38 protein-coding genes (2 of these 38 cut by a window edge) are annotated in these 57,671 nt (G+C 68.7%); 17 read left to right on the top strand and 21 right to left on the bottom strand.

All coding sequences use genetic code 11. The annotated features are described in order from the left end of the window. On the bottom strand, window positions 1-15,785 hold the 5' portion of the coding sequence (locus ACFU5V_RS22525) for a non-ribosomal peptide synthase/polyketide synthase (protein ID WP_378702000.1). The gene continues 9,874 nt to the left of window position 1, outside the view; only the first 15,785 of its 25,659 coding nucleotides appear in the window; it begins with the start codon at window positions 15,783-15,785; its stop codon lies off the left edge, out of view. A 241-nt stretch (window positions 15,786-16,026) separates the two neighbouring features. On the opposite strand from ACFU5V_RS22525, the gene ACFU5V_RS22520 reads away from it, so the two are divergent. Beyond that, entirely contained in the window at window positions 16,027-16,773 is a 747-nt protein-coding gene (locus ACFU5V_RS22520; RefSeq protein WP_012690516.1) for a glycoside hydrolase family 25 protein, read from the top strand. A 643-nt stretch (window positions 16,774-17,416) separates the two neighbouring features. Next, complete coding sequence (locus ACFU5V_RS22515; protein WP_378701998.1) at window positions 17,417-18,736, top strand: MFS transporter; 1,320 nt, start codon at window positions 17,417-17,419, stop codon at window positions 18,734-18,736. 75 nt (window positions 18,737-18,811) lie between these two features. Here the strand turns inward: ACFU5V_RS22515 and ACFU5V_RS22510 are convergent, their stop codons facing one another. Beyond that, window positions 18,812-20,074, bottom strand: coding sequence for a hypothetical protein (locus tag ACFU5V_RS22510; RefSeq protein WP_378701996.1), 1,263 nt, complete (start codon window positions 20,072-20,074; stop codon window positions 18,812-18,814). Window positions 20,075-20,181: 107 nt separating this feature from the next. After that, window positions 20,182-20,502, bottom strand: a complete 321-nt coding sequence (locus ACFU5V_RS22505; protein ID WP_378432729.1) for a pyrophosphatase — start codon at window positions 20,500-20,502, stop codon at window positions 20,182-20,184. A gap of 321 nt (window positions 20,503-20,823) precedes the next feature. Here ACFU5V_RS22505 and helR point away from each other — a divergent pair, with 321 nt between their 5' ends. Continuing rightward, entirely contained in the window at window positions 20,824-22,962 is a 2,139-nt protein-coding gene (helR, locus tag ACFU5V_RS22500) for an RNA polymerase recycling motor ATPase HelR (RefSeq protein WP_378702315.1), read from the top strand. 94 nt (window positions 22,963-23,056) lie between these two features. After that, window positions 23,057-23,836 carry a DUF899 domain-containing protein gene (locus ACFU5V_RS22495; protein WP_378432732.1) on the top strand — a complete coding sequence of 260 codons (780 nt, stop codon included), beginning with the start codon at window positions 23,057-23,059 and terminating at the stop codon, window positions 23,834-23,836. Window position 23,837: 1 nt separating this feature from the next. Here the strand turns inward: ACFU5V_RS22495 and ACFU5V_RS22490 are convergent, their stop codons facing one another. Continuing rightward, window positions 23,838-24,260 carry a hypothetical protein gene (locus ACFU5V_RS22490; protein WP_378432733.1) on the bottom strand — a complete coding sequence of 141 codons (423 nt, stop codon included), beginning with the start codon at window positions 24,258-24,260 and terminating at the stop codon, window positions 23,838-23,840. Between the two features lie 51 nt (window positions 24,261-24,311). Beyond that, the gene (locus ACFU5V_RS22485; protein WP_378701994.1) at window positions 24,312-24,902 is read right to left on the bottom strand and encodes a DUF2867 domain-containing protein; all 591 of its coding nucleotides are present in this window, start codon (window positions 24,900-24,902) and stop codon (window positions 24,312-24,314) included. Between ACFU5V_RS22485 and ACFU5V_RS22480 the strand changes: the two genes are divergently transcribed. Next, window positions 24,880-25,536 (top strand): TetR/AcrR family transcriptional regulator, encoded by a 657-nt coding sequence (locus ACFU5V_RS22480; protein ID WP_378701992.1) that lies wholly within the window; start codon window positions 24,880-24,882, stop codon window positions 25,534-25,536. The genes ACFU5V_RS22485 and ACFU5V_RS22480 overlap by 23 nt on opposite strands. A gap of 18 nt (window positions 25,537-25,554) precedes the next feature. Here ACFU5V_RS22480 and ACFU5V_RS22475 read toward each other — a convergent pair whose 3' ends face one another. Next, window positions 25,555-26,376, bottom strand: coding sequence for a FadR/GntR family transcriptional regulator (locus ACFU5V_RS22475; RefSeq protein ID WP_378701990.1), 822 nt, complete (start codon window positions 26,374-26,376; stop codon window positions 25,555-25,557). A gap of 153 nt (window positions 26,377-26,529) precedes the next feature. Between ACFU5V_RS22475 and ACFU5V_RS22470 the strand changes: the two genes are divergently transcribed. Genes ACFU5V_RS22470 through ACFU5V_RS22435 form a run of 8 tightly spaced genes read left to right on the top strand, consistent with a single transcriptional unit; the run spans window position 26,530 to window position 35,014 of the window. After that, window positions 26,530-27,744, top strand: coding sequence for an acyl-CoA dehydrogenase family protein (locus ACFU5V_RS22470; protein WP_378701988.1), 1,215 nt, complete (start codon window positions 26,530-26,532; stop codon window positions 27,742-27,744). Between the two features lie 35 nt (window positions 27,745-27,779). Continuing rightward, the gene (locus ACFU5V_RS22465; RefSeq protein ID WP_378701986.1) at window positions 27,780-28,730 is read left to right on the top strand and encodes a VOC family protein; all 951 of its coding nucleotides are present in this window, start codon (window positions 27,780-27,782) and stop codon (window positions 28,728-28,730) included. Window positions 28,731-28,765: 35 nt separating this feature from the next. After that, window positions 28,766-29,257, top strand: a complete 492-nt coding sequence (locus ACFU5V_RS22460; RefSeq protein ID WP_378701984.1) for a flavin reductase family protein — start codon at window positions 28,766-28,768, stop codon at window positions 29,255-29,257. Continuing rightward, window positions 29,254-30,360: an amidohydrolase family protein gene (locus tag ACFU5V_RS22455; protein ID WP_378701982.1), complete on the top strand. Its 1,107-nt coding sequence runs from the start codon at window positions 29,254-29,256 to the stop codon at window positions 30,358-30,360. Before ACFU5V_RS22460 ends, ACFU5V_RS22455 begins: the two co-directional genes overlap by 4 nt. Continuing rightward, window positions 30,353-30,952, top strand: a complete 600-nt coding sequence (locus tag ACFU5V_RS22450) for a nuclear transport factor 2 family protein (protein ID WP_378432745.1) — start codon at window positions 30,353-30,355, stop codon at window positions 30,950-30,952. The genes ACFU5V_RS22455 and ACFU5V_RS22450 overlap by 8 nt, the downstream gene beginning before the upstream one ends. Window positions 30,953-30,958: 6 nt before the next feature. After that, window positions 30,959-32,101 carry an MFS transporter gene (locus ACFU5V_RS22445; protein ID WP_378701980.1) on the top strand — a complete coding sequence of 381 codons (1,143 nt, stop codon included), beginning with the start codon at window positions 30,959-30,961 and terminating at the stop codon, window positions 32,099-32,101. Window positions 32,102-32,141: 40 nt separating this feature from the next. Continuing rightward, window positions 32,142-32,993, top strand: coding sequence for a fumarylacetoacetate hydrolase family protein (locus ACFU5V_RS22440; RefSeq protein ID WP_378701978.1), 852 nt, complete (start codon window positions 32,142-32,144; stop codon window positions 32,991-32,993). A gap of 29 nt (window positions 32,994-33,022) precedes the next feature. Continuing rightward, window positions 33,023-35,014 (top strand): acetoacetate--CoA ligase, encoded by a 1,992-nt coding sequence (locus ACFU5V_RS22435; RefSeq protein ID WP_378701976.1) that lies wholly within the window; start codon window positions 33,023-33,025, stop codon window positions 35,012-35,014. Between the two features lie 23 nt (window positions 35,015-35,037). Here ACFU5V_RS22435 and ACFU5V_RS22430 read toward each other — a convergent pair whose 3' ends face one another. Both ACFU5V_RS22430 and ACFU5V_RS22425 read right to left on the bottom strand, forming a co-directional pair. Further along, window positions 35,038-36,156: a metallophosphoesterase gene (locus ACFU5V_RS22430; RefSeq protein ID WP_378701974.1), complete on the bottom strand. Its 1,119-nt coding sequence runs from the start codon at window positions 36,154-36,156 to the stop codon at window positions 35,038-35,040. Window positions 36,157-36,249: 93 nt separating this feature from the next. Then, complete coding sequence (locus tag ACFU5V_RS22425) at window positions 36,250-36,534, bottom strand: nuclear transport factor 2 family protein (RefSeq protein WP_378701972.1); 285 nt, start codon at window positions 36,532-36,534, stop codon at window positions 36,250-36,252. 266 nt (window positions 36,535-36,800) lie between these two features. Here ACFU5V_RS22425 and proS point away from each other — a divergent pair, with 266 nt between their 5' ends. Continuing rightward, window positions 36,801-38,240: a proline--tRNA ligase gene (gene proS / locus ACFU5V_RS22420; protein ID WP_378701970.1), complete on the top strand. Its 1,440-nt coding sequence runs from the start codon at window positions 36,801-36,803 to the stop codon at window positions 38,238-38,240. Between the two features lie 116 nt (window positions 38,241-38,356). After that, the gene (locus ACFU5V_RS22415) at window positions 38,357-39,157 is read left to right on the top strand and encodes a hypothetical protein (RefSeq protein WP_378701968.1); all 801 of its coding nucleotides are present in this window, start codon (window positions 38,357-38,359) and stop codon (window positions 39,155-39,157) included. 42 nt (window positions 39,158-39,199) lie between these two features. Here ACFU5V_RS22415 and ACFU5V_RS22410 read toward each other — a convergent pair whose 3' ends face one another. Next, a complete protein-coding gene (locus ACFU5V_RS22410) occupies window positions 39,200-40,372 on the bottom strand; it encodes an MFS transporter (protein ID WP_378701966.1) in 1,173 nt (390 codons plus the stop codon). Between the two features lie 142 nt (window positions 40,373-40,514). Here ACFU5V_RS22410 and ACFU5V_RS22405 point away from each other — a divergent pair, with 142 nt between their 5' ends. Continuing rightward, window positions 40,515-41,876: an amidase gene (locus ACFU5V_RS22405; RefSeq protein WP_378701964.1), complete on the top strand. Its 1,362-nt coding sequence runs from the start codon at window positions 40,515-40,517 to the stop codon at window positions 41,874-41,876. A gap of 18 nt (window positions 41,877-41,894) precedes the next feature. Here ACFU5V_RS22405 and ACFU5V_RS22400 read toward each other — a convergent pair whose 3' ends face one another. Then, window positions 41,895-43,082: a CaiB/BaiF CoA transferase family protein gene (locus ACFU5V_RS22400; RefSeq protein WP_378701962.1), complete on the bottom strand. Its 1,188-nt coding sequence runs from the start codon at window positions 43,080-43,082 to the stop codon at window positions 41,895-41,897. A 183-nt stretch (window positions 43,083-43,265) separates the two neighbouring features. Between ACFU5V_RS22400 and ACFU5V_RS22395 the strand changes: the two genes are divergently transcribed. Then, entirely contained in the window at window positions 43,266-44,369 is a 1,104-nt protein-coding gene (locus ACFU5V_RS22395; protein WP_378701960.1) for an XdhC family protein, read from the top strand. Between the two features lie 80 nt (window positions 44,370-44,449). On the opposite strand, the gene ACFU5V_RS22390 is transcribed toward ACFU5V_RS22395, so the two are convergent. The 11 genes from ACFU5V_RS22390 to ACFU5V_RS22340 form a co-directional block, all read right to left on the bottom strand. After that, window positions 44,450-45,475 carry an NADPH:quinone oxidoreductase family protein gene (locus tag ACFU5V_RS22390; RefSeq protein WP_378701958.1) on the bottom strand — a complete coding sequence of 342 codons (1,026 nt, stop codon included), beginning with the start codon at window positions 45,473-45,475 and terminating at the stop codon, window positions 44,450-44,452. Then, entirely contained in the window at window positions 45,472-46,356 is an 885-nt protein-coding gene (locus tag ACFU5V_RS22385; protein WP_378701956.1) for an acyl-CoA thioesterase domain-containing protein, read from the bottom strand. The genes ACFU5V_RS22390 and ACFU5V_RS22385 overlap by 4 nt, the downstream gene beginning before the upstream one ends. Window positions 46,357-46,367: 11 nt before the next feature. Then, a complete protein-coding gene (locus ACFU5V_RS22380; protein WP_378701954.1) occupies window positions 46,368-47,921 on the bottom strand; it encodes a class I adenylate-forming enzyme family protein in 1,554 nt (517 codons plus the stop codon). Between the two features lie 44 nt (window positions 47,922-47,965). Further along, complete coding sequence (locus tag ACFU5V_RS22375; RefSeq protein ID WP_378701952.1) at window positions 47,966-48,778, bottom strand: MBL fold metallo-hydrolase; 813 nt, start codon at window positions 48,776-48,778, stop codon at window positions 47,966-47,968. Window positions 48,779-48,840: 62 nt separating this feature from the next. Further along, window positions 48,841-50,412 (bottom strand): class I adenylate-forming enzyme family protein, encoded by a 1,572-nt coding sequence (locus ACFU5V_RS22370; protein ID WP_378701950.1) that lies wholly within the window; start codon window positions 50,410-50,412, stop codon window positions 48,841-48,843. Window positions 50,413-50,420: 8 nt separating this feature from the next. Next, window positions 50,421-52,571 (bottom strand): acetate--CoA ligase family protein, encoded by a 2,151-nt coding sequence (locus ACFU5V_RS22365; RefSeq protein ID WP_378701948.1) that lies wholly within the window; start codon window positions 52,569-52,571, stop codon window positions 50,421-50,423. Beyond that, window positions 52,568-53,722, bottom strand: a complete 1,155-nt coding sequence (locus ACFU5V_RS22360; RefSeq protein WP_378701946.1) for an acyl-CoA dehydrogenase family protein — start codon at window positions 53,720-53,722, stop codon at window positions 52,568-52,570. The genes ACFU5V_RS22365 and ACFU5V_RS22360 overlap by 4 nt, the downstream gene beginning before the upstream one ends. Before the next feature lie 28 nt (window positions 53,723-53,750). Continuing rightward, window positions 53,751-54,566 carry an N-acyl homoserine lactonase family protein gene (locus ACFU5V_RS22355; RefSeq protein WP_378701944.1) on the bottom strand — a complete coding sequence of 272 codons (816 nt, stop codon included), beginning with the start codon at window positions 54,564-54,566 and terminating at the stop codon, window positions 53,751-53,753. Beyond that, on the bottom strand, window positions 54,563-55,447 hold the full coding sequence (locus ACFU5V_RS22350; RefSeq protein ID WP_378701942.1) for an NAD(P)-dependent oxidoreductase: 885 nt from the start codon (window positions 55,445-55,447) through the stop codon (window positions 54,563-54,565). Before ACFU5V_RS22350 ends, ACFU5V_RS22355 begins: the two co-directional genes overlap by 4 nt. A gap of 42 nt (window positions 55,448-55,489) precedes the next feature. Beyond that, window positions 55,490-56,950 carry an aldehyde dehydrogenase family protein gene (locus tag ACFU5V_RS22345; protein ID WP_378701940.1) on the bottom strand — a complete coding sequence of 487 codons (1,461 nt, stop codon included), beginning with the start codon at window positions 56,948-56,950 and terminating at the stop codon, window positions 55,490-55,492. Next, a protein-coding gene (locus ACFU5V_RS22340; protein ID WP_206008255.1) for an enoyl-CoA hydratase/isomerase family protein crosses the window boundary here: on the bottom strand, window positions 56,937-57,671 show its 3' portion. It continues 81 nt past the right edge of the window; 735 of the gene's 816 nt are visible here — the last part of the coding sequence; its start codon lies off the right edge, out of view; the stop codon is at window positions 56,937-56,939. Before ACFU5V_RS22340 ends, ACFU5V_RS22345 begins: the two co-directional genes overlap by 14 nt.

Genomic DNA, 57,671 nt, shown 5'->3' with positions numbered 1-57,671 from the left:
GTGTCGAGAAGGAGGACGGGCCTGTCGCTCGTGAAGGCGTCCCGGGACGTGGACAGGACGCAGATCGGGTCGGCGGCGTCGAGGATGTAGCCGATGCGGTCGGCGGGATGGTCCGGGTCCACGGGTACGTAGCCGCCGCCGGCGGTGAGGACGGCGTACATGCCGACGACCAGGTCGAGGGAGCGGCGCATGGCCAGGGCCACCAGCGATTCCGGCCCCACACCCTCGGCGATCAGCACCCGCGCCACCTGGTTGACCCGGGCCGCGAACTCCCCGTAGGTCAGCGATTCGCCCTCGAAGACGATCGCGGGCGCGTCCGGGGTCCGGCGAACCTGATCGGCGAAGGCGTCGAGCAGCCGGGCGTCGGGCAGCGGATGGGCCGTCCGATTGCGTGTATCGACCAGCTCGTCGTATTCCGCCGAATCGAGCAGCGACACGTCACCGACCGCTGTGGACGGGTCGGCGGCCACGGCCCGCAGGATGCGCGTGAACTGTTCGGCGAACGTGGCGACCGTCGAGGCGTCGAACAGGTCGGTGGAATAGGTGAACGACGCGTGGATACCGCCCTCCGCCTGCTCGGTCAGCGTCAGATGCAGATCGAACTCGGCGGTCTGCAGCTCGGCCGGGACGGTCGAGACCACGAGCCCCGGCAGGTCGAACGTGGCGGGGGCGAGATTGTGGAAGGACAGGGCCACCTGGAACAGCGGGTGCCGACCCTGGGAGCGAACCGGATCGAGTACTTCCACCAGCCGCTCGAACGGAACGTCGGCATGCGAGAACGCACCGAGGTCGGCGTCGCGGGTGCGCTCCACCAACTCCTCGAACGTGGTCGCCGGGGTGACGTGGGTCCGCAGGACCAGGGTGTTGACGAACATGCCCACGAGGTCGTCGAGGGCCTGCTCGCCGCGACCCGCGACCGGAGTCCCGACCGCGATGTCCGCAGTGTTCGACAACCGGCTCAGGAACACCGCGTAGGCGGCGTGGACGGTCATGAACAGGCTGGCGTCGCGGCCGGCGGCGAGTTCGCGCAGCAACCCGTGCGTGTGGGCGTCGACGGCGAACGTCAGTTCCCTGCCGCGGTGCGACTGCCGCCGCGGGCGCGGCCGGTCGGTGGGCAGGGTGAGCTCGTCCAGCAGATCGGCGAGAGTGCGTGCCCAGTAGTCGGTCTGGCGTGCAACGAGCGACGCGGGGTCGTTCTCGTCGCCGAGCAGTTCGCGGTGCCAGAGGCTGTAATCGGCGTACTGGACCGGCAGCGGCGACCACGCAGGGGCGAGGTGCTGCGCGCGGGCGGTGTAGGCGAGCATCACATCGCGGGCCAGCGGCGCGAGCGAGAAGCCGTCGGCGGCGATGTGATGGACCACGACGACGAGCAGGTGCTCGTTTTCGGACATCGCGAACAGACCCGCGCGCAGCGGTGCTTCCACGGTGAGGTCGAATCCGGTGGTCGCGAACTCCAGGGCCCGCTGCAGTGCCTCGTCCTCGTTCACGGCGAGCACGGTCAGGTCCGGGAGCGCCGATTCGGTGGACAGCAGGACCTGGTGCGGTCCGGTGGGTGAATCGGGGTAGATCGTGCGCAGCGCCTCGTGCCGTTCGAGGACGTCGCCGAGCGCCGCCCGCAGCGCGGCGACGTCGAGCGTCCCGGTCAAACGGAGGGCGAGCGGCAGGTTGTCGACGGCGGAGGCCGGGTCGAAGCGGTTGAGGAACCACACCCGCGCCTGAGCCGGGGACAGCGGAATCCGGTCCGGTCTCGGACGTGCCGCGAGGATCGGGCGGTCGGACGTGCCCGCGGTGTCGACGGCGGCGGCCAGGGTCGCGACGGTGGGCGCGTCGAACAGGGACCGCACGGACAGGGACGTGCCGGTGGCCGCGCGGAGGCGGGCGATCACCTGCGTGGCGGACAGGGAGTTGCCGCCGATCTCGAAGAAGCTGTCGTCGGCGCCCACCCGGTCGACACCCAGGATGTCCGTGAACACTTGCGCGACAATCAGTTCGGACGCACTCGACGGAACCCGGAACTCCGTCCGAGCCGCGAACGTCGGCACGGGCAGTGCCGGGCGGTCGATCTTGCCGGCCGGGGTGAGTGGAATGGCGTCGAGCACGGTGACGGTCGCCGGCACGAGCGCGCGCGGCAGGACTTCGGCCGCCGCCGCCAGGATGCCGGAGATGTCGGGGCCGGTGCCCGGCGCGGGCACGACATAGCCGACGAGTTGATCGCCGAGCCGCGGATGGTGGTGGACGGACGCTGCCGCGGCGACCACGTCGGGATGCCGGGACAGCGCGGCCTCGACCTCGCCGAGTTCGAGGCGCAGACCCCGCAGTTTCACCTGGGCGTCGGCGCGGCCCACATACGTGAGCTGCCCATCGGCGCGCCGCCGCACCAGGTCGCCGGTCCGGTACATCCGGGACCCCTGGGGACCACAAGGATTGGCGACGAACCGGTCCGACGTCAGGCCGAACCGGGCGTGGTAGCCGCGGGCGAGGCCGGGACCGGACAGATACAGCTCACCCGTGACACCCTGCGGCACCGGCCGCAGCCGGGAGTCGAGGACGAGTGCCTGCGCGCCGTCGAGCGGGCTGCCGATGGTGATGTCGGCGCCCGGGGTGAGCGGTTCACCCACGGTGACGACGATGGTGGTCTCGGTGGGGCCGTAGCTGTTGAAGAACCGCCGCCCCGGGGCGAACCGCTCGACCAGTTGCGGCGGACACACCTCACCCCCGACGACGACGGTGCGCAGGTCGTCGAGCCCACTCGCGTCGACGGTGCTCAGCGCGGCCGGGGCGGTGAGCACGTGGGTGACACGCTGCTCGCGGAGCAGGGCGGTGAGGTCCTCGCCACCGACCACGGACGGCGGTGCGATCACGAGGGTGGCGCCGGCGCTGAACGCCTGGACCATCTCGAACACGGAGGCGTCGAAACTCGCCGACGACAACCGGAGCACGCGGGACTGCGCCGTGGTGCCCAGTTCCGGGCGCGCCTCCGCCGTGAACGCACTGAGCCCCGTGTGGGTGACCGTGACGCCCTTGGGAATTCCGGTGGAGCCGGACGTGTAGATCAGGTACGCCGGATGCGACAGGCGCAGCGGCGTCGTGCGGTCGCGGTCGGTGACCGGCGCGGCCGACGCGACGAGCGCGGCGTCGTCCAGCAACAACCACTCGGCGCCGGTGGGCAGCACCGCCGCGGTGGCGATGTCGGTCAGCCCCAGCGTCGCACCCGAGTCGGCGAGCATGTGCGCGATGCGTTCGCGTGGGTAGCCCGGATCGACGGGGACGAACGCGGCGCCCGTCTTGGCCACAGCCCACACGGCAACCGCGGCTCGCGCCGTCCGTGGAAGCGCCAGCGCCACCACCGTTTCCGGCCCGGCGCCGTGCGAGATGAGCACTCGCGCCCACTGGTTCGACTGCGCGTCGAGGTCCGCGTAGGAGAGTTCACCCTCCTCCGAGACGAGGGCGATCCCGCCGTGTCCGGCTCCGCGGGCGAAAATGTCCGGCAGCGTCCGTGCGGCCACGGCGGAGGGTGCGGGCAGCACGGTCAGTGCGGCGCGTTCGTCGGCGTCCAGTAGGTCCAGGTCGCCGACCGCGCGCACCGGTTCGGTGATCGCGGCCCGCAGGATCCGTTCGAAGCGGACGGAGAACGAGTCGATCGTGTCGCGGTCGAAGAGGTCGGTGGCGAACGTCCACGACGCCGCCATTCCGGCGCCGTCCGCACGGAGGGTCAACTGCAGATCGAACTTCGCGGGCACCACACCGAGGTCCATGGCGGACACGGACAACCCGGGTAGGGTGAGCTGGTCCACGGTCTGGTCCTCGAGCGACAGTGCCACCTGGAAGATCGGCGAATACGCCTGCGAGCGTGCCGGTTGCAGCAGGTCGATCAGCCGCTCGAACGGCAGGTCGGCGTTGCCGTACGCCGCGAGATCGGTCTCCCGGACGTGTCCCAGCACCTCGGCGAACGAGTGCGCCGGATCGATGTGGGTCCGCAGCGCGAGGGTTCCGACGAACATGCCCACCAGATCGTCGAGCGCCTGCTCGCCGCGCCCCGCGACGGGGGTGCCCACCACCACGTCCGTGGTGGCGGCGAGGCGCGCGAGGAGGGTGGCGAGGGCCGCGTGCGCCACCATGAACAGGGTGGCGCCGTGGCTGCGTCCGAATGCGGTGGCCTGCTCGACGAGTGCGCCGTCGAGGTGGAACGTCGCGACCTCCCCGCGCAGGGACGCCACGGCCGGACGTCGCCGGTCGGTGGGCAGTTCGAGCAACTCCGGGGCGCCGCGCAACTGCCGACGCCAGTACGCGGCCTGACGCGCTGCCAGACTTCGATCGTCCGTCTCGGCGCCGAGAAGCCGCCGCTGCCAGACGCTGTAGTCGGCGTACTGGACGGCGAGCGGTGACCATTCCGGTTCCCGGTGGCCGGCCCGTGCGGTGTACGCCAGCATCAGGTCGCGGGCGAGCGGTCCCATCGACGCGCCGTCCGCGCTGATGTGGTGCACCACCACGACGAGCACATGCTCGCCCGGCGACAGTCGGAAGATGCTGCTGCGCAACGGTACCGCCGTCGTCACGTCGAATCCGGCGGACAGCTGCGCGGTCAGCAGCGCGAACAGCTGGTCTTCGCCGTCCACCCGGCGAGGCTCGAGATCCACCGCGAGGTCGCCCAGGGAAACGATCCGCTGGTACGGGCCGTCGGCCGACTCGGGATACACGGTCCGCAGCGCCTCGTGGCGCTCCAGGACGTCGCGCAGTGCCGCGCCGAGGGCGGCGGTGTCGAGGTCGCCGGACAGGCGCAGCACGAGCGGGATGTTGTAGGCCACGGACTCGGGGTCGTAGCGGTTGAGGATCCACATCCGGGACTGGGCCGCGGACAGCGGAATACGATCCGGCCGTGCGATACCGGCCAGCACGGGCCGGTCGCCGCGTTCGGCCGTATCGACCACCGCGGCGAGGGCCGCGACGCCGGGCGTCTCGAAGACCACCCGCACCGCCAGCGACGTGCCCGCCGATTCGTTGACCCGGCCGATCACCCGGGTGGCGCTCAGCGAGTTGCCGCCGAGGTCGAAGAAATCGTCCTCGGCTCCCACCATCGCGGCGCCGAGAACGTCGGCGTAGGCGGCGGCGACCAGCCGTTCGGTGTCGCTGCGCGGGGCCACGTACTCGCGGACCGCGAAGACGGGTTCGGGCAGAGCCGTGCGATCCACCTTGCCTGCCGGAGTCAGCGGAACCCGGTCGAGCACCGTCACGGTCGACGGCACCATGTAGCCGGGCAGGAGGCCGGCGGCATGCGCGGTCACCGTGGCCGGGTCGACGGCAGATCCGCCGGCGGGCAGCACGTACGTCACCAGTGCCGTCGCGTCGTTCCGGACGGTGACCGCGGTGGTGACGGCGAATTCGACGCTCGGGTGCGCCGCGACCGCGGCGTCGATCTCGCCGAGTTCGATGCGGAAGCCGCGGATCTTCACCTGGAAGTCGGCGCGGCCGAGGTACTCCAGTTCACCGTTCGGGGTGTACCGCACCAGATCGCCGGTGCGGTACAGGCGCCCGGGGGCGTACGGGTTCGCCACGAAACGCTCGGCGGTGAGCGCGGGACGGTCGTGGTAGCCGCGGGCCAGCGCGGGCCCCGCCAGATACAATTCACCCACGACGCCGTCGGGAACGGGATGCAACCGCGAATCCAGCACCAGCGCAGTGGTTCCCCGGATCGGGGCGCCGACCCGCACCGCGTCGCCCGCTGTCATCGGCCCCGACAGGGTGGCCATGATCGTCGACTCGGTGGGTCCGTACGCGTTGAACATCCGGCGGCCGGGTGCCCACTTCTCCACGAGAGACGCATCGCAGGCGTCGCCGCCCACCACGACGGTTCCGAGTTTCGGCAGCGAGTTCGGGTCGAGCGTGGCGAGCGCGGCGGGCGTGACGAAGGCGTGGGTCACCCGCCGGTCACGGACCCGGGATGCGAGGTCCTGCCCGCCGTACACGCCGGTCGGCACGATCACGAGCGTCGCGCCTGCGGCGAACGCCATCAGCAGTTCGAGAATCGACGCGTCGAAGCTGGGTGACGCGAAATGCAGTGTCCGGCTGAGGGGGTCGAGTGCGTACCGCTCCACCTGCTCGGTGGCGAAACCGTCGAGACCGGTGTGGGTGACGCTGACGCCCTTGGGGATTCCCGTCGAACCCGACGTGTAGATGAGGTAGGCGGGATGTTCGGCGCGCAACGGCAGCGTCCGGTCGGTGTCGGTGATCGGATCGGCCGACGCGTCCGCACCCAGTTCCGGGTCGTCCACGAGGAGCCAGTCGGTGGTTCCGGGCAGGGTCGCCGACGTGTGGGAGTCGGTCAGGCCCAGCGCCGCGCGGGAGTCGGTGAGCATGTGCTCGATGCGATCCGCGGGGTAGTCCGGGTCGACGGGCACGAACGCGGCCCCGGTCTTGGCAACCGCCCACACTGCGGTCACGGACAGCGCGGAGCGGGTGAGCGCCACCGCGACCACCGTTTCGGGGCCGGCGCCCCGTCCAATGAGGGTCCGGGCGAGGCGATTCGAGCGGGCATCGAGTTCCGCGTAGGACAGTGCCCCGTCCTCGGTGACCAGCGCCGTGCCGCCCGCCGCGGCACCTGCGGCGAGAATCTCTGGAAGCGTGCGACTTCCGGGGTTCCGGATGTCGGTGCGGTTGACGAGAGCGGCGCGTTCGGTGTCGTCGAGAAGGTCGATGTCACCGACCGCGAGGGTGGGGTCCGACACCGCGGCGGCGAGGATCCGGACGAGCCTGCGCCCGAACGCCTCGACCGTCGCGCGGTCGAACAGGTCGGTGGCGAACGTCCACCTGCCCCGGGCACCGGACCCGTCCGCGTTCTCCGTCACCGACAGTTGCAGGTCGAACTTGGCGACGGCCTCGTCGAGCGGAAGAGCCGCGACGGTCAGTCCGGGGAGGTCGATGCTCGGCGGCGCGACGTCGTCGATCGACAGCACCACCTGGAACAGCGGGTGATGGGCGGTCGAGCGGGCCGGGTTCGCGATCTCCACCAGCCGCTCGAACGGGATGTCGGCGTGCGCGTAGGCGGCGAGGTCGGTGTCGCGGGTCTGCTCGACGAGCGCGCCGAACGTCAGCGCCGGATCGACCTGGGTGCGCAGGACCAGGGTGTTGACGAACATGCCGACCACGTCGTCGAGTGCGGCCTCCCCGCGGCCGCTGACCGGGGTGCCGACGGCGACGTCGGTGCTGCCGGACAGCCGGGACAGCAGCACGGACAGGGCGGTGTGGAGCACCATGAACGGAGTCGCGCGAACGGACCGGGCGAGTGCCGTCACCGCGCCGTACGTCTCGGGGTCGAGGGCGAAGTCGACGGTGTCGCCGCGATGCGACGCGACGTGCGGTCGCGGACGGTCGGTGGGGAGTTCGATCCGTTCCGGCAACCCGGCGAGGGTGTTCGTCCAGTAGTCGATCTGCCGGGCGGCGAGCGAACCGGCGTCGCCCTCGTCGCCGAGGACGTCGAGTTTCCACAGGGCGTAGTCGGCGTACTGCACCGGCAGTGGTGGCTGCTCGGGTGCGGTGCCCGCCGCGCGGGCGACGTACGCGGACATGACGTCCCGCGCCAGGGGCCCCATCGACCAGCCGTCGGCGCTGATGTGGTGGGTCACCAGAACCAGCACGTGCTCGTCCGCCGCGACACGGAGCAGGGCCACGCGCAGCGGGACGGCTGCCGTCACGTCGAAGCCCCGGGTCACGAGGTCTTCGACGGAGGCCGGTAGTTGCTGCTCCGTGGTGGGGACCGGTGCCAGGTCGGCGGTGGCTGCGTCGCGCACCACCTGGTGCGGTCCGTCGGCGGAATCGGGGTAGACGGTTCGCAGTACCTCGTGACGCGCGATGACGTCGCCGACGGCCGCGCCGAGCGCGTCGACGTCCAGTTCTCCGGTGAGCCGCAGCGCGGCGGCGATGTTGTAGGCGCCGGAGGCGGTGTCGAACCGGTTGAGGAACCACATCCGATACTGCGCCGGAGACAGCGGCAGTCGCGACGGGCGGCGGCCGGCGACGAGGGCGGGGCGGGTGTGCCGGTTGTCCGAGGCCGACGCCGCCGCGAGAGCGCGGACGGTGGGGGCGTCGAACAACTCCCGGACACCGAGTGCGGAACCCAGTTCGGCGTTGATCCGGGCGACCGCCCGGGTGGCGGTCAGCGAGTTGCCGCCGAGGTCGAAGTAGTTGTCGGTGGCGCCGACCTCCGCGACGCCGAGGACGTCGGCGAAGATCCGCGCGACGGCGATCTCCGCGGCCGTCGCCGGCGGTTCGGATACAGCGGCCGCGAGCGCGGGTTCGGGGAGTGCCCGGCGGTCGAGTTTGCCGTTGGGCCCCAGCGGCAGCGCGTCGAGGAGAACGAAGGCCGACGGCACCATGTACGACGGCAACTCTGCCGCCGCGTGGGCGGACAGCCGCTCGGGGTCCGCGGTGCTTCCGGAGCGCAGGGCGACGTAGCCGACGAGACGTTCGGCCGGCCCGTCCCCGCGCACCAGGACGGCCGTCTGCGTCACGTCGGGATGGTTCAGGATGACCGCCTCGATCTCGCCGAGTTCGAGGCGCTGCCCGCGCAGCTTCACCTGGAAGTCGGTGCGGCCCAGATACTCCAGCTCTCCGCCGTCGGTCCAGCGCACCCGGTCGCCGGTGCGGTACAGGCGGGTGCCGTCCGCGGAGAACGGATCGGCGACGAACCGGTCGGACGTCAGGTCGGGGCGTCCCACGTAGCCACGGGCCAGCTGGGCGCCGGCCAGATACAGCTCGCCCGCGACACCGACGGGCACCGGGCGGAGCCGGGAGTCGAGGACGTACACCCGGGTGTTCCACACGGGTGCGCCGATCGGCACCGGATCGGTCGCGGACGGATCGGTGCGGTGGAACGTCACGTCGACCGCGGCCTCGGTGGGCCCGTACAGGTTGTGCAGCGCGGCACCGAACTGCCGGTGGAAGCGCGTGACGGTGGTGCGCGGCAGCGCCTCACCGCTGGCGAAGACCTGCCGCACGGTGGTGCAGAGCGCGGTGTCGGCGTGCTCGAGGAACACGTCGAGCATCGACGGGACGAAGTGCAGCGTCGTGACACCCTCGTCGCGGATCAGCCGCGACAGGTAGTGCGGGTCGCGGTGCCCGTCGTGCTCGGCGATCACCATGCGGGCGCCGGTCGTCAACGGCCAGAACAGTTCCCACACGGACACGTCGAACGTGGCCGGGGTCTTGTGGAGAACGACGTCCCGCGCGTCGACGGGGTAGCTGTCCTGCATCCACAGCAGCCGGTTGACGATCGCGGCGTGCGAGACCGCCACGCCCTTCGGGCGTCCCGTCGAACCCGACGTGTAGATCACGTAGGCGGGGTGGCCGGGGCGCAGCGGCGCCAGACGCTCCGCGTCGGACAGCGGCGTCGTCGCGACGGTGGACAGGTCGAGCCGGTCCACGCGCACCGTGCGCAGGCCGTCGGGGACGACTCGTGTGTCGGCCGCGGTCGCGAGCACCAGCGCGGGACGGGCGCTGCCGAGCACGTGGGCGATGCGGGCCTGCGGATGGTCGGGGTCCACGGGCAGGTAGGCCCCGCCCGCGCGGACGACGGCGTGGAGGGCGACGAGCTGATCGAGCGACCGGCGCAGCGTGACGGCCACGATGGATTCGGGGCCCACCCCCTGCGAGATCAGATGGCGGGCCAGGGCGTTCGCGCGGGAGTCGAACTCGGTGTACGACAGCGTCTCCTGCCCGAACGTGACCGCCGGCGCGTCGGGTGTGCGGAGCGCGGCGGCGTCCAGCAGGTCGACGAGGGTGACGTCGTCGATCGTGTGGTCGGTCGCGTTCCACTCCTGCAGGGTGCGAGCGCGTTCGTCGTCCCCGAGCAGATCGACGGCACCGACCGGGGTGTGCGTTCGGGTCATCGCCGTGAGCGCCCGCGCGAACCGCTCCGAGACCCGCCGGGCGTCGTCCGCGCCGAACGCGTCCGCCGAGTACTTCAGCGTGAGATGCAGATCCGGCTCCAGCACCGTGACGAGCGCGAGGGGGTAGTGGGTGGCGTCGGTGACGTCGATACCGCGGATCCGCAGTCCGGCGATGTCGGTGTCGGGGTCCAGTGCCGCGCGGTCGACGGGGTACGACTCGAACACGGTGAGGGTGTCGAACACGCTGCCCGGGCCTGCGACCGACTGGATCTCGGTGAGACCGACGTGGTGCCGGTCGAGCAGCCGCACCTGCTCGTCCTGCAGCCGGCGCAGGAGTGACGACACGGGCTCGTCCGGATCGAGACGCAGACGGACGGGAACGGTGTTGATGAACAGTCCCAGCGTCTCCTCGACGCCGGGGAGGTCGGCCGGGCGCCCGGAGACGGTGGCGCCGAACACCACGTCGTCACGGGACAGCAAACCGCCCAGCAGGATTCCCCACGCGGCCTGAATCACAGTGTTGACGGTGACGCCGTGCTCGCGGGCGATCCGGACGAGCTGTTCGGCCACCTCCGCCGTGAGCGGGACGTCGACGTCCCGGGGAGCCGATCCGTGGCCGGTGTGCTGCGGGGCGAGGACGGTCGGTTCGGTGGCCCCCTCGAGTGCGGCGGCCCAGTCGTCGAGCGCGCCGGCGCGGTCCTGTCCGGCGAGCCACGACAGGTACCGGCGGTAGGGGCGCGCGGGTGCCGCGATCGGCGCGTCCGACGCGTACAGCAGCAGGAAGTCCTTGACGAACAGCGGCATCGACCAGCCGTCGAACAGAATGTGGTGGTTGGTGATCACCAGCGTCGACCGGTCGCCGGAATGTGCCAGCACGAACCGGACGAGCGGTGGTGCCGCCATGTCGAACCGCGTCGCGCGTTCCGCGGCGACGAGGGCGTCCAGTCCGCCGGACCCCTGCACGTGGATCTCACGCCACGGCACGGTCACCGAATCGAGGACCAACTGGGCGGGGACGCCGTCGGTGTCGTAGACGAACGCGGTCCGCAGCGCCGCGTGCCGATCCAGCAGGCGCTGCGCCGCGCGGTGCAACCGGCTCGCGTCGACGTCGCCACCGAGATCCAGCACGATCTGCGCCGTGTACACGTCGACCGCTCCGGCCGACAGCCCGGCGTGGAACAGCAGACCCGACTGCAGCGGCGACAGCGACCAGATGTCGTCGAGAGGGCCGTAGCTGTTCTCCCACAGCTCGATCCGATCCTGGTCGACGGACACCAGCGGGACGTCGGATGGGGTCAGTCCGGCGGGCCCCGCGCCCCGCACGTGCGAGGCCAGCGCCTCGAGCGCCGTCCGCCACAGGTCCGCCAACCGCTCGACCTCGTGCGCGGTCAGCACCCCGGTGGGGAAGTCGAACGTGGCCGACAGCCGGCCGTCGTCGCCGACCGACGCGTTGATGTCGAGGACGAACGCGGTCGACAGTCCGGCGCCGCTGAACGCGTTGACGTCGATCCCGGTGGTTACGGGGATCCAGCCGTTCTCGCGCACCGCATCCGGGAGGTCGCCGGCGCCGACGCGTCCGAGGTAGTTGAAGCTGACAGGCGGCGAGGGCAGGGCGTTCAGGATCTCGGCACTGTCGTCGCGGAGGTGACGCAGCAACCCGAAGCCGGTGCCGTTCCCCGGAATACGACACAGCTGCTCCTTGACCGTCTTCACGGCCCGCTCGGCGGCAGGTCCGCCGGCCAGTGCGTCCGTGACGTCGACCGCGTCCAGTGCGATCCGGGCCGGGTAGGCGGTGGTGAACCAGCCGACGGTGCGCGACAGGTCGGCGCCGGGCACGAGGGCCTCGTCGCGGCCGTGTCCCTCGAGAGACAACAGCAGCGTGCGGTCGCCGCCCCACGCGGCGAACGCGAGACCGAGTGCCGTCACCAGGCCGTCGGTCACGGTTCCGCGGAACGTGGTCGGCAGGGTCGTGAGAAGGGTGGCGGTGGTGTCGGGTCCGACCTCGGTGGAGACCCGGCCGGTGGTGGCGCCGGTGTCGACGGCGGGATCGAGCGGGCGGGAACCGAGTGCTGGAACGGGGCCGTCGAGGAGGGACCGCCAGGCATCGAGTTCGTCGAGCACGCACTCGGTTTCGGCCGTCTGGACGAGGGCATGGGCCCAGCGGCGAGCCGACGTCGCGACGGGCGGCAGTTCGGGGGTGCGGTCGGCGGCCACCTGCGCCCAGGCGGTGGCGAAGTCGGGCACGAGGATCCGCCAGGACACTCCGTCGACGACCAGGTGATGGGCCACCACCAGGAGGACTCCGCGCGTATCCGCGGGGGCGATCCACACCAACTGCAGCATCACGCCGGCTGCCGTGTCGAGACGGCCCGCCGCGGCCCGGCACTCGGTGTCGAGCGCGGCATCGAATTGCGCGGTGCCGGGACCGTATTCCATACGTACGTATGTGACGACTCGCTCGGCGTTCACGGATCCCGCGGGCTCGACCACCAGTTCCCGGCCGTCCGCGGGGAGGTGGGAGCGCAACGCGTCGTGATGATCGAGAATCGCGGCGACGGTCCGGTGCAGCCGCGGCAGGTCCACCTCGGCGGGCGCCGTCAGCGTCACGGCCTGATAGAAGGCATCGAGGTTGGCACGGTTGCCGCGGCTGCGACCGAGGACGTCGCGGCCGATCGGCGTGAGGGGCAGGGCGCCCACTCCCCCGCCGGGCAGCTCGGGCAGTCGCGACATCTGCGCCGCGGCGACGTCGACCGCGACCTCGGCGAGCCCGGCAACGGTCCTGCGTTCGAACACGTCCCGCGGGGTGAACACCACACCGGCGACCTTGGCCCGGGACACCAACTGGATCGCGACGATGCTGTCGCCGCCGAGAGCGAAGAAGGAGTCGTCCACGCCGACCTCGTCGACGTGCAGCACCTCAGCCACCGCATCGGCGACGATCTGCTCGATCGGCGTCGACGGTGCGCGGAATGGTACTGCGGTGGTGCCGAATTCGGGTGCGGGCAGGGCGCTGCGATCCACCTTGCCCGCGGGTGTCAGTGGAATCGTGTCGAGCGGCACCGTCAGCGACGGCACCATGTGCGCCGGGAGGAATTCGCCGGCGAACGCGGCCAGCGCGGCGGGATCGAACCGGTGATCCGGCCGGATCCGCACATACGACACCAGCACCGGTGTGCCACCGTCGCGTTCGTGCACGGCGGACACGGCGAAATCCACCGACTCGTGCGCCGACAGCACCGCGTCGACCTCGCCGAGTTCGATGCGCAGTCCGTTCAATTGCACCTGGAAGTCGCTGCGCCCCACGTACTCGAGGACGGGACTGTCGCCGCGGCTCCACCGCACGAGGTCGCCGGTGCGGTACAGGCGGTCGCCGGGCGCCCCCGGGAAGGGGTCGGCGACGAAACGGGACGCCGTCAGTCCGGACCGGGCGTGGTATCCCTCGGCGAGTCCGGGACCGCCGAGATACAGCTCGCCCGTCACGCCGCGCGGCACCGGCCGCAGCCGGCGGTCCAGGACGAGTGCGCGTGCACCCTGCATCGCACGGCCGATGGTGATCGCGGCGGGGTCGGTCTGCGGACCCGTCATGGTGACGACGATCGTCGACTCGGTCGGGCCGTAGCTGTTGTACAGCCGGCAGCGGCTGCCGAAGCGCTCGACGAGATCCGGCGGGCACACGTCGCCGCCGACCACCACGGCCTCGAGCGCGTCGAGACCGGTGGCATCCACGGTGCCCAGCACCGCGGGCGCGCTGATGATGTGGGTGACCCGCTGCGCTCGGAGCAGTGCCGCGAGGTCGTCGCCGCCGTAGACGTCGGCAGGTGCGATCACCATCGCCGCGCCCGCACTGAACGCCTGCACTATCTCGAACACGGACGCGTCGAAGCTCGACGAGGAGAAACGCAGCACCCGCGACCGGGACGTCACACCGAGTTCGGGTCGTTCGGACGCAGCGAACGCGGCCAGCCCGGTGTGCGTGACCACCACGCCCTTCGGTGTGCCCGTGGAGCCGGACGTGTAGATCATGTACGCCGGATGCTGCGGCGTCAGCTTTGCGGGACGGTCGGCGTCCGTCACCGGCGTCACCGCCATGTCCGCGCACGCCGATGCCAGGGCGGGATCGTCGAGGGCGAGCCAGTCGACGGCGGTTCCCGCGAGCACGTCGCGGTGCGCGGTGGCCGTCAGCCCCAGGGTCACCCCGGAATCGGACAGCATGTGCGCAATGCGCTCGGCCGGGTAGGCCGGGTCGACGGGGACGAAGGCGGCGCCCGACTTCGCCGCGGCCCACACGGCCACCACGGAGTCGACGGACCGGGTGAACGACACGGCCACGAAGTCGCCCGGGCCCACCCCGCGGTCCAGCAGCAGACGTGCGAGCGCGGTGCTGCGCTCGTCGAGTTCGCGGTAGCCGATCGTGGTGTCGCCGAGGATCAGTGCCGTGCCGTCCGGGTTCGCGCGGACCCCCGCCTCGAACAGCTCGGTCAGCAGCGCCGGGGCGGGTGCGTGCGGGCCCGCGGCGGGCACGAGCTGGGCATGCTCGTCCGCCGTCAGCACGTCCAGTGCGGCGACCTTGGTGTCCGCGTCGGCGTCGGCGAACCGGGCCAGCAGGTCGAGGAAGCGCGCGTGGTGCCCGGCCAGCTCCCCGTCGCCGTACAGGGCGGGGTTCGCCTCGAAATCGATACGCGACGAATTCCCCGCCACACTCGGGTAGAGGTTGACGGAGAGGTCCTCGACGGGTCCCGTCGACAGCACGTGGAACTGCCCGGTGAGCTCGCCGAGGGTGATCTCGGAGTGAAAGTTCATGATGTTGATCGCGGGACCGAAGAAGCCCCGCTGATCTCGGGCGGCGCCGGCGTCGCGCCGGATGTCCTCGCTGCGGTACCGCTGGTGCCGGAGCGCGCCGGTGAGTTCGAGCTGGACGGCGGACACCAGCGCGGCGACCGTCGTGTCCGGGGTGATCGACACCCGCAGCGGCACCACGTTGGACACCATGCCGCCCGACCGGCGCAGCACGGCATTGGTGCGGGCCGACACGGGCAGGCTGAGGACGACGTCGTCGGAACCGGTCATCCGGGCGACGAACGCGGCGGTGGCCGCCACGGCGACGGCGGCGAAGGCGGAGTCGAGACGGTCGACGGCCCCGTCCACCGCCCGGGCGATGCCGGTGGGCACCGGCCCGCCGTGCCACCGCGACCGGGCCTGCGCCGGCGCACTGCGGCCCGCGAGGCCCGTCGGGGCGGGAAGGTCCCGGGAGCGGGCGGCCCAGTAGTCGCGGTCGGAGAGGAACCGGGACGAACCGCGGTACACGTCCTCGGCGGCCGAAACCTCCCGAAGGTCGCCCGCCACCGACACCGCCGGTTCCGTGCCCCGGACCTCGGCGGTGTACAACTCGGCGGCGCGGTTCATGAACTTCATCGCGCCGTACCCGTCGAGCGCGATGTGGTGGATGCGGCAGTACCAGAGGTGGTGGTTCTCGCCGATCTGCAGCGTCGCACCGCGGATCAGCCGGTCCGCGAGCAGGTCGAGCGGCGCGGTGTAGTCGTCGCGCATCCAGCGCAGGGCGGCGGCGTGGGGGTCCGGCTCGGCCCGGAAGTCGTGATGCTCCACCCCGTCGTCGAGGGTGAAGTCGACCGTCTGGAGCGGCTCGCCGTCGACCTCGACGATGCGGAGCATGCCGCTGCCGATTTCGCGGGCAGCGGCCTGACCTGCACGGCGCAGCGCGTCGACGTCCAGTTCGCCCTCGATGTCGACGTACTGCGCGATCGTGATCGGCACGTCGCCCATGAGATGCTGGGCGAACCAGATCCCGCGCTGAGCGGCGGTCAGTGCGAAGGGTCGCGCAGCGTCGTCGCTGGCATTGGTCTCGGTGCGGGCGGTGCTACCAGCCGCGAATTCTGCCGGTTCCAAGGGTCGTTCTCTTATCTGCTGGGAGCAGCGGCTGACGACTCGTGCTCCGGGGACCGACTACGGAAAAGCTCTAGTTAGGTTTGGGTAACCTATGGATCTGACTAGGGAAGAGTCGCATAACCTACCGCGATGGTCAAATTTTTGGACAAAACAGACCGAGGGGATGGTTTCCGGTTAACGCCGGCCGGCAACCCTCGTCGTTGACCGGAACTCGGACGCCGCAACCACTACCCTCGGGCCCATGGCTATCGGGGTGAAGGTCCGAAGGTTCTCCAAGATCGCACCGCTACTGCTCGCCGGTGCACTCGCGGCCGCGGTGCCGGGGCACGCCGCAGCCGAACCCGTCCGAGGTCCCGACGTGGCCTCCTGGCAACACCCGGGCGGGTCGCCGATCGACTGGTTCTCCGTCCGCAATGCAGGCCACGACTTCGCGATGGTCAAGGCCACCGAGAGCCTCAACTACGTCAACCCGTACTTCGTCCAGGACTGCCTCGCCATGCGCGTCGCCGGAGTCGCCCGCGGCGCCTACCACTACGCGGACCCCACCCAGTCGCCCGAAGCGCAGGCCGCCTTCTACTCGACCGTGGTCCTCGGCATCAACGGTCCGGGCGACATGCCCCCGGTCCTCGACATCGAGCATTCCGCCGGTCTGCCGCCCGCCGCGCTGATCGACTGGACGCACCGCTACCTCGACACGGTCCAATCGCTCACCGGACGCCAGCCGATCATCTACACCTACCCGAACTTCTGGCGGACGGCGATGGCGAACACCAACGAGTTCGCCGGATACCCCCTGTGGATCGCCGACTACAACGGCCAGAACACGCCCGGCCCCCTCCCCGGCGGCTGGAGCAACTGGACGTTCTGGCAGTACACCAGCACCGGTCGCATCCCCGGCGTCAACGGCGACGTCGACCTCAACGTCTACAGCGGGGCGCAGGGCGACTTCGCGCGGTACTCCAACAGCGCGTCCCCCTTCGGGAGCTGAGGGCCGGCGGAGATGCGGGTGCGGTGAAAACCGCTGCACCGTGCGGTCGGCCGACGATAGCCTGGAGAGATCATTCGGCGTGCAGTGTGCAGCTGGATCGGCCGCCTCGAGCGGGGGGCAGTCGAATCTGCGGGAGGCCGTCGTTCTGATGGGAGCCGCCGACAACTTGGCATCGTCGGTGGGCACGTTCCCGGTGTGGTTTCCCAACTTGATCGGATACCACGCCGAGTGTGTGCGAATAACACGTCGGGCCCTCGGTGAGCGCGCATACGAGTCGGCGTGAGCAAGTCTCGTATGTGTGCCGGCCGGGGAGTTCGCGTAATGGACGGCCGATATCGCAATGCGGCTATTCACCCCGCGCTGCAGTCCCTAGCGTGAGTCCCACTGATTGGTGAGTCGGGTAACAACGACGATCAAATGTTATCCAGGGCACAGATGAAAAGGGTGGAGACGGACCGGTTCCCAGGGTGGGCTTGCCTGCCCGACGGTCATCCACGCCTGTACTCACCGACCATGCCTCGCTGATTCTGCTCACCTGCGCACAACGTGACGGTGAGTTCCCACAATCCCTCTCCCACAATTCGTTTCAGCGACCAGAAGGGTCTCATCCATGTCCATTCGAGAATCCATCGATCAAGCTCCGATGAGCAAATATCAGGTCATGGTCGTGGGGATCTGCCTCGCGATCGTCCTGTCGGAAGGCTACGACCTGTTGTTGATGGCGTTCGCCGCCTCCGGTGTCGCGCAGGAGTTCGCGCTCAGCGGCTCGGAGACCGGGTTGCTGCTCAGCAGTGCCCTGGTCGGCATGGCGTTGGGGTCGGCATTCATCGCACCCCTGGCCGACCGCACCGGACGGCGGCCGCTGACACTGGCGTGCTTGCTCCTGGTATCCGTGACGATGGCGTTGGCGTCGATCACGACGACCTTCGCACAGCTCGGGGTGTGTCGACTGCTGACCGGGCTCGGCATCGGAGGGCTGGTCGCGAGCCTGCCGGTCCTGACCGCCGAGTTCTCTCCCCGTCGACGCCGGGGAACCATGATCGCCCTGTACACCACCGGGTTACCGCTGGGCGGAATGATCGGCGGTCTGGTCGCCGCGCTGCTCACCTCGACGTTCAGTTGGCGCGCCAGCTTCGTCGCCGGCGCCGTTCTGACCTTCCTGCTGCTCGTACTCGTCTACGCACGGATGCCCGAATCGATCGACTACCTGCTGGTGCGCCGTCCCCCGGGGGCGCTTGAAACGATCAACAGCACCCTGCCGAAGATGGGACTGGCCCCGATCGAGGCGCTGCCGGAGCCGGAGCCGCAGGCCGGCCAGGGCATGAAGGCAGCGATCTTCAGTGGGCGCAACGGCATCCGGTCGCTGCTTCTCGGATCCGCCTTCTTCATCATGATGGCGGCGTTCTACTTCGCCGCGAGCTGGACTCCGAAGCTGCTGCAGCAGAGCGGGTTGTCCGCCCAGCAGGGCATCAGCGGCGGAATGCTCCTCAACCTCGGCGGGGCGGCAGCCACTCTGACGTTCGGCGTCCTCGCGATCGTGGTGACCAGCCGAATCCTGACCGTCGCGGCACTCGTCGGCGCGAGTATCTCCTTCCTCGCGATGAGCACGGCGCTGGGCAGCTTCGCCACCGCACTCCTCGCAGCGGTCGCAGTCGGTGTCTTCGTCAACGCCAGCGCCACCGGTCTCTACGCCCTCGCCCCGGACTGCTATCCGACGTCCGTCCGCGCCACTGCCGTCGGCTGGGCGTCTGCGGTCGGCCGGCTGGGTGCCATCATCTCGCCGATCCTCGCCGGCGTCCTGATCGACCGCTCCTGGACGCCGTCGTCGCTGTTCATCCTGTTCGCCATCCCACTCCTGATCGGCGCAGTCCTCGTCACGGCGATCAAGATGCCCGTTCCACACGCCGCAGTCGTCACCAGTACGAGCCTCGGTGACGTCCAGGCCCGAACGCTCTCACCATAGAAATTCGTGATTCGCTCGCCCGTCGGGATCCACCGCAACGGGCGAGCGAGTCGCGAGCCGTGATGCGCATCGACGTCAGCGGCAGGCCGGATTTCCGGGGAACGGGGTGACACCGGCGCGGCAGCCGACTTCGGTCACGGCGGTCAGCCGCTCGACCGGTTCGCGGATCTCGAGCGCGGGCAGGAGTCCGTCGTTCAGGAGAAAGCTCTTCGTCGCGGGCGCCGTGGCGCTCGCGTCCAGCGTTCCGCGTGCTCGCGCGAAGTTGACGAGTTCGTCGTACACCATCGACAACGCGGCCTCGGTCGTCCGGTCTTCCGGGTTCAGTCCGGCGAAGTCCACACCCGTCTCGTATTCGTGGCGGACTGCGTGTGGACCCTGGTCGCAGGTGGGCTGATTCAGGTCGATCCGGAAGTCCTGCCCGGCAGGGCCGGGCGGTGTGATCGTGCCGGCGTCGGTGCACACGTGGTGCGAGATGCGGTCACCGAGAGCGTGAAGGTAGATGCCGGTCCGCGCGTTCCAGGAATTGTCGCCGACCCAGGAGTCGAACTGTGACGACAGGACGTTGTCGGTGATGACCTGCTGCCCGGTCATGTTGGTGAACGGGATGGCGGCCGGAGTCTCCAGGCTGTAGGTGCCGTTGATCGGCACCGGGTTCGTGTCTCCGTAACACGTTGCGCCCGTTCCGTAATCGCCGTCAGCCGACGGGTTCGTGAAACCTCCCGTGCACAGCGGCGCGTCGCTTCCCGGCCCCGCCATGGCCCACGTCCGCAGGTGCGTGAGCATGATCTCGTGCCGCGGATCGTCGACGTTCGGTTGCAACCCGTTGGGCAGGGGATCCGTCGGCCCGCGCAACGTGGGCAGGAAGTGGAACAGGAACCCGCCGGTGTCGAAGTGAGTGCGCACCAGGCCGCTGATGTCCTTGGTGGTCAGCGCGTCGGCTCCGGGAGCGGGCCGGCCGACGAGGTCGCGGGGGACGAACGTGCCGAGGTCGGTCGCCTCGTCGTATGCCGCGATCCAGTACGCATCCTGTTCGGAGAAGCCGACGGTGCGGGCGATGATGTACGTCGAGTCCGAGTGCACGAGGCTCCGTCCGCCGAGCGGGCGACGCAACGTGAACCCGTAGCGGAGGAAGGCCTCGGCGCCGCAGACCGGCGAGTTGGGGTCGTCGAGTAGACATTCGGGGGGCAGTGGCGCGCAATTGTGCGGCGGGGCACCGTCCTCGGTGTAGCAAATATCCTCGGCAAATCCGTACACCGGTGGCGGTGACACGACGAAAGCGGCCGCAGTGAGCGTCAGCGCCGCGAGGGTTCCACCGGCTCTTCGAGTGAATCTTCTCATCGAGGTGCACCTTTCGGTGAGGACGAGTATTCCCACATTAACACCGGGGAATGCGCGCGCGGACCGGATTAGATGTGGGGTCGAAAGCGTCACCACCCGTGACTGTTTCAGGACTCGATTTCCCGCTCCGCCCACACCTGCCACTTGTCGTTCACTGCATTCGTCAGGTCGATGTCGTGAAACCGTGCGAGCAGCAGAGTCTGGCAGAACACGTCGGCGACTTCGCGCCGGAAAGCCTCGTCCAGTTCTTCCGGTGACCGGCTTTTGTCCCGTGCCTGTCCTGTCTTCATCAGAAAGGCCTGGGTCAGCTCACCGACCTCTTCCTGCAACTTGAGAAGAAACCAGGTTGCATCACGCTCGATGCCGAACCTCGCGGCATACACCTGGGAAACGTGCTCGACGTCGTCGGACAGCTGGCTCAATTCCACCTTCTCAGTGGAACAAAGTGTTCGACTTCGTGTCGAGATTTCCGCTTGCCATGATCGATACCGTTACTGGGGCGAACCTTGCTCACATCGAATCGACGGGGGTTTACTGCGCAAAGGGGTGTGACGGTCCGAATCGGGCCAGGAGCGGAAGGAGAACAACTCTCTTCCACTTTCAATGTATAGCGCACCCGGGGGCTTGCGGCAAGGCCCGGGTGGTGTCGCAGAATTACCGGCCTGACCCGGAACCTGCGGAATTGGGAGTCGTGAGTGCGCGCCGAAAATCTGAATCCACATCACCCGTCACGGATCGGAGCTGTTGACCTGAGGCCCCTTGCCGCCGGTGCTTTCGACCTTCCTGACCACCTCGCGCCCAAGGCCGACCCGGCGCTCATCGCCGGCGACGAGCGGCACTTCGCGGCGATCGAGGAGAGCCTCGCGCAGTCCATCGACGATTTGTCCCGCCGCATCGATTCCGAGCGCAAGGCACCCCGGCGCCTCGGCCAGGAGGCGATGGAGCGGGACATGATGGTTCACGACCTGAACGCTCAACTGCGCGCCCTGCGCCGCTTCGGCCTGGACCTGTGCCTCGGGCACATCGTCGGGGCCGGCGACTCCGAGCCCGTGTACATCGGACGCCTCGGCCTCATGGACAGCGCGGGCAATCAGCTGCTGGTCGACTGGCGGTCCCCCGCGGCCGAGCCGTTCTTCGGCGCCACCCACGCCAACCCGATGGGCCTGGCCAGCCGCCGCAGATACCGCTGGACCCGCGGCCGGATCAGCGACTACTGGGACGAGGTGTTCACCGCGGACGGGTTCGACGGGAACGCCGCGCTCGACGACCAGTCCGCGTTCATCGCCAGCCTGGGCAGCAACCGGTCGGCCCGGATGCGTGACGTGCTCGGCACCATCGCGGCCGATCAGGACGCCATCATCCGCGCGGGATCCGGCGGCGCCCTCGTCGTCGACGGCGGCCCGGGTACGGGCAAGACCGTCGTCGCGCTGCACCGGGCCGCGTACCTGCTGTACTCCGACCCCCGGCTCCGTCACGGCGTGCTGTTCGTCGGCCCGCACGAGCCCTACCTGGCGTACGTCGCCGACGTGCTGCCCAGCCTCGGCGAGGAGGGCGTGCAACTCTGCACGTTGCGGGACCTCGTCACCGAGGGCGCCGCCGCCGGGATCGAGAAGGATCCGGAGGTGGCGCGGCTGAAGTCCTCGGCGGATCTGGTGAAGGCGATCGACGCGGCCGTGAAGTTCTACGAGGAGCCGCCTGCCGAAGGCATGACGGTCGCGACCGACTGGTCCGACATCTGGCTGAGCGCCGAAGACTGGGCCGAGGCGTTCGAAGCGCCGGAGCCCGGCACCCCGCACAACGAAGCGCGCGAACAGATCTGGGAGCTGCTGCTCACGATCCTGGTGGACAAGTACGACGGCGATGCTCCCGCGGCCCAGGTTCGGAAGTCGTTGCTGCAGAACGACGAACTGCGCGCAACGCTCGAGAACGCGTGGACGATGATCGAGGCCGCCGATCTCGTCGGCGACCTGTGGTCGGTGCCCGCCTACCTGCGCAAGTGCGCGCCCTGGCTCGGCCCCGACGAGGTTCGGGCACTGCAGCGGGCGGACGCCCAGAAGTGGACGGTGTCCGACCTGCCGCTCCTCGATGCGGCACGGCAGCGGCTCGGGGACCCGGAGGCGTCGCTCCGGCAGCGCCGGTACAACGCCACCGTCGCCGCCGAACGCGCGCGGATGAGCACGGTCGTCGACGACCTGATCGCGGCCGACGACTCCGAGTTGCTCGTCATGTCGATGCTGCGCGGCCAGGACCTGCAGCAGTCCCTGGTCGACGAGACCGCTCTGCCGAGCACCGACCCCGATCTGCTGGCCGGACCGTTCGCGCACGTCGTGGTGGACGAGGCCCAAGAGCTCACGGACGCGGAGTGGCAGATGTTGCTGCTGCGCTGCCCGTCCCGCAGCTTCACCATCGTCGGGGACCGTGCCCAGGCCCGGCACGGGTTCACGGAGTCGTGGCGCGCACGGCTCGAACGGATCGGGTTGGACCGGATCGAGCCTGCCGCGCTGAGCATCAACTACCGGACACCGGAAGAGGTGATGGCGGAAGCCGAACCGGTGATCCGGGCGGCGCTCCCGGACGCCAACGTGCCGACCTCCATCCGCAGCAGCGGCATCCCCGTGGTCCACGGCCCGGTGTCGGATCTGCGCTCGATCCTGGACACCTGGCTGGCGTCGAACTCCGACGGGATCGCCTGCGTCATAGGCGATCCGACGTTCCCGGCGATGTCGCGGATCCGGTCGCTGTCACCGGAACTGGCGAAGGGGCTCGAGTTCGACCTCGTCGTGCTCGTCGACCCGGAGTCGTTCGGCGAGGGCATCGAGGGCGCCGTCGACCGCTACGTCGCCATGACCCGGGCCACCCAGCGACTCGTCATCCTCACGAGTTCCTGACGGCGGAGTCCGGATCGATCGGCGGCGGAAACGGGTAGCCGCCGCCGAGGGTGGGCTGGGACGATGAGGGGTGCCCTTCGAGAGGAGACGAACGATGACAGCGTCCGATCCACAGGTCACCACCCGCGAGGAATGGCTCGCCGCGCGGCGCGAACTGCTCGCGCAGGAGAAGGAGCTGACCCGCCATCGCGACCGGGTCAACGCCGCCCGGCGTGCGCTCCCGATGGTCGAGATCACCGAGAACTACGAGTTCGACGGTCCCGGGGGCCGGGCACGGCTGGTCGATCTGTTCGACGGCCGCGGCCAACTCCTGATCTACCACTTCATGTTCGAACCCGACGCCGACGAGGGATGCCCGTCCTGCACGTTCACGATCGACAACGTCGGCGACCTCCGCCACCTCTACGCCCGGGACACCTCGTTCGCGGCCGTGTCCCGCGCACCCCTGCACAAGCTCGAGCAGTACCGGCAGCGCATGGGCTGGAGCATTCCCTGGTACTCCTCGCTCGGCAGCGACTTCAACTACGACTTCCATGTCACTCTCGACGCGTCGGTCGCGCCGGTCGAATACAACTACAAGGACGCGGCCGAGCTCGAGCACATGGACCCCGCGTGGAAGGGCTGGTCGGGCGAGGAGCACGGCGTCAGTGCCTTCCTCCGGCAGGGTGAGCGCGTCTTCCACACCTACTCCGGCTACGCGCGCTCCACCGACATGCTCGTCGGCACCTATCACTGGCTCGACCTCACCGCCCGCGGTCGTCAGGAGGACTGGGAACCGGAACCGCGCCGCGGCGACGTCCCGTTCATGAGCTGGCTGCGCCGTCACGACGAATACGCAGCGGACGAGATTTCGGGGAAGAAGGTCCCCGACTGATCTACATCAGTTCGTACCCCGCCGCCTGCAGCTCCAGATAGTCGCGCACCAGCAGGTGAGAACCGGGCGTGGACACCGCAGTCCACGGAATGTGTTTGGGCAGTTGCAGTGCCAGCGATTCGGGTACCGCCTCGCGGCACCTGATGCCTGCCCGGGCTCGCGGCGTCAGCGAGTTCCACCACGAGTCGAGGACGCACCGGCATTGGGCGAGATACTCCGACAGCGGTCCCTGGAGCATCGCCATCTGCGGAATCGGATCGGGTCCGCCGGTGATGCCCGCGACGCACGCGTGCCCGCACACGGCCATCACCTGCCCGATGAACTGCGGCGGCATGATGCCTTCGGGGTCTCGCAGCAGGGCGAGGCGCGCGCCGGCGGAGAGCGCTTCATACGCCGTCACGGGGTCGATGGCCTCGTCGCCCATGACACGAAGGTACCCGGCTGCGGCCGTCTCCTATCGGGAACAGCGATTTGTTCATCTCGCGGTGTAGTCACGCCACGCGCGTTCCCACTGCCGGGTCAGGGCCGGGTAGACGAGGAGATACCGAAACGGGGCGATGGCGGCCATGTAGAGCCGCCCGAACCGGCCGTTGGGTTTGACGAGGACGGTCATCTGCAGGCCGTAGTCGCCGTCCGCGCCGCGCACCCAGCCGAGATGCATCACGGTGTGCACGGTCGTGTTCGCCAATTCGCGGGCGGCCTCCCGGTCCAGTTCGTAGACCGCTGTGAGTGGCATGCCCTCGTCGTCGGGGCCTCGGGGAGCGGCGCGGAGGTCGTCGGGCAGGCGGTCGCGGAGCGAGGCGACCCGTTCGCCGACGCCCGCCGACGGATCGTCCCAGCCGAACAGTTCGCCGAGCTTCCACCGGACGGCGAACAGGAACCGCACCACCCGGGGCTGCTTCCCGAGACCGCCTCCGGCCCGCATCGCGGCGAGCATTCTGGGGAAGTCGTCCGGACCGGCTCCGGGTGTGCGGTACGACCACACGTCCTCGACGTCGAAGTCGCTGGTGAATTCGTGGATGCGCCAGGGCTGCGCGGTGTAGGTGGCCTCTGCTATTCGTGGCACTGTCGTCCCCGATCTATACGGCACCGTATATTTCATCTATACGGTACCGTACACATTGACTGCGATCAATGGAGGTGGACCGATTCCCGCCGTCGCCCGCACCACACGAGCCCGCTGGATCGAGGCCGGCCTCGACGCCCTCGCGCGCGGCGGACCGGACGCCGTCCGCGTCGAGGCACTCGCCGCCGAACTCGGCGTCACGAAGGGCGGGTTCTACGGCTACTTCGACGGCAGGCCCGCGCTGCTGACGGAGATGCTCGACGAGTGGGAGCGCCGCTGCACCAAGGCCGTCATCGCCCAGGCCGACGCCGAAGGCGGCGACGCGGCCGAGCGGATCCGGCGCGTGGGTCAACTCACCTACTCGGAGGACCTGCACCGGATCGACCTCGCGATCCGGGCCTGGGCGCACCACGACCGGTCCGTCGCGGCACGCCTGCAGCGCATCGACAACGAGCGGATGCAGTTCCTGCGCACTATGTTCGGCACGTTCGTCGCCGACCCCGACGAGATCGAGGCGCGCAGCACCCTGATGTTCGGGCTCGCCATCGGCCGCCACTTCATCGTCGCCGACCACCCCGGGTACACCAAACGCGAAGTCATCCAGCTCGCCGGGGAATTCCTCCTGCGCCCGTGACGCTCTCCTCGGCGCCGATCAGGTCGGGGTCGTCCCCGGCGGGGCCGGTGCCGACAGAATCATGGTCGGGTCGGTGCGCCGGAGGGCGTCGACGGCGGCGTCGCGGTCGCGGCGTTCGAGTGCGTCGACGAGATCTTCCATGACCTGGGCGAGCCCGTCCAGGTGCACGTCCGGCGCGGTGGCCTCGAGCACCGCGCGCAGGTAGGACACTCCGACATCCATGATGCTCAGGTAGAGGGTGTCGAGGAGGATACCCTTGCCGATTCCGGCGAGGTGGGCGTGCAGTTCCCAGCACGCCCACACGAAGTCGGACGTCGCCGCGGAGTTGCGGGCGCGGCGCACCTCCCACAGCCGCTCCGAGAACGTTTCCTGGTCGGCGAGCGTCATCTGCCGCAACGCCTCCTCGATCAGCAAGGGGGCGATCGCGTCTCGGATCTGGACGGCTTCGGCGAAGGCCGCGTGGTCGCCGGCGGCGGCGCGGAACCACCCGTTCATCCGGGACAGCGGGGAGGGGTCGCAGGCGAAGATGCCGCCGCCCGGGCCCGGGCGTGAGGTGATGACGCCGCGGGCCTGCGCGAGTTTGATCGCTTCGTTCATGGTCCCGACCGAGAACCCGCAGATCTTCCGGAGATCGTCCTTGCTCCCGATGCGTTCGCCGGCCAGTGCGCCGGCGGCGAGACGGGCGATCTGACCGGCGGCCTGCTCCGCGCGCGAACCGCCGAGCGATACCTTGGACGGGAGATTCGCTGGGTGAGGCCACATTTCGCGCGAGTAGGCCGGCCCCTCGAAGTCCGTGACTTCGGGGGCGAGAACTTCCTCGTCGCCGTCGGTGCCGCTCATCGGTCTCCTCTCCGTTCGTGGGGGTCAGTATCGCATCGCTCTTGACAAGTGACTGCCTTCACATCACTCTATCAATTAATCATGATTATTTCTCGCCGCTCGGGTGCACGCGGGCCGCGACCCCCAGAAGCCTCACCAACCGAAGGACACACCATGACGATCACCGACACCGCCCCGCACACGACGTCGCCGGTTTCCGAGCGGGAACGCCTGGTCACCGCCGCCAGGGCGCTGGGCCCCCTGCTCCGCGACAACGCGGCGCGCGCAGAGGCGGACCGCCGCGTACCGGAGGAGAACATCGCGGCGCTGCGCGAAGCCGGCCTGTTCGACATCACCAAACCCGCACGCTTCGGCGGGGCGGAGGAGGACTTCCGCACGTTCCTGGAGGTGTCGCTGGAACTCGGCCGTTCGTGCGGCTCCACGGCGTGGGTCACCACGCTGAGCAACGTGACGTCCTTCTTCGTCGGGGCCTATCCCGAGTCGGTGCAGCAGGACGTGCTGGGCGCGGATCCGCGCATCGCCACCTGCGGCGTGTTCACCCCGACCTCGACCTCGGTCCGGGTCGACGGCGGATACCGGGTCACCGGACGGTGGGGATTCGCGTCGGCGTCGCACCACGCGAGCTGGGCCAATGTCGGTATCCCCCTGACGAACACCGACGGTGAGGCCGTCGGGGCGGCGTCGGCGTGGATCCCGATGACCGATCTGTCGATCGACAACACCTGGTACGTCGCGGGCATGTCCGGTTCCGGCAGCGACACCCTGGTCGCCGACGACGTCTTCGTCCCCGACGCCCGGATCCTGTCGGTCACCGACATGATGGAGGGGCGCACCGCCTCCGAGTTCCAGGACGAAACGCTGTACCACTCCTCGCTGGTACCCGTCCTGGCGCTGGTGCTGGTCGGACCCGTGCTCGGCATGGCGGAAGGCGCCTACGACGCGGTGCTGTCGACGCTGCAGAAGAACAAGCCGATCGCGTACTCGTTCTACCAGCGGTCGATCGACGCGCCCTCCACCCAACTGAACATGGCCGCGGCCCGCTCGCTGATCGATCAGGCCCGCCTCCTCGCGTTCCGCGGCGCAGACGAGATCGATGCCGCGGCCGCCGCAGGCCGGCAGATGCCGGTCGTCGAACGGGCACGCGCGCGGATGGACGCCGCGCAGGCGGCGAACCTGTGCCGCGAGGCGGTCGAACTCCTGCTCAACGTCAGCGGCGCCGGCAGTTTCGCGCAGGTCAACCCGCTGCAGCGGATCTGGCGCGATCTGGAAACCAGCTCACGGCACGCCTTCATCAACCTGAACATCAACCAGGAGATCTACGGGCGCGCCCTGCTCGGGATCGACGAGCAGGTATCCCCCTTCGTCTGAGTACTCCCAGACACTCTCCGGCACAAGGAATTCCCATGACACTGCACACCCTCACCCGCGTCACGATCGGCGTTCCGAACGTCGCCGAGACCGCCGCGTTCTACGACGATTTCGGCCTGACCCGCACCACTCCGGCGGCCGGTGTGTCCGGCCGCACCGAGGCCGTCTCCTTCTCCACCCGCGACGGCGGCGACCAACTCGAATTGGTTCCCGTGCCCGACCGTCGCCGGCTGATCGGACTCGACGTCGCGGTCGACGACGCCGACGATCTGGACCGCATCACGCACAACCTGCAGCGACTGGACCTGCACCCGACCCGCTCCGAGACGGAACTGTCCGTCGTCGACCCGGGCACCGACGTCCGCGTCCGGGTGGTCATCGGATCCCGAATCATTCAGACTCCCTTCGCTCTTCCCGCGTACAACCTGCCCGGCAACATCGGGCGCGACGCCGCCCGCGCCGACGCGATCGAGCGGACCGGCCGGGTCCGCCCCCGCAAACTCGGGCACGTCGTCATCGGCTCCACCGATCAACCGGCGAGCGAACGGTTCTTCACCGAGGGCATCGGATTCAAGGTCAGCGACCGGGTTCCCGGCATGGCCGCGTTCCTGCGGTGCTCGACCGACCATCACAACGTCCTGGTGCAGGCGGCACCGGTGACGATGCTCCACCACACCAGTTGGCAGGTCGACGACGTCGACGAGGTCGGCCGCGGCGCCACCGCCATGCTGGACGAGGACCCGCAGCGCCACGTGTGGGGTCTCGGCCGCCACCACATCGGGTCCAACTTCTTCTGGTATCTGAAGGACCCGGCCGGGAATTTCAGCGAGTACTCCTCCGACCTCGACTGCATCGTCGACGACCAGCTGTGGACGCCCCGGGACTGGGAAGGTGCTCGTGCCCTGTACAACTGGGGCCCACCGCCCCCGCCGTCGTTCCTGGCACCCGAGGATCTCGCCGAACTGATGACCGGAGTGCACGGGTGATTCCCGTACAGCCCACGGAAGAGAGGAACAGTCCGATGGATGCACACCAGTTCAAGAACTCCATGGCCACGGTCACCGGGCCCGTCGCCGTCGTCACCGCCCACCGCGACGGCACCCCGCACGGCGCTACGGTCAGCTCGCTCGCCTCCCTGAGCATGTCACCGGCGATGATCACCGTCGCCCTCGACAACAGGTCGGCGCTACTCGCCCTCGTGCGGGAGACCGGCACGTTCGGCGTCAACGTCCTCGCCGCCGGACAGCACGAGGCCGCGACCCGCTTCGCGAGCCGACACGACGATCGGTTCGCGGGTGTGGCATGGGAATTCGTCGACGGGCTGCCGTACCTGACCGGCAGCAGCGCGTGGCTGCGGTGCGACGTGGCCGCGGAGATCCCGGGCGGCGACCACACCCTGCTCCTCGGAACGGTCCGGGACTGCTCGGCCACCGACGCCACGCCGCTGGTGTACAGCCGGCGGACCTTCGGCACCCACGCGGCACTGCCGGCGCTCGCCGGCGCGACCTCGTGATCACGGCGGACCGGACGGCACTGGTCGGGGTCCGGGTCTTCGACGGGCAGACGCTGTCCGGGCCACGCACCGTCGTCGTCGACGGCACGGTGATCGGCACCGACCCGGCCGGCGCACGGATCGTCGACGCCGGAGGGGCGGTGCTGTTGCCCGGGTTGATCGACGCCCACATCCACCTGCACGGACGCGACACCCTCGAACAGCTGTGTTCGTGGGGAGTGACCACCGGACTGGACATGGCCACCTGGCCGGCGTCGCTGGTGACCTCATTGCGCAACTCCCACGGGCTGACCGACATCCGCAGTCCGGGTATCCCGGTGATCGGTCCGGCCGGTCCGCACTCCCACTTCGGGATGCCCGCCGAGGCCCTGGTGTCCGACCGGGACGCCGCCGACCGGTTCGTCGCGGCGCGAGTGGCGGAGGGGGCAGACTACGTCAAGATCGTCCTCGAAGCCCCCGGGGACGGCGGCCCCGATCCGGTGGTCGCGCACGCCGTCGTGGAGGCCGCGCACCGTCGCGGCACATTGGTTGTCGCACATGCATCCTCGACGGGAGCCTATGAACTGGCGCTCGACGTGGGCGCGGACATCCTCACCCACATCCCGAACGGGGAACCGCTCGGCGACGACGTCGTGGCCAGGATGGTGAGTGGGCGCCGCGTCGCCGTGCCGACCCTGTCGATGATGCAGGCTCTCGCGACGCTGCGCGGAAATCCCGGCGCGTTCACCGCCGCGTCCGCCGGCGTGGGCGCTCTCCACCGGGCGGGTGTGCCCGTGCTGGCCGGCACCGACGCCGCGCTGCAACCCGGCCTGCCCCAACTCGTCGCGCACGGGGAGAGCCTGCACCATGAACTCGAACTGCTCGTGGAAGCCGGCCTGTCGACGGTGGACGCGCTGCGTGCGGCGACCGTTCTGCCCGCCCGCCACTTCGGTCTCGACGACCGCGGGGCCGTCGAACCCGGTCTGCGTGCCGACCTGATCCTCGTCGACGGCGATCCCCTCGCCGACATCCGTGCCACCCGCAACATCGAACGAATCTGGTGCGGCGGTGTCGAACACACCCCGGCCCCGCGGGCCGCAACCGATCGGAGTACCCGTGCCTGACCCCTCGGACACCGCCGCAGTGATCGACGTCGTCCTCCGCGAGCGAGCCGGACGCGACACCGCACAATGGGACCGGATGCGTTCCGCGTTCGCCCCCGAGTCGCGTGTCAGCCTCAGCTGGTTCACCGGAACCGGCGCCGAATTCGTCGACGCCTCGAAAGCCATGCACGACCGGGGCAGCCGCGGCTTCCACCTGGTCGGTGCGCCCAGCGTGGACATCGTCGGCGAGCGGGCACTCGCGCACGAGGGGACCACGGTGCACGCGCGCGGAACCCTCGCCGGCGTCGAACTGGACGTCGCGTCGCACGGCCGGCTCTACCAGCGGCTGATCAAGACCGACGGGGCGTGGCGCATCACCGATCTCACGATGCTCTACTACAAGGACGTCGTCTCCCCGGTGGACCCGGCCGCAGACGTGACCGCGTTGGCGGGCGTCGCGTTCCCCGTCGATCGCCCGTACAGGTACCTCGCCGCGCTACTCGATGTCGCCGGATACACCATCGGCCCCGACCTGCCGGGCCCGGACCGCCCCGATCTCGTCGATCGATACCTTGCGGCCCATCACACTTGGCTTCACGAACCCCAGGGATAGGACCCCATGACCACCACTCCACGACTGCGTGTGCCCGCCTTCGTCAGCGTTGCGGTCCTCGCATTCATCGCGATCTCCGCCGACGGGTACGACCTCGCCATCTTCGGCGCGGCGATACCGGACCTCCTCGCCGATCCGGACTGGGGACTCACCCCGGCCCGGATCGGGGTGATCGCCGGCACCGCCATCGCGGGCATGTGCCTGGGGTCGATCGCGGCCGGGGTGCTTGCGGACCGCTTCGGTGCACGCCGCCTCTTCCTCGTGTGCGTCACGTGGTTCTCCGGCGGCATGATCCTCTGCGCCGCCGCCCCGACCGCGGAACTCCTGGGCATCGCCCGCTTCGTCGCGGGACTCGGCCTGGGAGGCCTCGGCCCGGCGGCCATCGCACTGACGATGAGTGTCGCACCGCACGACCGGCGGAACTTCCTCAACGGGGTGATGCTGACCGTCGTGCCGATCGGCGCGGCGAAGTTGCGGACGTGGGCACCGGACATCGCCGTGACGACTACCGCGCCCCGGCAGAACGGGGGAGTATCGTTGCGGGCGTTGCTCGGTGACGGTGGCGCACGGGCCCTCGCCGGTTTCGTGGTGGTCACCGGGTGCTGCCAGATCCTGTCCTACGGACTGCTCACGTGGTTGCCGCAGATCATGAAGTCGTCCGGGTACTCGCTCGGCTCGTCGCTGGTGTTCCTGATCGTCTTCAGTATCGGGGCGATGGCCGGCAGCGCGACCGGTTCCTGGGCCGCCGACCATGTGGGCGGGCGCCGTATCACCATCGCAGGCTTCGCGATCGGCGCTGTCGCCATCTTCGGACTCGCGATGCCTCTGTCGCAACCGATCCTGTACCTGTCCCTGCTCCTCGCCGGCGCAGGCACCGTCGGGATTCAGCCGGTCGTGTACGGGTTCGCCGCACTGCACTTCCCGGCACACGTCCGCGGCAGCGCGCTCGGATTCATCGGGGGCATCGGCCGGATCGGCGGCGTGTTCGGACCGATGCTCGGCGGAGTTCTCGCGGGACTCCCCGCGCTGGCGAACTTCTCGGTGTTCGCGGGCATCGCGGTGTTCGCGTCTCTGCTCAGTCTCGCCGTTCTCACCAACCGTCACCCCGAGCCCGCGCCGACGAACACGACCGTCCCGGCCGACGCCTGAGACCCCCTTCCTTCCCGAAAACCACGCAAGGAGAACAGACATGAGAATCGCCAATCTCGACGGACGGCTCACCCTCGCAGCCGACAACGGTTACATCGACGTCGAACAGGCCAGTGGCGGCGTCTTCTGCGCAGACCCGCAGTCCGTCTACGACGTCTGGGCGGAGTTCACCAACTGGGCGGCCCGCCTGGACACCAGCAGCCACCCGGTGATCGGGGCGACCGAACAGACGCTGTGGGGTCCGCCGGTGCCCCGGCCGCGGCAAGTGTTCGCCATCGGCCTCAACTACCACGACCACGCCGCCGAGTCGGGACTCGAAAGCCCGTCCGTTCCTCCGGTGTTCACGAAATTCCCCACCAGTCTGACGGGGCACGACCAGTCCGTCACCCTGCCTGCCGACACCGTCGACTGGGAGGTCGAACTCGTCGCTGTCGTCGGCACTCGATGCGACTTCGTCGCCGCCGCCGCCGCGTGGGACCACATCGCCGGAGTGACCGTCGGCCAGGACCTGTCCGAACGGCGACTGCAACTGGCCGGACCTGCGCCGCAGTTCTCCCTCGGCAAGTCGTACCGCGGGTTCGCTCCCATCGGCCCCGAACTGGTGACCGTCGACGAACTGCCCGACCGGGACGATCTCGAGATCGGGTGCGCACTCGACAGCGGCGAAGTCCTCCAGAAGGGCCGCACGTCGGACCTGATCTTCACCGTCCCCCAACTGGTCGCACACCTGTCGGCGGTGTGCCCGCTGCTGCCCGGCGACCTGATCTTCACCGGCACCCCCTCGGGTGTCGGCGGGGCCCGCAAACCCCCGAAGTTCCTGCGGCCGGGCGACGTCCTCACCAGTTGGGTCGAGGGCGTCGGGACCCTCCGCAACGCCATGACCGCGCCGTGACCACACCCACGAGCATCGCAAGGACTGGGATGAACACCCACACGACCACCACCGGCACCGTGCCGGAACCGATCTGGACACCGGACCCCGAGCACGCGGCGCGGGCACGGATCACCGAGTTCGCGCACTTCGCCGCAGCCCGCACCGGTGCCGCCTACCCGGACTACCACGACCTCTGGAAATTCTCCGTCGGGGAACCGTCCGCGTTCTGGTCGGCGGTGTGGGACTTCTTCGACATCGCCGCCGACGGCGACACCGGCGAGGTACTCACCGACGCATCCATGCCGGGTGCTCGGTGGTTCCCCGGGACCCGGCTCAACTACACCGAACACGCCCTGCGCCACGGTGACTCGCCCGAGGCCGCCGTCGTCTCCATTTCCGAGGACGGCGTCACCACCGAGATCAGCTGGGCGCAGCTGCGCCGGCAGGTCGCCGCCGTCGCGGCGTGGCTGCGCGGGCAGGGTGTCGGGGTGGGCGACCGCGTCGTCGGGTATCTTCCCAACACCGTCCACGCTGTCGTCGCGTTCCTCGCGACAGCGGGGATCGGAGCGGTGTGGTCCGCGTGCGGCCAGGACTACGGGGCGTCGGGTGCCGCGTCCCGGTTCGCTCAACTCGACCCGGTGATCCTCTTCGCCGCCGACGGATACCGATGGAACGGCCGCGTCCACGACCGCCGCGGTGACGTCGCCGAGCTTGCCCGGCAACTGCCCACCCTCCGCAGAACGGTGCACGTCCCCGTGCTCGGACTTCCCTTCGGAGTCGACGACGCGCAGCATGCGATCTGGGACGACGTGATTGCCGTCGATGCCGAACCGGACTTCGTGCGCGTCGATTTCGACGCGCCCCTGTGGGTGCTGTTCTCCTCGGGAACGACCGGACTGCCGAAGGGGATCGTGCACGGACACGGCGGCGTGATCCTCGACCACCACAAACTGCTGGGATTGCACAACGATCTCCGGGCCGGGGAGCGGCTCTTCTGGTACACCACCACCAACTGGATGATGTGGAACATGGTCGTCTCGGGTCTTCTGGTCGGTGCCACCATCGTCCTCTACGACGGCAGTCCTGCCCACCCGGATCCGCAGCGGCTGTGGGACATTGCCGCCGAGCACCGCGTCAGCGTCCTCGGGCTGAGTCCGGGCTACCTGCTCGGGTGCGCGAAGGCCGGTCTCGAACCCGGCGGTGACCTCGACCTGTCGGCGCTGCGACTCATCGGATCCACGGGTGCACCCCTGCCGCCGCAGTCGTATCACTGGGTCCGCGACCACGTCGGGGAACGCGTGCAGGTCGCCTCGACCAGCGGTGGCACCGATGTCGTCAGTGGCTTCGCAGGCAGCGCCCCCACCACGGCGGTATGGCCGGGCGAGATCTCGGCACCGCTGCTGGGGGTGGCGCTCGCCGCATGGGATGCCGACGGCACCCCGGTCGTCGACGAGGTCGGGGAACTCGTCGTCACCACACCGATGCCGTCGATGCCGATCCACTTCTGGAACGACCCCGACGGCACGCGCTATCGCGACGCCTACTTCGGCACGTATCCCGGCGTCTGGCGGCACGGCGACTGGGTCACCGTCACCGCACGCGGCAGCGTCGTCATCTCCGGCCGGTCCGATTCCACCCTCAACCGGCAGGGAGTGCGCCTGGGCAGCGCAGACATCTACGACGTCGTCGAGGATCTGCCGGAGATCCGGGAGGCGCTGGTGATCGGTGCCGAACTCGCCGACGGCGGGTATTGGATGCCGCTGTTCGTGGTCCTCGCCGACGGCGCCGACCTCGACGACGACCTTCGTGAGCGCATCGTCACCGCCGTCCGGACCCAGGCCTCCCCCCGTCACGTCCCCGACGAGATCATCGCCGTCCCCGCCATCCCGCACACCCGGACCGGCAAGAAGCTCGAGGTGCCGATCAAACGCCTACTGCAGGGCGCGCCGCTCGAGAAGGTCGTCGGCGGCGACACCGTCGACGACTCCGCATCCCTGCACTACTTCACCCGGTTCGTTCCCCGGCAGGTGCAGCCGTGACGGGCGCCGGCACTGGTCGGCTGTCAGCCGCGCCGGAGTGTGAGGATCGAAATGTCCGGCGGTGCACCGACCCGGACCGGCGGCCCCCACGCTCCGGCGCCTCGGGTGGTGTAGATCTGCAGGTCCCCGATTCGATCCAGTCCGGACACGGTGGGATTGACCATCCGCACGAGGTAGACGAACGGCCACATCTGGCCGCCGTGGGTGTGGCCGGACAACTGTAAATCCACCCCGCGATCGCCGGCTTCGATCGCCTGCAGCGGCTGATGCGCGATCAGCACGGTGAATCGACTGGGGTCACCTCCCGCGAGTGCGGCATCGATATCCGCCGCGTACGGCTCTTTCGCGTCGTGGTCGTAGACGCCGGCCATCTCGATGGTCACGCCATCGATGGTGACTTCGGTGCGTTGGTTGCGCAGGGTCTCGATGCCGAGCGATTCCCAGAAGTCCATCCACTGTCCGACATCGTCGACGTATCCCTCGTGATTGCCGGCGACACCGAATGTCCCGAATTCGGATCTCAAGCCTGCGATGGGTGCGACATCCGGGCCGACCAGTTCGACCGAGCCGTCGAGCAGGTCGCCGGGGAGGACGATCAGGTCGGGGCGTTGTGCGTTGACCAACTCGACGACACGTTCGGTGAATTCGGGACCGCGGGCGGCACCGACGTGCAGATCTCCCACCACCGCGATACGCAGCCCGTCGAGTTGCGGTGGAAGATCGGCGAAACGTGCCTGAGCCTCGACAATTCGGATGTCCTCGGCCTCGGCAACGCCGTAGGCGACGGTTCCGACGGACGCGACGACCACCGACGCCGAGAGCGCCTGTAGCAGCCGACTGCGGCGCGAGTAGCCGGCCAACCGCGCGATCACCAGGACAACGCCGATCACGATCAGGCCGAGGAGGAGATAGAACAGCACCGCATACCACGTCTGTCCCAACCAGACCAGCGGTCGCACCGGACCTGGCGCGAAGGTGTTGCTCGCACCGACCGCGATCACCGCCAGAATCCCGAGCGCACTCAGGAATACGGCTGCGGGAATCCGCGCCCACCCCGGCAATCCGGGCGCGGCGACCAACCGCCAGTACAACAGTCCGTGGACGAGAGCGACAGCAACGCCCACCAAGATCATTTGCTGCACAGGTTCCCTTTCGGTTGGCGAAATCCACAATCAACGGCCGAGATGCAAGGCAACGGTTGAATATTCGTGACTCCGGCGCCGGGGTGCATCCTGTTACGCGTATTGCAGGTTCGCTGTCGGTATTCGGCCGTTGTCGATGGTCAGATCGAAGGTCGCACGGAAGTCCCCTCCACTCTTGCGAAGGACATTCACCAGCAATCGCTGTCCATCGGCGCGGCGTTCGCCGACTTCGAGTATGTCGATGGTGTAGCCGGCGACCTCTGGTTCGGCGAAGCCGCTGCGGATGGCGTCGCGCCCCTCGAAACGCCGGTCCGCGTCGATGAGCACCGCGTCGCCGGTGAACAGCGATGTCATGGCCGCCGCGTCGCCGAGTGGCACTGCCGCGTGCGAACTGTGGCGTCGGTGCGTTAGTCATGACTTTCCCTCGTATCGGTGTCTTACGGTGTGCAGGACGTGAGAACCGGGCTCGCCCCGTCCGTCAGGATGGCTACCCCGCACCGCCTATTCAACATGTTCGTGCCACGCCGAGGCAGGTGCTGCCAGTATCCCCCTCGCGTGCGTGCACGTGGCATCAGTGGTGGACTCAGCTCCCGTCACCGAAATTGAAGTGCCCGCCCACGGGCGGCCGAGTAATCTGCGTGGGCATGGCACGGGATGAACGCGGTGTGATCGCCCAGAGCGAGGACTTCGCCTCCTGGTACAACGAGGTGGTGTTCAAGGCCGGGCTCGTGGACCGCGGTCCGGCCAGGGGCACCATGGTGATCCGGCCATACGGGTACCGGCTGTGGGAGCTGTTGCAGTCCGAACTGGACCGCCGCATCAAGGACACCGGTCACGACAATGCGTACTTCCCGTTGCTGATTCCGGAGAGCTACCTCGGCCGGGAAGCGGAACACGTCGAAGGGTTTTCCCCGGAACTGGCGGTCGTCACCCACGCCGGCGGGAAGAAGCTCGAAGAACCGCTGGTCGTGCGGCCGACGTCGGAGACGATCATCGGCGAGATGATGGCCAAATGGATCAGCTCGTACCGCGATCTGCCGCTGTTGTTGAATCAATGGGCGAACGTGGTGCGGTGGGAGCTGCGGCCACGAATGTTTCTCCGCACCACAGAATTTCTGTGGCAGGAGGGGCATACCGCGCACGCCGACGAGGCCGCCGCCCGCCGCGAGACGATGCTCGCGCTCGACCTGTACCACGAGGTGGCGCGGGAGTGGGCCGCGATTCCGGTCGTTCCGGGTGAGAAGACACCCGGTGAGCGGTTCGCCGGCGCGGTGGCGACATACACGATCGAGGCGATGATGCGGGACGGCCGGGCGCTGCAATCCGGCACATCCCATTACATGGGCACCAATTTCGCGTCGGCGTTCGACATCCGCTACACCGCCGAGGACGGTCGAGAAGAGCTGTGTCACACGACGTCCTGGGGGATGAGTACGCGAATGATCGGGGGCATCGTCATGACCCACGGCGACGACAAGGGCCTGGTGCTGCCGCCGCGGTTGGCGCCGTATCAGGTGGTGATCGTGCCGATCACCCGCGGCGGCAATGCCACCGTCGGGGACGCGGCCGAAGACCTGGCTCGTCGCCTGCGGGCTGCGGGTGTCCGGACCCACGTCGATGCCCGACCCCAACTCACACCCGGGTACAAATACAACGAGTGGGAGTTGCGCGGCGTCCCGGTCCGGATCGAACTCGGTCCACGAGATCTGAAGGCGGGCAAGGCGATGATGGTGAAACGTCTCGGCGACGACGGCAAGCGGGCCGTGCCGATCGACTCGCTGCCCGCGACCCTGCCGGGGATCCTGGACGACTTCCAGGATTTCCTCCTCGCCCGCGCGACTGCGTTCCGCGACAGCCACACTCGGACCGTCGACGACTGGGAGCGGTTCGCCGATGCGGTGTCGACCGGGTGGGCACTCGCACTGCACTGCGGGAGCGCCACCTGCGAGGACGAGATCAAGTCCCGCACGGCCGCCACCCCGCGGTGCGTACCCCGTGACGGCGAACCGGAGACAGGGGTGTGCGTGCGGTGCGGGGCGGCGTCGGCGTACGGGAAGCGGGTGGTCTTCGGACGCGCCTATTGAGGGGTGCCGATCACCACCCCTCGGGGGACTATTCGGATGGCAGGCGCTCGAAGGACGCTGGGAACTCGGAAAACCGACCACCCCGACAAGTCCCACGACCGAAAAGGAACCCCCGCATGCCCCGCATCTTCGGCACCACCGTCCGCGACATGCACGAACACGATCCGCCGGGTCTCGTCTCGTCCGCTGTCTCACCCGCTGTCTCACCAGCCGTCGAATCCGTCCCGAAACCGGTCCGTCACCACTGGACGTTCGCGCGGATCGGCCTGTACCTGCTGCTCGCGTCCCTGCCGCTGCTGGCGATCTCCGCGCAGGTGTTCGGCGTCGTGCCGATGAACACCACCGGTGCGCTCGTGATCATTCCGCTCGCAGCATCGCTCGCCGTGCTGTGCGTGTTCGCCCCGCACCCGATCGACCGCATCGTCGGCCACGGCCTCGGCTGGGGAATGTTCGCGTGTCTGGCCTACGACGTCTTCCGCCTCGACACCGTGTATCTGCTCGGCTTGTGGGGCGACTTCATCCCGAAGATGGGCACCTGGCTGCACTCGGGAACCGACACCCGGACCGGCGCGATCGTCGGATACCTGTGGCGGTACTTCGGCGACGGCGGCGGAATCGGTATCGCCTTCTTCCTCATCGCCCTCGCGCTCGGTCTCCAGCACCGGTCCAGTCGCACCGTCATTCTCGCGTTCGTCACGTTCGCGGTGTTCCCGGTCTGGGCCGGGCTCATCGGCACGGTCGCGCTGTCGGCGCGCGGTCAGCGCGACATGTTCCCGCTGACGCCGACGACGATCACGCTGTCGCTGATCGGGCACCTGATCTTCGGTCTGGTGCTGGGTCTCGGTTTCCTGCGGGCCCGGGGTCGCCTCGCGCAGCACTGGCCCTGGCCGCCGCTGCTCCCCGTGCGGTCCCGCTGACCCCAGGTGAGTGGCAAAGCGTGCCCGGGCACACTTTGCCACTCACCTGGGGGTGAGGTGCGGATCCTTCGCCTTGCGGCCCACGGCCACGGACGCCAGCATCAGCAGTGCCGCCCCCGCGAAGCAGGCGGCGTAGCCGACGTGCGGGGCGAGGAGTGAGATGACGAACGGAACGGCGAAGCCGACGTAGATCAGGCAGTAGAACACCGCCACCGTCTGCGCGAGTTCGTCTTCCGGCGACAGCTTCTCGACGGATGCGAGACCGGACCCGAGCAGGATCCCGTAGCAGGATCCGAGGAGGAGGGCCGCGACGACGATCGCGACCACCGGCAGCGCACCGTGCGCATACGCGACCACGGTCGCGGCGCCGAAACCCAGCACCCCGAGCACGATGCCGACCCGGATCCCGGTGGCGTCGTCCTGCTGCGACCACCGCTTGGCCCACGGCTGGATCACCGCCCCGGTGATCAGGGTCAGTGCCGCGACGAGACCGGTGAACGCCACCGAGGTGGAGCGCAGCGACTCGGAGACGAGCGGCGGCAGCGTCGCGAACGACACGGTCGCCACCCCGAACACCCACGGCGCCCACGGCGCGATGCCCCACCGGAACCGGGAGGTCGCGAGCGCCGACAGGGGCTTGGCGACGAGGTCCGTCGCCCGGGCGCGCGCATCGGGCACCGACCACACCAACGCCAGGGCACCGACCATCAACACGATGTGCACCAGATACGGGAGCAGTTCCGGGGCGGGGAGCCACTGCGCGATCACGCCGGCGAACAGCGCTCCGCAGCCGAAGCCCGCCGACAAGGACATGGCGGCGCGGCGTGCACCCGCCCCGGCCGGCGACGTGGAGCTGAGTTCCTTCATCCAGGCGGTGCCGGCGCCGAACGCCATGCCGGACGCGAGTCCGGCCAGCACCCGGCCCAGGTAGAGCAGGTCGGGGACGGCGGCGCCCGCGATCAGGACGAGGGAGGAGACGATGCCGACGGGGATCATCGGACGGATCACCGCTCGCCGGCCGAACCGGTCGGACACGCGCCCGAAGTACAGCAGCGCAGGGATCAGCCCGACGACATACGACGCGAGCATCGCGGTGAACGAACCGCTCCCGAGCCCCAGGTGTTCGCGGTAGACCAGCTGCATCGGGGCGAACTGGTTGGCTCCCCAGCTGACCGCGAACAGCGCGACGGCAAGGCGGACCCAGGGCGAGAGCATTATCCGATCCTCCCAGAACCGGTAGCTCGGCGAAGTATCAACTCTTCACAGGTCGGGCGCCGCATTCCTGTGGACACTGGCCGTGTGCGGCGGGTCTGGGGATGTCTAGCGTCGACCCCTGAACACGAGCCGAGGAGGACATGTGTGGGGTAACGACGGCAGCTGGGTCGGCTCGGACGCCCGGACGATCGCCCGCGCCGTGGCGAACCGGGAGGTGTCCGCGAGCGAGGTGCTCGACGACCACCTGGCGCACATCAAGGCCCGCAACCCGGAGCTGAACGCCGTCGTCAGCGTCGCCGAGGACCAGGCGATCCGGGCCGCCGACGACCTCGACACCCGGATCGGCCGAGGTGAGGACGTCGGACCGCTGGCCGGGGTGCCGTTCACGGTGAAGGACCTCATCGCGACCGCGGGTGTCCGGACGACGGCGGGATCGCGGGCGCTCGAGCACAACGTGCCTTCTGTCGACGCGCCCGCGGTGGCCGCGATGAGGGCGGCCGGCGCGATCCTCGTCGGCAAGACGAACACCCCGGAGTTCGGGGCGAGCGGCCTCACGCACAACGACCTGTTCGGGTACACCGTGAACCCGCTCCGGCCCGACGGTATCGCCCGCTCGCCCGGCGGTTCGAGCGGCGGCGAGGCGGCGGCGATCGCGTCCGGGATGAGCGTGGTCGGTCTCGGCACCGACTTCGGCGGTTCGGTGCGCTGGCCCGCGCACTGCACGGGACTGCGGTCGGTCCGCCCGACCGTCGGCCGGGTCGACCCCGACGGCCAGTATCCCGGCGTCCCGTCGGGCGATCACCTGCTGACCAATCCGGCGACCATGCACGGCACGCTGCAGACGATCGGTCCGATGGCGCGGACGCTGGACGACGCCGCCCTCGTGCTGCGGGTGCTCTCGTCCCGGCACTACCGGTGGACCGACCCGGGCACGGTGGACCTCTCACGTCTCGACGTCACGTGGGCGCCCGGTGAGGGGACCGTCCCGGTGGACGAGGAGATCGTCGGGGCCGTCGCCGGTGTCGCCCGGCAACTCGGCGCCCGTCCGTACCGGGGTGCGGCGCTGTCGGAGGGGAACGACCTGTTCGGGACGTTGCGGTCCGTCGAAACTCACACCGACATAGCAGAACTCGGCACCGGCTTCGGGGCGAACATCGCCGCGATGATCGCCGACGCACGGGACGTGGACCGGCGCGGGGTCGAGCGGCTGTGGGCACGGCGATCGGAAATGGTGCACCGGTTGCTCGGCGAGATGGGGGACGTCCTCGTCCTCCCCGTCGCCTCGATTCCGGCGCCCCCGCTCGGCGAAGAACAGTTCGACGTCGGCGGGCAGTCGCTGAGCTGGGCTCAGGCCCTGGCGAGTTGCCGCGCGATCAGTGTGACGGGCCTGCCGTCCGTCGTCGTCCCGGTGGGAAACACCCGGTCCGGGTTGCCGATCGGCGTGCAGGTGGTCGCGCGGCCGTGGTGCGAGCACGTTGCACTGGCCGTGGCCGCCCGGTTGTGAGGCGACCACGGCCGCGCTTCAGATCACCCGGTCCCGCCGGAGGCCCTCGATGTCCTCCTCGCTCAACCCGAATTCGCCCAGCACCTCGGCCGTGTCCTGCCCCAGCACCATCGGCGGCGCATTCCAGATCGGCAGGGTTTCCTCGTCCACCCAGAACGGACTCCGGACCAGCGGCACTTCACCGCCGTCCGGGGTGGCCACGGGCTGCACCATCTTCAGGGCCTGCACCTGCGGGTCGGCGAACGCCTGATCGATCGTGTGGACGGGGCCGCACGGGATGCCCGCCGCACGAATCAGCGTCACCCATTCGGCGGCCGGACGCGCGGACAGCAGTTCGAGCAATTCCTTCGTGAGCCGATCCCGGTGTGCGAGTCGTGATTGCCCGGTGCGGTATTCGGGCCGGTCGGCGAGTTCGCGGTCCCCGAGAACGTCGCACAGCGACTGCCAGTGCCGGTCCGAGCCGGTCGCGATGATGATGGGGAAATCGGCGGTGTCGAATGTGCCGTACGGCGTGATCGTCGGGTGCGTGTTCCCGTTCGGCTCCGCGACGCGTCCGGTGCTCAGGTAGTCCTGCGCCTGGAACGACATGATCGACAGCGCCGATTCGAGCAGCGACGTCTGCACGTGATGACCCGCACCGTCTCGCCCCCGGGCCACGAGCGCCGCCGTGATGCCCAGCGCCGCATAGATACCGGACACCGTGTCGATGATCGGGATTCCGACGCGCATCGGCGTGTGGTCGCCGGCACCGGTCACCGACATCAGGCCCGACATGCCCTGCGCCACCTGATCGAGGCCCGGCGAGAACTGCTCGGGACCGGTCGGCCCGAAACCGCTGACACTCATGACGATCACCCCGGGATTGTCCGCGGCGAGCGACTCCTGGTCGAGTCCCATGTCCGCCAGGACACCTGGCCGGAAATTCTCCACGATGACGTCCACGCCGACGGCGATGCGGCGCAGTAGTTTCCGGCCCTGTTCGCTGCGCATGTCGAGCGCGACCGAACGCTTGCCGCGGTTGACGGAGGCGAAGTACAGGCTGTCGGCGCCGTCGAACGGCGGCCACTGCCGGGAACTGTCGCCACCGTAACGGGTCTCGACCTTGATGATGTCGGCGCCGAAGTCCGACAGCAGTGCCGTGCACAGCGGTCCGGCGAGGGCGCGCGTGAGGTCGAGGACCCGGATCCCGCTGAGCAACTGGTTCATGGTGGATCCTCGGTTCTCTGTGAAGGAAGGGGGACCGTCCGAGAATTGCGGACTCGCCGGCCGATAGCGATGGCGAGAATGCACAAGCGACCGCTGGGGATTTCGGCGCATTGTGTGCCGCGACGGCCGGTCGCCTCCGGTTAGCGTGAGCTACCCGAAGAAGCACCCGAGGAGGACGACACGATGCGCGACATCCTGACGGGCCTGGAAGCGTGGTTCGACCGCGGCGAGACGTTCGCGCTCGCCACGGTGGTGCGCACCTGGAAGTCGTCCCCGCGGGCGCCGGGCGCGGCGATGGCCGTGTCGGAATCCGGTGAGGTCCTCGGAAGTGTGTCCGGTGGGTGCGTCGAGAGCACGCTGTACGAGACGGCGCGGGACGTGCTGGCCGACGGGCGGAGCCGCACCGAAGTGTTCTGCGTGGCCGACGACGACGCGATCGGCGTCGGACTGACGTGCGGCGGCACCATCGAGGTGTTCGTCCAGCGCATCGGAGGGCACGACTTCCCGGGTTTCGCGGACGCGGCGCGGCGCATCCGCGGCGGCGAATCGATCGCCGTCGTGACGGAGACCGGCGACGGATCACGAACCCGTCGCTGCGTGATCACCGGCGACGGGCCGGTGGGCGACCTCGACCTGACCGCCGCCGACATCGACAGCGTCCGCCGGCGGCTCGACGCCGGTGAGTCGCAGGTGTATCAGCTGCGGTCGGAGACGGTGTGCATGGTCGAGATCTTCGCGCCGCCACCGCGGATGTACATCTTCGGGGCCATCGACTTCGCCGCCGCCATGTGCACGCTGGGCGCGTTCGCCGGCTACCACGTCACCGTGATCGACGCCCGCGCCGTGTTCGCGACCCGTGCCCGGTTCCCGGACGCCGACGACGTCGTCGTGATGTGGCCGCACCGGTTCCTCGAGACCGCACCGGTCGACCGCCGGACGGTGCTGGCCGTGCTGACTCACGACGAGAAATTCGACATTCCCCTGCTGGAGCTGGCTCTGCGATCGGACGCGGCGTACATCGGCGCGATGGGCAGCCGCGCCACACACGAGCGCCGCGTCGCGCTGCTGCGCGAACAGGGGACGACCGCGGCGGAGCTGGCGCGGCTGCATTCGCCGATCGGCCTCGACCTGGGTGCTCGCACCCCGGAGGAGACGGCGGTGTCGATCCTCGCCGAGATGATGAAGACGACCCGCGGCACCACGGGGCTCGAACTCCAGCTGCTCACCGGCCCGATCCACCGCGACGCCCCCGCCGGCACCGGCCGACCGCTCGAGTGCACCGCATGACCTGGTACTGCCGCCGACGATGCACCGTCACTCACCGTAATCGAAGGCGCGGACGGCCTGCTCGTCGATCCGGTTCAGCTCTATCTCGCCCCGCTCGTCTCATCCTGCCCGACAAGGATCACGACACTTCGCCGAGACGATCCCTCTGCCAAGGCACGCATCGCGACGTCGATCTCTCCGAGACGGAACTCTCGGGGTTCTGGGACTGACAGGGCGCCGGTGTCGACAAGCGCCAGCAGCTCGCCGAGAGCGGCTCGGAGCCTGTCTGGGCTACGAGTCCAATAGTCGGTCGATTGAAGGCCGGCCACCAAGACATTCTTCACGAGGAGATGTCCGGGCTTGATGGGTTCGGGTGCGCCCGCTGCGAACCCCACGATTACGATCCTGCCCTCCCAGGCCGTGGCGCGAACGAGTTGACTCAGCAACCGTCCACCGACCACATCGATGACGACATCGGCGCCGCGACCACCGGTCACGCGCTTCACCGCATCGACGACCGTCTCCTCGTCCGCTTCCACCACGTTGTCGACGCACTCGCGTAGTTCCGGACGAGCCTTTTCTGCGTCGCGGGAGACAGCCACGACCGTCGCCCCCATTGCCGTGGCGAGTTGGGCGCAGGCGCGGCCGACGCCACCTCGCGCACCGGTGGCCAGGACGGTCTCACCTGCGCGTACACCTGCTCGAAAATGTATGGCCGCGTATGCGGTGAAGTACGCGATTCCGAAGGTCGCGGCCGCGGAGTAGGTCATCGAATCCGGGATCCTTGCGACCTGCGCCCCAGGCACCACTGCGGCGCCGGCAATCGCTCCCTGGGCCATCACGGCGAGAACCCTGTCGCCGCGGGCGACGTGGCTGACCTCGTCGCCCACCTCGATCACCAGTCCTGCCGCCTCCATTCCCGGGACGAAGGGAAGTTCAGGCCGAACCTGGTATTCACCCTTCATCATCAGCAGGTCGGCAACGTGGAGAGCCGCTGCTCGGGGTGCCACCACCACATCGTGGGGTCCCCATGTCGGAGAGGGGATCTCGTCCACTGCGACGATCGGGTTTTCCTGATAGCGGTGGACTCGAAGGGCCGTGACACCTGATCGACTCGACGCGGTCATGCGTACTCCGTCCTTCCGTGACGACCCGAGGACAATTCAATCCGGCTACCCCGCATGAGCTGGGTGATGGTGTCCACCGGACGACCGGATTGCAGGGCCGTGGACACTGAGGTGTGCCCGAATACCCCTAGATGGTCGTATATTTCGGCCGTACCTACCGAAATGGCGCCCGCTCCGACTCGACCAGTCGCAGACAGGCCCAGGGACTGCCCATCGGGGAATCTGGCCAGGGTGAGCGTGACGTCGGCGTTGATGTGGCGGACGCCGCCGGCACCCCAGTGGGTGACGAGATTGGTCAGGTCCGCGGCGGTGGCGGAAGCTTGGAACGGCGATACGCTCTCGCCCTCCACGACCGGGATGCTTTTGCACCAGAGTTGTTTTCGCTCCGAGTTTTGGTGAGCGGCCGCGTCGGCGCTCCATCCATGCTCCTCGCTGAAGAACAGGCGTCCCTCGTCGGTGGACGGCCGCAGGCCGGCGGGTGGCATGCTCGGGGACCGATCGGGCGACCAGGGTGGATCGGCGACCACTCGCTGGGTCGTCGGCAGAAACAGCGTGCGAGCGCGCGCCATGACGTGACCGTTCTGAAGGAATTCACTGTCCACGAGCAACAAACGACCGCCCTCGCGGACGACGGTCGACCTGGTCGACACCGGCGCCATCGTCGCCGCCCTCTGAAGATCAGCAGTAAACCTGACCGGTCGGAGGTCCCGGCGCGCTCGGCCCTCATTCTCCGCCGATCGCGCCAGGGCGCCGGTGACGGCACTGCCCCGCATGTGCTCGCTGCCCCACCCGCTCAGTGCCACCGGCAAGGGCGTCAGCTTCTCGAATTCCGCACCGGGGCAACGACGGAAGTATCCCGACACGCCCACGTTCGTCGTCACGTCATCACGTCTCACTCGTGTCCCCCCTCCGATTTGAGCACACGCTTGAGGAGCTTGCCGGAAGCGTTCTTCGGCAGTGCGTCGAGTGCGATATACAAGCGCGGCTTCTTGTAGCCGGCGAGCTTCTCCCGGCACAGGGCATCGAGTTCGTCTGTCGGGATCGGAATCTTGTCCCTGGTCACGACATACGCGGTGACGATCTCGCCCCACTTGGGGTCGGGACGACCGATGACGGCGGCTTCGACGACGTCCGGATGCTTGACGAGTACATCCTCGATCTCGGTGGGAAAGATGTTCACTCCGCCCGAGATGATCATGTCCTTGGCCCGGTCGACCACATAGAGGTAACCCTCTTCGTCGAACCGGCCGAGGTCCCCGCTCGAGATCCAATCCCCGAGGAACTGGTCCTCGGTGGCCCCCGGGTTCTTGTAGTACCGCACTCCCAGCCCCGGTCCCCGCTTGTAGATCTGCCCCACCGTTCCCACGGGGACGTCCTCACCGCGGGGATCGAGGATCCGCAATTCGCATCCGAAATACGGCAGGCCCGCCGAGCGCTCCTTGCGGAGCTGGTCCTCCGGCTTGAGGATGCTGAAGAAGCCCGCCTCCGTCGAGCCGTAGAGCTCGTAGAGTCCCGCAGCGGGGAAGTACTCGAGCAGACGCTCCTTGGTCGCGGTGAGCAGGGGCGATCCGGCCGACATCAGCCGGCGTACCGACCCGATGTCGAACGACGCCCGGTCGGGCACCTCGAGGAGCATCTCGAACATCGTCGGGACCATGGGGATGAACGACACATGTTCACGTTCGATGGTCTGCAGGAGTTCGCGTGCGTTGAATTCCCGGAGCATGACGATCGTTCCGCCGACCATGAGCTGCTGGAGCCCCCAGGTGAACCCGAGGCCGTGGTAGAAGGGCCCGGCGAGGACGGTGACGTCGTTTGCGCGGTTGCCTACCTCGACGGTGATGTCGTACCACCCCTGCCGGGCGATCCGCTGCGGGATCTCACAGACCTTGGGAGGGCCGCTGGTGCCTCCGGTGAATGCCAGGTGATAGACGTCCCATTCATCCATGTCCAGATACTCGACGTCCGTCGACGATCCGGCGAGCACTGTCTCGTAGTCGAGATAGCCGGATGACTCGTCCTTCCCCGCGACGAGGAGGACGTGGTCGGCGGGAATGTGCGGCAGAGTCTCGTGGGCGGCGGCGAACGTGCCGGTGAGATATCCGTCCACGATGACCACCTCGGCATCGCTGTGACGGACCGCGTACTCGATCTCCCCCGGCGTGAACCGATAGCTGATCGGTACGACGGCCGCACCCAGCCCGGCAACCGCATAGACGATCTCGACGTACTGCGCACGATTGGTGAGAATCACCGCCACCTTCGTGCCCTTGTGTACGCCCAGTCTCGCCAGCCCGTTGGCCAGTCTCGCCGTACGCTCGCTCACGTCCGACCAGGTGAGGCGGGTTTCGCCTTCGACGATCGCAGTCTTGTGGCGGAGCAGGTGCGACTGGGCGTGCAGGTGCGGAATCTGCCCGATGGTGAGTTGCTCCCCGTAGGTGACCATCGTCGTCCTTTCAATGCTTCCTGAAGATCATGACACCGAGCCCCTCAGAGGGCGGAGAATCGGCGCTGCCCGTCGGTCAGCACCATCCGCCCGAAATTGAGGCCGGGAAAGTGCGCCCCGGCGACCAGCTCCCCACTGGCGGCGAGCTCGTCGGCGAGCCGGTTGCGGGTCTGGGAGGCGAGCTCGGGATCCTCGTCGAAGATGGCCCGCCAGTCCGGTTCCTCGAGCTCGACGGTCGAATGCACGACGTCACCCAGGAGATACCCCCGCCGGCTCTCACCCGAGACGACGAACACGGTCGAACCGGGTGTGTGTCCGGGGCTGTGCAGAGCGTCCACGCCCGGGGCCAGGGTGATGTCCTGGTCGAACAGCTCGAGCTGGTCGGCGATGGGCGAGAGCTTGCGCACGGCACCGGGGCTGGCGTGCGGAGCGTCGACGAAGTGTTCCCAGTCGAGGCGATGCGCACGATAGGTGGCACCCGGAAAGACGACCTGCCCCTTCTGGGTCGTCCAACCCACGTGATCGAAGTGCAGGTGGGTGAGCAGGACGTCCGTCACCTCTTCGGGCGCCACCCCGTGGGCGCGCAGGGAGTCGAGGAACTTGCCGCCGGTGTACCGGCCCCCGTGTCCGAGCAACTTGTCATCGATGGTGCCCACTCCGGTGTCGACGACAACGACGCGCTCACCGGTCCGGATGAGGAAGCCGCCGATGTCGAAGTCGAGAACACCCTGCTCGTCGAGGGCTTCTGCCTTACTCGACCAGGGGTCGTCGACGCCCGGCCGGGTGAGGATGTGGTTCGGGTCCTCGCGGCCGATCCCGTCGAGAACGGGCAGGACTTCAATGTCTCCGAAGTGCATTTTCCAATACCTTTCTTGCACAGTAATTCCGGCAGCGTTCAGTGGAACGGGCCGGACCGATGTCAGGAAGCCGAGCCCGCGATGGATGCGTAGGTGTCGCGCAGTTCGCGCTTGAGGATCTTTCCGGCGGGGCTCACAGGCAGTGCGTCGACGAACGCGTAGTGGCGGGGGCACTTGTACTTGGCCAGCCGCGCGGCGACCATGTCCCGGACGGAGGACTCGAGTTCGTCCACCGGGCCGGAGTCCGCGGCGGGGACGATGACCGCGCAGCCCACCTCCAGGTACTTGCTGTCGGGGACACCCACTACGGCGACGGCAGCGACACCCGGATGATGGGCGAGCGCCGCCTCGATCTCCGCGGGATAGATGTTCTCGCCGCCGCTGCGGATCATGTCCTTGCTGCGACCGCTGACCAGCAGGAAGCCGTCCTCACTGATCTGCCCGAGGTCACCGGTCCGACACCAGCCGTGGACGAACGTCGCCTTCGTGGCTTCCGGGCGATTCCAGTACAGCCCGGAAATGGCGGGCGACCTGACCCAGATCTCCCCCACTTCACCGGCTGCGGCATCGACGTCGTCGGATGCCACCACGCGAATCTCGGTGAGGGGCAGCGGCCGGCCGACAGTGTGGGCGTGGCTCCGGCTGAACTCCTGCACGAGGACTGCGGACTGTCCGCCGCCCTCGGTAAGGCCGAATCCCTTGTTGAGAACCGCGTGGGGCAGGTGTTCGCTCAACGCGTCGATCGCCCACGCTTGCAACGGATCACCGCCGGACATGATGAGCTCGAGGGGGTCGAGTTTGCGGAGTTCGCCGGCTCCCATCGCGATCAGGTCGTAGATGAGGAACGGGTAGAGCAGCGCGTGGGTGACCTGCGCGGCCTCGATCGTGCCCGCGATGCGCTCAGCGGACATTCCGCCGCTGGACATGATCACGGCCTTCCCGTAGACCATGAGCGCCGGCAGGGTGAAGCACTCGAAGGCGCCTGCGTGGTAGAGCGGACCGGTCGTCAACGTCACGGTCTCAGAGGTGAAGCCCCACTGCATGGCCTGGATGGTGGCGAACCACATGACATTGTCATGGGTCCATACCGACCCTTTCGGTCGGCCGGTCGTTCCGGAGGTGTACATGATCATGACCGGATCATTTCCGGCCGGTCGCGGAAGATCGTCGACACCGTGATCGGGGCAGGTGAGGTCGGGTTCCATGGCCCATTCGGGTACCGGAGTGTCGTCGTCCTCGAGGCAGAACCAGGTCCGGACCGAGAGGTCACCGCGAACCGGCTCCAGCTGGTCACTGCGGCTGGAGTGAAAGAAGACCACCTCGCTCCCCGAGTCCTCGATGAGAAAGGACAGTTCCGCGGGAGCGAGCCGGAAATTCAGGCGGACGGCGATTGCGCCGATGCGGGCGATCGCGAAGTACAGGGCGACGTAGTCGAGGGAGTTCAGCAGGATGATTCCGACCCGGTCGCCCTTGACGACCCCGGCGTCCCTGAGCGCTGTCACGTAGCAATCGCGGCGGGCGCGGAGATCGGCGTAGGTCCACCATGTTGTTCCGTCGATCGACACCGCGGGGGCGCTCTTGTCGCCCCGCGGCAGCGCCCGGAAAGGTGAATCCACGATGTGGTTGATGTCCATGGGAACTCCTACGGTCCTACGTTACCGGCGGTCACAATAACGGCGGGGGTCGACCGAGTGGCATGGGGACGATCGGGTTGTGCGATCCGGACAACGGCGTCGACCGCGAACACACCCTGCCCTTCGGCACACACCATCACCGGGTTCGCTTCGAGTTCGACCACACCGGAGTCGACCAGATCGGCGGCGCGCGACACTGCGACCACGGCGTCACGCAACGCCGTGAGGTCCCCCTTGGGGAGGCCGCGGAAACCGGCGAGTGCACGGAACGCGGTCACCTCGTCGATCATCTCCTGGGCCGTGGCCGGATCGACGGGTGCGAGACGGACGCCGCGGTCCTGGTGGAGTTCGGCCAGCACTCCGCCCGCGGCGAGAAGCACGATCGGGCCGACATCCGGGTCGACCCGGAACCCGATGAGGGCCTCGCCGAGACCTCGGATCATCTGCTGCACGAGAATCTGGTCGGTCGGCACGGTGGGGTCGGTTCGCCGCACCGACGAGACGATGGTGTCGACGGCGGACGTCAACCCGGCGGTGTCCTCGACTCCGAGGACGACGCCACCCAGGTCTGATTTGTGAGCCAGTCCGGCGGCATGAATCTTCACCGCGGCGGGTGTGGCCACCGGGATCTCGTCGAAGGGTCCTGCCGTGTCGAGAACCGCGAACGGGGCGTATGGGATACCCAAGTCGGTGAACACCCCGTACGAGGATTGCTCGTCGAGGACGTTCGTCGTCGTCGGTGCCGGAACGGGAGAGAGTGCCGCCATCCGGGGTGCCCTGGAAGCGAATACCGAAACGATCGCGTCGGCGCAGGACTCCGGGGACCGGAAGGCGCTGATCCCGCAGTCACGAAGCATGCGTAGCGCATCCGGCGCGGAGGGTACGACGAACGCAACGAGGGCCTTGTCGCCTCCTGCGGCGTCGACGATCGGCTTGACGGCGTGCTCCGGATGAAAGCGGGCAGACGAACCCGGGACCGCCACGACGGCATCGAACTCGGGGGCTGCGAGCAGGATGTCGAGTGCGGACTTCATCACCTCGTATCGAGTTCCCGCCAGGGTGAGGTCGACGAGGGTGCCACCCCCTGCATCGATGCCGGCGTCGGCGAGCCGGGCTCGGGTCTGCTCGCTCGGCCGGGTCGGTTCGGCGCCGGCCATTGCCAGGCAGTCCACCATCATCGCCCCGCCACCGCCGGTGGTGGACACGACGGCCACCCGCGGAGCCGAACGCGCAGCTCCGAGGGTCCGGGCGCGGCGAGCCAGGGGGTGCGCCTCGAGGAGCGCGTCGAAGGTGCGCACGCGGGTGATGCCGAGGTCGTGGAGCGCCGCATCGGCTATCGCATCATCTCCCGCGAGGGCGCCGGTGTGGGAGACAGCCAGTTCGGCAGCCGCATCCGAGCGCCCGAGCTTGTATGCCAGCACCGGCTTCCCGCGGTCGGCGGCCGCCCGCGCGAAGGCTGCGAGATCACCCGCATGGCTGAGGTTCTCGAGGAAGAGGATATAGCTCGTCACCTCGGGGTCGTCGACCGAAGCGAGGCACACTTCGCCCAACGACAGGTCGATTTCGGAGCCGGTGGAGACCATGGAGTGGAAGGCTATTCCCTCGTCCTTGCCGCGTGAGGCCAACGCACCTATGGCACTACCCGACTGGGACGCGACGAAGATCCCCCCACCCATCGGCAAGGGCTCGGAAAAGGCGGCATTCGCGGTCAGGACGAGTCGCTGGGAAGTGCTGACCACTCCGAGACTGCTGGGGCCCAGGACACGGGTCCGCCCGGCGGCGGCAACCTCCTCGAGTGACGTCATCCGTCGGCGGGCATCCACCGAACCGCCCACGAAACCGTCGGCCATGATCGTCACCACCGGAATGCCGATCCGGGAGCACTCACGCGCGGCCTCGATCGCCGGATCCGCGCCGGTAAGCACGAAGACGTGGTCCGGGACGGCGGGCAGATCGGCCAGGCTGTCGTACGCTCTGTGACCCGCGACGGTGTCGCGGTTCGGGTTGACGACGTAGACGGTCCCTGGCCAGTCGCTGTCGGCAAGATTGCGGAGAGGGCGCGAGGTGGTCTTGGCCGGATCGTCGGAGGCTCCCACGATCGCGACGGTCTGCGGCTGCATGAGTGCGTGGTAGAGGCGTTCGCCGGCATCGGGACTCATCGCGTGCCCGCCCTCTGGCTGAACCGGCGATCGAAGACGGTCTCCGCGATGCGGTTCTTGAGGATCTCGGTGGAACCACCGGCGATCTTCCAGCCACGGGTTCGCCGGAAGCAGTATTCGACCAGTGATTCTTCGCTGAACCCGATACCACCCATCGCCTGAACGGCGAGGTCTGCGGCGCCGAATCCGGCTTCGTTGGCCGCGTACTTCGCGACAGCGGTGTCGTAGGCGGTCGGAAGGTCACCGTCGCCGACGGCGGCAGCACGGTGCAGGAGCAGTTGGGCGGACTCGAGCGCGACCGCGCGCTCTGCGAACATCCACTGCAGCCCCTGAAATTCGGCGAGGGGACGGCTGAACTGTTCGCGCTCGGTGACATGCCGCACGGCGGTATCGAAGGCATAGCGTCCGACAGCCAGCGATCGGGAGGCGTTCCCGAGCCGCTCGACGTTGAATCCCGTGATCTGCCGTTTGAAGCCGCCCTCGCCGAGAAGGACCTGAGCGTCCGGAACGAAGCAGTCCTCGAAGTACAGCTGGCACCAATGCTCACCGTTCATGAACATCGACGGTTCCCCGACGGTCAGACCGGGAGTGCCTGCGTCGATGAGCACCGAGCCGATGCCCCCCACACCCGGGCCGAATCGCACGTACACCAGGTACACCGAGGCGTCCGCACTGTGGGTTCCGAACACCTTGGTGCCGTTGATGACGAACCCGTTGTCCTTACGGATTGCGGTTGTCTGCAGGTCCGTCACCGCCGAGCCTGCCTCGGGCTCGGTCATGCTCAGTCCGATGACCGACCTCCCAGCCAGCAGGTTCGGCAGGTACTTCTCACGCTGCTCGGGCGACGCGTACTCGGCGAAGGTTCGGATCGCGCCGAAGTTGCCTGCCTGGACGACGTCCGCCGATCGCGGGCAGTGCGCTGCGACAGCTTGGATGGCGACGACAGCGGCGAGCAGCGAGGCGCCCTGTCCGCCCTTGTCCTCGGGGATGGTCAGTCCGAGCAGCCCTTGCTGCCCCATCTGCGCGGCGACGTCCCAGGGAAATTCGGGAGCGTGCGCCCTGGCGAGGGCACCCGGCGCGAGCGTCTTGGCTGCAAACGCCGAGACGGAGGCGCGGAAGTCCTCGATGTCATCGGGAAGGCGGAAGTCCACGGCGAAATCTCCTGTGTTGTGCGGTGAGTCAGTGCTGTGCGGGTGCGGGGTGGGGCGTGGGCTGTCGGTGCAGCGCGACCATCCCGCCGGGAAGATCGCCGGAGACCGTGCCGAACCGTTCCATGACGGCGGGGTCGTGGCCCGGCACCACATGATCGGGTCCGTCGGCGAGTTGCAGGACGGTGTCGAAGGCGTCGAGCATCGCGGGTACGTCGACGATCGCCGGGAACGGGTTCCGTAGTTCGAGGTTTGCGTAGTAGTGGAGCGCGTCGGAGGCGAGCACGACCCACCCGCGTTCGGTGCGCACCCGAACCACCTGCAGGCCGGGGGTGTGTCCGCCGACCGGGTGCAGTTCGACTCCGTCGGTCACTACGTGGCGACCGTCGATCTGGCGGACTCGGCCGTCGAAGGTTCGGCGCACGATGTCGCATACGTCGTCCACGTCGAAGAAGTGAGATAATTGCCGGTGCCGCATGCTGTTGCCGGTCGCGTACGCGACCTCGGCACCCTGGATCCAGATGTCAGCGCCGGGGAAGTCTCCGAGATTGCCGGCATGGTCGTAGTGCAGGTGCGTGACGACGATGTCGGTGACCTCGTCGGGCGCGATTCCCAACTCGCGCAGAGCGTCCGCCGGGCGACGCTCCAGCACTCGACCGCGACGCTCTCCGGCTTCAGGGCTGAAGCCGGTGTCCACCAGGATGATCCGATCCTCGTTGCGGACGACCCAGATGTCGAAGTCGAGCCGCATCGCGCCCGCGAGGTGCGGGTCGCCGAGGAAGTTGTCCCGGGCGACCCGGTCGACATGCCCGAGCCGGATCGCGACGACGTCGAAGGTCGCGCTCATTTCCGCGTGCCGCCGTCGATGAGCTTGACCATTACGGGGTAGTACTCGTCGCGGTAGCCGGCGTCGCGGGTGGCCTCCAACAGTTTCATGGTCTGATCCGCAGAGGCGGTGGGGACGCCCTCGTCGCGGGCGAGCTGGAGCGCCAGATTCAGATCCTTGATGGCGTACACGGTCGGGAACGTCTTGACCGGGAAGCTGTCGACGGCGAGGGTACTCAGCGCCGACTTGCGCAGGACGAAGCTGTCCGCGGATCCGAGGGTGAGCGTCTCGAACAGCAACTTCGGGTCCACCCCTGCCGCGGTACCGATGGCACGGGCCTCCGCGAGCGCGTTGACGGTCTGGAAGACCACCATGTTGTTGAGGATCTTGATGACCTGCCCGCTGCCGAGTGCGCCGGCATGGACGATGTCGGATCCCATGCAGGACAACAGCGGTTGCAGGTCGGTGAACCGTTCCGGCGTGGCGCCGACGGTGATCAGCAGGGTGCCGTCCTTGGCGGCCTGCCGCAACCGGGCCACCGGCGCGTCGACCAATTCGACGCCGTCCTTGTCTACCAGCGCCCCGAGCGCACGCGTCCGGGTCACATCGCTCGTGCTCATGTCGACGATGATCTTCGGTGGGTTGGTTGCGGACAGGAGTTCCGCTGCGACGGCTTCCACCTGGACGATGCTGGGGAGCGAGAGGAAGACGATGTCGGCCTGCTCGGCGACGTCGACCACGCTCGCGCCCCGCTTCGCGCCGGCGTCGACCACTCGGTCCAGCGACTCGGTGCTCAGATCGAAGGCGATCATCTCGTGGCCCGATCGGGTCACCAAGTTGATACTCATCGGGCCTCCCATGACGCCGAGTCCGACGAATCCGAGAGTGCGCTTGCTGCTCATGTTGGTTTCCTTCCCTACGATCTTTTCGTCGCGTCTCGCCGCTCAGTCGAGCGCGACGATCACGCTCTTGACCTGTGTGTAGCCGAGCAGTGCCTCGGTGCCCTTTTCCCGGCCGATGCCGCTGGCTTTGTATCCGCCGAACGGGATCTCGACGCCCGCCCCGGCATAGCGGTTGATCTGCACCTGGCCGGCCTGCAGTTCCCGGGCCACTCGATGTGCCCGGCCGATGTCGGAAGTGAAGACACCCGCCGACAGGCCGTACGGTGTGTCGTTCGCCTGCGCGATCGCCTCGCCGAGATCGTCGAATGCGATGACGGACTGCACCGGGCCGAACACTTCCTGCTGGGCGATCGCCATGTCGTTCGTCACGGACGCGACGAGGGTCGGCATCACGAAGAATCCCGTGTCCCGGCCGGTGGGACGGTGGCCGCCGACGATGATCTCCGCACCGTTCGCTCGGGCCTGTTCCACGATCCCGAGGACCCGGTCGCGTTGAGCAGCCGACACGAGCGGTCCGAGATCGGGATCGTCGGCACCGGGGCCGACGGACAGCCCTTGCATCTCGGCGGCGACCCGTTCGACGAATTCGTCGTGGACCGCACGATGGACGAACAACCGCGTGGTGGCGAAACAAGATTGGCCCGAGTTCCGAATCACGGCAAGGGCTCCGGCCTTCGCAGCACGCCCGAGGTCGGCGTCGGCACAGACGATCGTGGGCGATTTTCCACCGAGCTCGAGATGGGCGCCGACGATTCGCTCCGCAGCCACACGTCCCACGCTCTGGCCCGCTGCCACCGATCCGGTGAACGCGATGTGCCGGACCAGTTCGTGCCCGACCAGGGGGCTACCGACAGCAGGTCCGTCGCCGAGGACGATGTTGCACACCCCGGCCGGAAGACCGGCCTCGACCATGAGGATCGCGACGAGACTGGTCGTGAGTGGTGTCAGCTCGGACGGCTTGACGACCACCGTGTTCCCGGCGGCGAGACACGGTGCGACGCCGCGCATCATCTGGCTGAGCGGGGCATTCCAGGGGGTGATATGCGCGACGACGCCGTATGACTCGCGGACGGTGTAGGCGAAGGTGTCTGCCGCCTGTGGGATGGTTTCGCCGCCGAATTTGTCACACGCACCGGCGTAGTACTCGAGGTAGCGCGCGGTGACGGCGATGTCGCCGCGTGCCTGGGAGATGGGCTTCCCGGTGTCGGCGGACTCCAGGGCGGCCAGCATGTCTGCGTGAGCGCGGACGGTGTCGGCGAGCCGAGCGAGCACGCGTCCGCGTTCGACCGGTGCGGTCGCGGCCCAGCCTCGCCACGCGTCGTGGGCGTTGCGGACGGCCTCGTCGACCTGCTGCGCCGTGGTCTGCGCGAACCGTGCGATGACCTGTTCGGTGGCCGGGTCGTGGACGTCGTGGATTGTCGCGTCGGTTGCTGCCGCCGTCCACTTCCCGCCGATGACGGCGGTCAGGACGTCGGGCAACACCGTGGCCTCAGGCGAGTTCATGGGAGGCATTCGGGGTGAAGTTCGGGGCGCGGCGCTCGCGATGGGAGGCAACGCCTTCGGCGACGTCGGGGCCGTTGAAGGCGAGGAACTCGAGGCCGAGGGATGCGTCGAAGATCGGCCCGGCCTGGCGGTACCAGCCATTGATCGCCTGTTTGGTCCATCGGATGGCATCCTGTGCGCCGTCCGCGAGGTCTTTGGCGATGGTCGTGGCGGTGTCGAGCAGCTGCTCCTTGTCGACGGTGAGGGAGACCAGTCCCGCCCGCTCGGCGTCCTGCCCGGAGACCTCGCGGCAGGTCATCAGGAGGTATTTCGATTTCGCGATGCCGCACAGGAGCGGCCAGACGGCGGCGGCATGGTCTCCGGCGGCGACACCGAGTCGGGTGTGGCCGTCGATGATGCGTGCGTCTGTGGCGGCGACCGAGATGTCGGCCATCAGTGCGATGACGAGCCCGGCCCCGACGGCGGGTCCGTGGATGGCCGAGACGATGGGCTTCGAGCAACCGATGATGTTGTAGTACAGGTCTCGGGCCTCCTGCATGACGCGCATGTTGATCCTGTGGTCGGCGATCTGCGCCTCGACCATGTCGAAGCTGCCGCCTGCGGAGAACGCCTTGCCCACACCGTGCACGAGGACCACCCGGACCTGCGGGTCGCGGTCGATGACCTGCCAGATGAGGGCGAGTTCGCGGTGCTGGTCTTCGGTCACGGCGTTGAGGTTGGG

The sequence above is a fragment of the Rhodococcus sp. NPDC057529 genome, from assembly GCF_042802055.1.
Classification (GTDB): domain Bacteria; phylum Actinomycetota; class Actinomycetes; order Mycobacteriales; family Mycobacteriaceae; genus Rhodococcus_F.
This window is presented reverse-complemented; position numbering and strand designations above follow the sequence as displayed.

Excerpts from the sequence above, each read along its gene's own strand:
- ACFU5V_RS22415 (WP_378701968.1), top strand. The coding sequence starts at position 38,357 with ATGCCCCGCATCTTCGGCACCACCGTCCGCGACATGCACGAACACGAT.
- ACFU5V_RS22375 (WP_378701952.1), bottom strand. The coding sequence starts at position 48,778 with ATGCACTTCGGAGACATTGAAGTCCTGCCCGTTCTCGACGGGATCGGC.
- ACFU5V_RS22520 (WP_012690516.1), top strand. The coding sequence starts at position 16,027 with ATGGCTATCGGGGTGAAGGTCCGAAGGTTCTCCAAGATCGCACCGCTA.
- ACFU5V_RS22495 (WP_378432732.1), top strand. The coding sequence starts at position 23,057 with ATGACAGCGTCCGATCCACAGGTCACCACCCGCGAGGAATGGCTCGCC.
- ACFU5V_RS22365 (WP_378701948.1), bottom strand. The coding sequence starts at position 52,571 with ATGAGTCCCGATGCCGGCGAACGCCTCTACCACGCACTCATGCAGCCG.
- ACFU5V_RS22380 (WP_378701954.1), bottom strand. The coding sequence starts at position 47,921 with ATGGTCACCTACGGGGAGCAACTCACCATCGGGCAGATTCCGCACCTG.
- ACFU5V_RS22345 (WP_378701940.1), bottom strand. The coding sequence starts at position 56,950 with ATGAACTCGCCTGAGGCCACGGTGTTGCCCGACGTCCTGACCGCCGTC.
- ACFU5V_RS22355 (WP_378701944.1), bottom strand. The coding sequence starts at position 54,566 with ATGAGCGCGACCTTCGACGTCGTCGCGATCCGGCTCGGGCATGTCGAC.
- ACFU5V_RS22435 (WP_378701976.1), top strand. The coding sequence starts at position 33,023 with ATGAACACCCACACGACCACCACCGGCACCGTGCCGGAACCGATCTGG.
- proS (WP_378701970.1), top strand. The coding sequence starts at position 36,801 with ATGGCACGGGATGAACGCGGTGTGATCGCCCAGAGCGAGGACTTCGCC.
- ACFU5V_RS22465 (WP_378701986.1), top strand. The coding sequence starts at position 27,780 with ATGACACTGCACACCCTCACCCGCGTCACGATCGGCGTTCCGAACGTC.
- ACFU5V_RS22515 (WP_378701998.1), top strand. The coding sequence starts at position 17,417 with ATGAGCAAATATCAGGTCATGGTCGTGGGGATCTGCCTCGCGATCGTC.
- ACFU5V_RS22440 (WP_378701978.1), top strand. The coding sequence starts at position 32,142 with ATGAGAATCGCCAATCTCGACGGACGGCTCACCCTCGCAGCCGACAAC.
- ACFU5V_RS22510 (WP_378701996.1), bottom strand. The coding sequence starts at position 20,074 with ATGAGAAGATTCACTCGAAGAGCCGGTGGAACCCTCGCGGCGCTGACG.
- ACFU5V_RS22470 (WP_378701988.1), top strand. The coding sequence starts at position 26,530 with ATGACGATCACCGACACCGCCCCGCACACGACGTCGCCGGTTTCCGAG.
- ACFU5V_RS22370 (WP_378701950.1), bottom strand. The coding sequence starts at position 50,412 with ATGGACATCAACCACATCGTGGATTCACCTTTCCGGGCGCTGCCGCGG.
- ACFU5V_RS22395 (WP_378701960.1), top strand. The coding sequence starts at position 43,266 with ATGCGCGACATCCTGACGGGCCTGGAAGCGTGGTTCGACCGCGGCGAG.
- ACFU5V_RS22460 (WP_378701984.1), top strand. The coding sequence starts at position 28,766 with ATGGATGCACACCAGTTCAAGAACTCCATGGCCACGGTCACCGGGCCC.
- ACFU5V_RS22400 (WP_378701962.1), bottom strand. The coding sequence starts at position 43,082 with ATGAACCAGTTGCTCAGCGGGATCCGGGTCCTCGACCTCACGCGCGCC.
- ACFU5V_RS22410 (WP_378701966.1), bottom strand. The coding sequence starts at position 40,372 with ATGCTCTCGCCCTGGGTCCGCCTTGCCGTCGCGCTGTTCGCGGTCAGC.
- ACFU5V_RS22475 (WP_378701990.1), bottom strand. The coding sequence starts at position 26,376 with ATGAGCGGCACCGACGGCGACGAGGAAGTTCTCGCCCCCGAAGTCACG.
- ACFU5V_RS22490 (WP_378432733.1), bottom strand. The coding sequence starts at position 24,260 with ATGGGCGACGAGGCCATCGACCCCGTGACGGCGTATGAAGCGCTCTCC.
- ACFU5V_RS22390 (WP_378701958.1), bottom strand. The coding sequence starts at position 45,475 with ATGACCGCGTCGAGTCGATCAGGTGTCACGGCCCTTCGAGTCCACCGC.
- ACFU5V_RS22350 (WP_378701942.1), bottom strand. The coding sequence starts at position 55,447 with ATGAGCAGCAAGCGCACTCTCGGATTCGTCGGACTCGGCGTCATGGGA.
- ACFU5V_RS22445 (WP_378701980.1), top strand. The coding sequence starts at position 30,959 with ATGACCACCACTCCACGACTGCGTGTGCCCGCCTTCGTCAGCGTTGCG.